The 56,076-nt window shown below is 65.1% G+C and carries 58 protein-coding genes (2 of these 58 cut by a window edge); 16 read left to right on the top strand and 42 right to left on the bottom strand.

What is annotated here, in order from left to right; all coding sequences use genetic code 11:
• A protein-coding gene (locus AOP73_RS08340; RefSeq protein ID WP_061964633.1) for a sugar ABC transporter permease crosses the window boundary here: on the top strand, positions 1–681 show its 3' portion. The gene continues 558 nt to the left of window position 1, outside the view; only the last 681 of its 1,239 coding nucleotides appear in the window; its start codon lies beyond the left edge, outside the window; it ends in the stop codon at positions 679–681.
• Positions 682–732: 51 nt separating this feature from the next.
• On the opposite strand, the gene tal is transcribed toward AOP73_RS08340, so the two are convergent.
• Complete coding sequence (gene tal, locus AOP73_RS08335; RefSeq protein ID WP_061964631.1) at positions 733–1,845, bottom strand: transaldolase; 1,113 nt, start codon at positions 1,843–1,845, stop codon at positions 733–735.
• Between the two features lie 53 nt (positions 1,846–1,898).
• The gene (locus AOP73_RS11905) at positions 1,899–2,072 is read right to left on the bottom strand and encodes a hypothetical protein (protein ID WP_201774498.1); all 174 of its coding nucleotides are present in this window, start codon (positions 2,070–2,072) and stop codon (positions 1,899–1,901) included.
• A 192-nt stretch (positions 2,073–2,264) separates the two neighbouring features.
• Here AOP73_RS11905 and AOP73_RS08330 point away from each other — a divergent pair, with 192 nt between their 5' ends.
• The gene (locus tag AOP73_RS08330; RefSeq protein WP_061964629.1) at positions 2,265–3,161 is read left to right on the top strand and encodes an SDR family oxidoreductase; all 897 of its coding nucleotides are present in this window, start codon (positions 2,265–2,267) and stop codon (positions 3,159–3,161) included.
• A 9-nt stretch (positions 3,162–3,170) separates the two neighbouring features.
• On the opposite strand, the gene AOP73_RS08325 is transcribed toward AOP73_RS08330, so the two are convergent.
• Positions 3,171–3,515, bottom strand: a complete 345-nt coding sequence (locus AOP73_RS08325; RefSeq protein ID WP_061964627.1) for a DUF202 domain-containing protein — start codon at positions 3,513–3,515, stop codon at positions 3,171–3,173.
• Complete coding sequence (locus AOP73_RS08320; protein ID WP_061964625.1) at positions 3,512–3,829, bottom strand: YidH family protein; 318 nt, start codon at positions 3,827–3,829, stop codon at positions 3,512–3,514. The genes AOP73_RS08325 and AOP73_RS08320 overlap by 4 nt, the downstream gene beginning before the upstream one ends.
• Before the next feature lie 126 nt (positions 3,830–3,955).
• Between AOP73_RS08320 and zwf the strand changes: the two genes are divergently transcribed.
• On the top strand, positions 3,956–5,368 hold the full coding sequence (gene zwf, locus AOP73_RS08315) for a glucose-6-phosphate dehydrogenase (protein WP_061964623.1): 1,413 nt from the start codon (positions 3,956–3,958) through the stop codon (positions 5,366–5,368).
• Positions 5,369–5,417: 49 nt separating this feature from the next.
• The gene (gene gnd, locus AOP73_RS08310; RefSeq protein ID WP_236683536.1) at positions 5,418–6,461 is read left to right on the top strand and encodes a phosphogluconate dehydrogenase (NAD(+)-dependent, decarboxylating); all 1,044 of its coding nucleotides are present in this window, start codon (positions 5,418–5,420) and stop codon (positions 6,459–6,461) included.
• A gap of 18 nt (positions 6,462–6,479) precedes the next feature.
• Here the strand turns inward: gnd and AOP73_RS08305 are convergent, their stop codons facing one another.
• The 8 genes from AOP73_RS08305 to AOP73_RS08270 form a co-directional block, all read right to left on the bottom strand.
• Positions 6,480–6,941, bottom strand: coding sequence for a hypothetical protein (locus AOP73_RS08305; protein WP_061964621.1), 462 nt, complete (start codon positions 6,939–6,941; stop codon positions 6,480–6,482).
• Entirely contained in the window at positions 6,938–7,810 is an 873-nt protein-coding gene (locus AOP73_RS08300; protein ID WP_061964619.1) for a phosphodiester glycosidase family protein, read from the bottom strand. Before AOP73_RS08300 ends, AOP73_RS08305 begins: the two co-directional genes overlap by 4 nt.
• Before the next feature lie 60 nt (positions 7,811–7,870).
• Positions 7,871–8,656, bottom strand: a complete 786-nt coding sequence (locus AOP73_RS08295) for a hypothetical protein (protein WP_152650584.1) — start codon at positions 8,654–8,656, stop codon at positions 7,871–7,873.
• A 131-nt stretch (positions 8,657–8,787) separates the two neighbouring features.
• Positions 8,788–9,897 (bottom strand): Rv2578c family radical SAM protein, encoded by a 1,110-nt coding sequence (locus AOP73_RS08290; protein ID WP_061964615.1) that lies wholly within the window; start codon positions 9,895–9,897, stop codon positions 8,788–8,790.
• 31 nt (positions 9,898–9,928) lie between these two features.
• Positions 9,929–10,462 (bottom strand): DUF5317 domain-containing protein, encoded by a 534-nt coding sequence (locus AOP73_RS08285; protein ID WP_152650583.1) that lies wholly within the window; start codon positions 10,460–10,462, stop codon positions 9,929–9,931.
• A gap of 32 nt (positions 10,463–10,494) precedes the next feature.
• A complete protein-coding gene (locus AOP73_RS08280; RefSeq protein ID WP_160295457.1) occupies positions 10,495–12,513 on the bottom strand; it encodes a putative bifunctional diguanylate cyclase/phosphodiesterase in 2,019 nt (672 codons plus the stop codon).
• 433 nt (positions 12,514–12,946) lie between these two features.
• Positions 12,947–13,369, bottom strand: coding sequence for an ACT domain-containing protein (locus AOP73_RS08275; protein WP_061964610.1), 423 nt, complete (start codon positions 13,367–13,369; stop codon positions 12,947–12,949).
• Between the two features lie 9 nt (positions 13,370–13,378).
• Complete coding sequence (locus AOP73_RS08270) at positions 13,379–14,323, bottom strand: hypothetical protein (protein ID WP_061964608.1); 945 nt, start codon at positions 14,321–14,323, stop codon at positions 13,379–13,381.
• 201 nt (positions 14,324–14,524) lie between these two features.
• Between AOP73_RS08270 and AOP73_RS08265 the strand changes: the two genes are divergently transcribed.
• The 4 genes from AOP73_RS08265 to AOP73_RS08250 are packed head-to-tail and all read left to right on the top strand — an operon-like array spanning position 14,525 to position 18,007.
• Complete coding sequence (locus tag AOP73_RS08265; RefSeq protein WP_061964606.1) at positions 14,525–15,889, top strand: hemolysin family protein; 1,365 nt, start codon at positions 14,525–14,527, stop codon at positions 15,887–15,889.
• Positions 15,882–16,925 (top strand): hemolysin family protein, encoded by a 1,044-nt coding sequence (locus AOP73_RS08260; protein WP_061964604.1) that lies wholly within the window; start codon positions 15,882–15,884, stop codon positions 16,923–16,925. Before AOP73_RS08265 ends, AOP73_RS08260 begins: the two co-directional genes overlap by 8 nt.
• On the top strand, positions 16,922–17,542 hold the full coding sequence (locus AOP73_RS08255) for a sugar O-acetyltransferase (protein ID WP_236683535.1): 621 nt from the start codon (positions 16,922–16,924) through the stop codon (positions 17,540–17,542). Before AOP73_RS08260 ends, AOP73_RS08255 begins: the two co-directional genes overlap by 4 nt.
• A 57-nt stretch (positions 17,543–17,599) precedes the next feature.
• Entirely contained in the window at positions 17,600–18,007 is a 408-nt protein-coding gene (locus AOP73_RS08250) for a YkvA family protein (RefSeq protein ID WP_061964602.1), read from the top strand.
• Positions 18,008–18,333: 326 nt separating this feature from the next.
• On the opposite strand, the gene AOP73_RS11800 is transcribed toward AOP73_RS08250, so the two are convergent.
• The 9 genes from AOP73_RS11800 to infC form a co-directional block, all read right to left on the bottom strand.
• The gene (locus tag AOP73_RS11800) at positions 18,334–19,107 is read right to left on the bottom strand and encodes a DUF4145 domain-containing protein (protein ID WP_084626677.1); all 774 of its coding nucleotides are present in this window, start codon (positions 19,105–19,107) and stop codon (positions 18,334–18,336) included.
• Positions 19,108–19,320: 213 nt separating this feature from the next.
• Positions 19,321–21,981, bottom strand: coding sequence for a phenylalanine--tRNA ligase subunit beta (gene pheT, locus AOP73_RS08240; RefSeq protein ID WP_061964598.1), 2,661 nt, complete (start codon positions 21,979–21,981; stop codon positions 19,321–19,323).
• Positions 21,982–23,070, bottom strand: coding sequence for a phenylalanine--tRNA ligase subunit alpha (locus AOP73_RS08235; protein WP_061964596.1), 1,089 nt, complete (start codon positions 23,068–23,070; stop codon positions 21,982–21,984).
• Between the two features lie 72 nt (positions 23,071–23,142).
• Positions 23,143–23,598 carry a hypothetical protein gene (locus AOP73_RS08230; RefSeq protein WP_061964594.1) on the bottom strand — a complete coding sequence of 152 codons (456 nt, stop codon included), beginning with the start codon at positions 23,596–23,598 and terminating at the stop codon, positions 23,143–23,145.
• 82 nt (positions 23,599–23,680) lie between these two features.
• A complete protein-coding gene (locus AOP73_RS08225; protein WP_061964592.1) occupies positions 23,681–25,285 on the bottom strand; it encodes a sensor domain-containing diguanylate cyclase in 1,605 nt (534 codons plus the stop codon).
• Between the two features lie 102 nt (positions 25,286–25,387).
• Positions 25,388–26,227, bottom strand: coding sequence for a TrmH family RNA methyltransferase (locus AOP73_RS08220; protein WP_061964590.1), 840 nt, complete (start codon positions 26,225–26,227; stop codon positions 25,388–25,390).
• A 12-nt stretch (positions 26,228–26,239) separates the two neighbouring features.
• Entirely contained in the window at positions 26,240–26,623 is a 384-nt protein-coding gene (gene rplT, locus AOP73_RS08215) for a 50S ribosomal protein L20 (RefSeq protein WP_061964588.1), read from the bottom strand.
• A gap of 28 nt (positions 26,624–26,651) precedes the next feature.
• Positions 26,652–26,846 carry a 50S ribosomal protein L35 gene (rpmI, locus tag AOP73_RS08210; protein ID WP_061964585.1) on the bottom strand — a complete coding sequence of 65 codons (195 nt, stop codon included), beginning with the start codon at positions 26,844–26,846 and terminating at the stop codon, positions 26,652–26,654.
• 52 nt (positions 26,847–26,898) lie between these two features.
• Entirely contained in the window at positions 26,899–27,753 is an 855-nt protein-coding gene (infC, locus tag AOP73_RS08205; RefSeq protein WP_269078518.1) for a translation initiation factor IF-3, read from the bottom strand.
• A 234-nt stretch (positions 27,754–27,987) separates the two neighbouring features.
• On the opposite strand from infC, the gene AOP73_RS08200 reads away from it, so the two are divergent.
• The 5 genes from AOP73_RS08200 (at position 27,988) to AOP73_RS08180 (ending at position 31,188) form a co-directional block, all read left to right on the top strand.
• A complete protein-coding gene (locus tag AOP73_RS08200) occupies positions 27,988–28,374 on the top strand; it encodes a DUF1844 domain-containing protein (RefSeq protein WP_061964581.1) in 387 nt (128 codons plus the stop codon).
• 135 nt (positions 28,375–28,509) lie between these two features.
• Positions 28,510–29,046, top strand: coding sequence for a hypothetical protein (locus AOP73_RS08195; protein ID WP_152650582.1), 537 nt, complete (start codon positions 28,510–28,512; stop codon positions 29,044–29,046).
• Positions 29,043–29,771: a S1 family peptidase gene (locus AOP73_RS08190; protein ID WP_061964577.1), complete on the top strand. Its 729-nt coding sequence runs from the start codon at positions 29,043–29,045 to the stop codon at positions 29,769–29,771. Before AOP73_RS08195 ends, AOP73_RS08190 begins: the two co-directional genes overlap by 4 nt.
• A 10-nt stretch (positions 29,772–29,781) precedes the next feature.
• Positions 29,782–30,444 carry a hypothetical protein gene (locus AOP73_RS08185; protein ID WP_152650581.1) on the top strand — a complete coding sequence of 221 codons (663 nt, stop codon included), beginning with the start codon at positions 29,782–29,784 and terminating at the stop codon, positions 30,442–30,444.
• Between the two features lie 3 nt (positions 30,445–30,447).
• The gene (locus AOP73_RS08180) at positions 30,448–31,188 is read left to right on the top strand and encodes a S1 family peptidase (RefSeq protein WP_061964573.1); all 741 of its coding nucleotides are present in this window, start codon (positions 30,448–30,450) and stop codon (positions 31,186–31,188) included.
• 4 nt (positions 31,189–31,192) lie between these two features.
• Here AOP73_RS08180 and AOP73_RS08175 read toward each other — a convergent pair whose 3' ends face one another.
• From AOP73_RS08175 to hisH, 3 genes are all read right to left on the bottom strand, one after another.
• A complete protein-coding gene (locus AOP73_RS08175; protein WP_061964571.1) occupies positions 31,193–31,918 on the bottom strand; it encodes an SseB family protein in 726 nt (241 codons plus the stop codon).
• Between the two features lie 10 nt (positions 31,919–31,928).
• Positions 31,929–32,666, bottom strand: a complete 738-nt coding sequence (gene priA, locus AOP73_RS08170; RefSeq protein ID WP_061964569.1) for a bifunctional 1-(5-phosphoribosyl)-5-((5-phosphoribosylamino)methylideneamino)imidazole-4-carboxamide isomerase/phosphoribosylanthranilate isomerase PriA — start codon at positions 32,664–32,666, stop codon at positions 31,929–31,931.
• Between the two features lie 90 nt (positions 32,667–32,756).
• On the bottom strand, positions 32,757–33,428 hold the full coding sequence (gene hisH / locus AOP73_RS08165) for an imidazole glycerol phosphate synthase subunit HisH (RefSeq protein WP_061964567.1): 672 nt from the start codon (positions 33,426–33,428) through the stop codon (positions 32,757–32,759).
• Between the two features lie 258 nt (positions 33,429–33,686).
• On the opposite strand from hisH, the gene AOP73_RS08160 reads away from it, so the two are divergent.
• Positions 33,687–34,433, top strand: a complete 747-nt coding sequence (locus AOP73_RS08160; protein ID WP_061964564.1) for a hypothetical protein — start codon at positions 33,687–33,689, stop codon at positions 34,431–34,433.
• Positions 34,434–34,467: 34 nt separating this feature from the next.
• Here the strand turns inward: AOP73_RS08160 and AOP73_RS08155 are convergent, their stop codons facing one another.
• The 9 genes from AOP73_RS08155 to dnaE all read right to left on the bottom strand — a co-directional run bounded on the left by AOP73_RS08155 (position 34,468) and on the right by dnaE (position 44,292).
• Entirely contained in the window at positions 34,468–34,965 is a 498-nt protein-coding gene (locus AOP73_RS08155) for a hypothetical protein (protein ID WP_152650580.1), read from the bottom strand.
• Complete coding sequence (hisB, locus tag AOP73_RS08150) at positions 34,965–35,594, bottom strand: imidazoleglycerol-phosphate dehydratase HisB (protein WP_061964560.1); 630 nt, start codon at positions 35,592–35,594, stop codon at positions 34,965–34,967. The genes AOP73_RS08155 and hisB overlap by 1 nt, the downstream gene beginning before the upstream one ends.
• Positions 35,591–36,685: a histidinol-phosphate transaminase gene (locus tag AOP73_RS08145; RefSeq protein WP_061964558.1), complete on the bottom strand. Its 1,095-nt coding sequence runs from the start codon at positions 36,683–36,685 to the stop codon at positions 35,591–35,593. Before AOP73_RS08145 ends, hisB begins: the two co-directional genes overlap by 4 nt.
• Before the next feature lie 46 nt (positions 36,686–36,731).
• A complete protein-coding gene (locus AOP73_RS08140; RefSeq protein ID WP_061964556.1) occupies positions 36,732–37,157 on the bottom strand; it encodes a hypothetical protein in 426 nt (141 codons plus the stop codon).
• The gene (locus tag AOP73_RS08135) at positions 37,154–37,582 is read right to left on the bottom strand and encodes a hypothetical protein (protein WP_061964554.1); all 429 of its coding nucleotides are present in this window, start codon (positions 37,580–37,582) and stop codon (positions 37,154–37,156) included. The genes AOP73_RS08140 and AOP73_RS08135 overlap by 4 nt, the downstream gene beginning before the upstream one ends.
• 18 nt (positions 37,583–37,600) lie before the next feature.
• Entirely contained in the window at positions 37,601–38,905 is a 1,305-nt protein-coding gene (gene hisD, locus AOP73_RS08130; RefSeq protein WP_061964552.1) for a histidinol dehydrogenase, read from the bottom strand.
• A gap of 9 nt (positions 38,906–38,914) precedes the next feature.
• The gene (locus AOP73_RS08125; protein WP_061964550.1) at positions 38,915–39,307 is read right to left on the bottom strand and encodes a DUF4260 domain-containing protein; all 393 of its coding nucleotides are present in this window, start codon (positions 39,305–39,307) and stop codon (positions 38,915–38,917) included.
• A 138-nt stretch (positions 39,308–39,445) separates the two neighbouring features.
• The gene (locus AOP73_RS08120; protein ID WP_236683534.1) at positions 39,446–40,459 is read right to left on the bottom strand and encodes an SDR family oxidoreductase; all 1,014 of its coding nucleotides are present in this window, start codon (positions 40,457–40,459) and stop codon (positions 39,446–39,448) included.
• A 293-nt stretch (positions 40,460–40,752) separates the two neighbouring features.
• Positions 40,753–44,292 (bottom strand): DNA polymerase III subunit alpha, encoded by a 3,540-nt coding sequence (gene dnaE, locus AOP73_RS08115; protein ID WP_061964547.1) that lies wholly within the window; start codon positions 44,290–44,292, stop codon positions 40,753–40,755.
• 157 nt (positions 44,293–44,449) lie between these two features.
• Here dnaE and hrpA point away from each other — a divergent pair, with 157 nt between their 5' ends.
• Both hrpA and AOP73_RS08105 read left to right on the top strand, forming a co-directional pair.
• Positions 44,450–49,072, top strand: coding sequence for an ATP-dependent RNA helicase HrpA (gene hrpA, locus AOP73_RS08110; protein ID WP_084626744.1), 4,623 nt, complete (start codon positions 44,450–44,452; stop codon positions 49,070–49,072).
• The gene (locus AOP73_RS08105) at positions 49,065–50,096 is read left to right on the top strand and encodes an alpha/beta hydrolase (RefSeq protein ID WP_061964545.1); all 1,032 of its coding nucleotides are present in this window, start codon (positions 49,065–49,067) and stop codon (positions 50,094–50,096) included. The genes hrpA and AOP73_RS08105 overlap by 8 nt, the downstream gene beginning before the upstream one ends.
• Here AOP73_RS08105 and AOP73_RS08100 read toward each other — a convergent pair.
• The 9 genes from AOP73_RS08100 to ftsZ form a co-directional block, all read right to left on the bottom strand.
• A complete protein-coding gene (locus AOP73_RS08100; protein WP_061964544.1) occupies positions 50,093–50,605 on the bottom strand; it encodes a GNAT family N-acetyltransferase in 513 nt (170 codons plus the stop codon). The two genes, AOP73_RS08105 and AOP73_RS08100, sit on opposite strands and share 4 nt — an antisense overlap.
• 42 nt (positions 50,606–50,647) lie before the next feature.
• The gene (locus AOP73_RS08095; RefSeq protein ID WP_061964542.1) at positions 50,648–51,568 is read right to left on the bottom strand and encodes an RluA family pseudouridine synthase; all 921 of its coding nucleotides are present in this window, start codon (positions 51,566–51,568) and stop codon (positions 50,648–50,650) included.
• Positions 51,561–52,136 carry a signal peptidase II gene (gene lspA / locus AOP73_RS08090; protein WP_061964540.1) on the bottom strand — a complete coding sequence of 192 codons (576 nt, stop codon included), beginning with the start codon at positions 52,134–52,136 and terminating at the stop codon, positions 51,561–51,563. The genes AOP73_RS08095 and lspA overlap by 8 nt, the downstream gene beginning before the upstream one ends.
• Positions 52,133–52,585, bottom strand: coding sequence for a TraR/DksA family transcriptional regulator (locus AOP73_RS08085; protein WP_061964538.1), 453 nt, complete (start codon positions 52,583–52,585; stop codon positions 52,133–52,135). The genes lspA and AOP73_RS08085 overlap by 4 nt, the downstream gene beginning before the upstream one ends.
• A gap of 110 nt (positions 52,586–52,695) precedes the next feature.
• Positions 52,696–53,694 carry a DivIVA domain-containing protein gene (locus tag AOP73_RS08080; protein WP_061964536.1) on the bottom strand — a complete coding sequence of 333 codons (999 nt, stop codon included), beginning with the start codon at positions 53,692–53,694 and terminating at the stop codon, positions 52,696–52,698.
• 137 nt (positions 53,695–53,831) lie between these two features.
• Positions 53,832–54,122, bottom strand: coding sequence for a YggT family protein (locus AOP73_RS08075; protein ID WP_084626674.1), 291 nt, complete (start codon positions 54,120–54,122; stop codon positions 53,832–53,834).
• A gap of 19 nt (positions 54,123–54,141) precedes the next feature.
• A complete protein-coding gene (locus AOP73_RS08070) occupies positions 54,142–54,615 on the bottom strand; it encodes a cell division protein SepF (protein ID WP_061964534.1) in 474 nt (157 codons plus the stop codon).
• A 92-nt stretch (positions 54,616–54,707) separates the two neighbouring features.
• Entirely contained in the window at positions 54,708–55,481 is a 774-nt protein-coding gene (locus tag AOP73_RS08065; RefSeq protein WP_061964532.1) for a purine nucleoside phosphorylase YfiH/LACC1 family protein, read from the bottom strand.
• A gap of 42 nt (positions 55,482–55,523) precedes the next feature.
• Positions 55,524–56,076, bottom strand: partial view of a cell division protein FtsZ gene (gene ftsZ, locus AOP73_RS08060; RefSeq protein ID WP_061964530.1) — the end only. 635 nt of this gene lie beyond the right edge of the window; 553 of the gene's 1,188 nt are visible here — the last part of the coding sequence; its start codon lies off the right edge, out of view; the stop codon is at positions 55,524–55,526.

The following is a 56,076-nucleotide window of genomic DNA, read 5'->3' as shown; positions in this document are numbered from 1 at the left end:
ATGTTCCTGCCCGACGTCGTGTCCTACATTGCCGCCGTCGCGGCTGCGGGCCTGTACTTCTGGGTCACGTTCCGGGCACAGCGCCGACGTGCCGCTGCGGGACTCGGGTCGATGCACATCACCGAGACCGCGATCCGTGCGCTTTCTCTGCTCGCCCTGCTGGGTTTCGGTTCCTGGTACCTGAACAAGGACCGTGGGATTGGCCTGATGTTCGTGCTGTTCGTCATGCTCGTGGTGTGCGCGAACTACATGCTGACGCGCACCAAGTGGGGCCGTTCGGTGTACGCGGTGGGTGGCAACGTCGAGGCAGCCCGCCGCGCGGGAATCCGTGTCAATCGCGTCTACATCTCCGTGTTCATGGCGGCGACCACCTTCGCCGCTCTTGGAGGAATCCTCGCCGCAGCGCGCCTGGCTGCCGCGAATCAGAGTTCCGGCGGCAGCGATGTCAATCTGACTGCCATCGCCGCGGCCGTCATTGGCGGCACCAGCCTCTTTGGCGGGCGCGGATCGGCCTGGTCGGCGCTCCTCGGCATCGTGGTCATCATGTCGATCTCGAGCGGCCTGACGTTGCTCAGCCTCGACTCGTCCGTGCGATACATGGTCACGGGCGCAGTGCTGCTCCTTGCGGTGATCGTGGACGCAATCTCGCGCCGCTCGCGCGCCGTTCACGGTATCGCCTAGATCCCAAGGGTTCCCTTGGTTCGGGCAATACCGTGAACCGCTACACGTGAGTTAGCCCTTGAGGGACTCTTCGACGCCGTCGAGCAGACCCTGCCACGCGTCCGCGAAGCTCTTGACGCCCTGGTCCTCGAGCAGTTGCGTGACCTCCGCCATATCGACTCCCGCATCGGCGAGCCCGGACATGACCGCGTGAGCGGACTCGTAGGTGCCCTTGATGGTGTCCGAGAAGTGGTCCTGGCCCGCGGCGGCAACCGCATCGATCGTGGCCTGGGGCATCGTGTTGACGACGTCCTCGGTCACCAGCTCGTCCACGTACATGGTGGCGGGATAGTCCGGGTTCTTGACTCCCGTGGATGCCCAGAGCAGTCGCTGCGGGTGCGCACCTTCGTCCGCGAGCGCCTTCCAGCGGTCGGAGCCCATGACCTCGTCAAAGTGCTCGTACGCTAGGCGGCCGCTGGCGATGCCCGCGGTCCCGCGCAACTCGGCGTTCGGCCCGTTCTCCCCCAGGCGATTGTCCACCTCGGTGTCGATGCGACTAATGAAGAACGAGGCAACCGACTCGATGAGCGACAGGTCGAGACCGTTGGCTTTCGCGTCCTCCAGGCCAAGCAGGAAGGCCTCGAGGACCTCCTTGTAACGCTCTGGGGAGAAGATGAGCGTCACGTTGACGGAGATGCCCTGGCCCAACACGGCGCGGATCGCCGGCAGGCCCTCCTTGGTGGCGGGAATCTTGATCAGCACGTTGGGTCGGTCGACCAGCCAGTGCAGCTGGCGAGCCTCGGCGATGGTCTTCGCGGTGTCGCGAGCGTAGAAAGGGCTCACCTCGATCGACACTCGGCCGTCAACGCCGCTGGTGCGCTCGTAGGTCTCACCCAACACATCGCACGCCCCGCGGACGTCGGCGGTGGTCATCATGCGTACCGCCTCGCCTACGGTCACCTCGCGTTCGCGCAGGTCCTCGAGCTGACGGTCATAGTCCGTCGTGTCCGGGTCACCGATGGACTTGGCGAAGATGCTGGGGTTCGACGTCACGCCCACGATGTGATTCTCGGCGACATCCGCGGCCAACGAGCCAGTGTTCAGGCGTTCGCGCGATAGGTCGTCAAGCCAGATGGATACGCCGGCCTTCGATAGGTGCTTCAGTGCTGCAGAGTGCTCGGACACTTGTCCTCCATGCTCGGTGATGATTGGGATTGATGGCGAGATAGAACGCGTCGTCAGTCGTTCTCGACGACGTCCTTGGTCTCACCCTTACGGGCTCGTTCCTTGTTCACAGTGCGAGCAGCAATTTCCTCGGCCCTGTCGTCAGACTTGCCCATTTCCTTCTCGGATTCTTTGACGTGCTCGTACTGACGCTCGCGCTTCTCGGACCAATTGTTGTTGTCAGGCATAACCACAACCCTTCCTCGCTTTTCGCCGCTGCGAGCGCCGTGCTCGCACCCCTTCAGGTCTAGCACGCACGGTCACAAATGGGGCGCTTTCCGCAGAGGGCGAAAAAAGGGAAGTTCGCCGTGCAACCTGCAGGGACTCTCCCTAATCTGAAAATACTGAGGGAGTCCACCGTGTCTCTGAAAGGAACTACCATGACCGACGATCAACTCGCCCTCACCGATCCTACAAAGCGGTTCTCGCACATCACACCGCAACGCCAGCAGCAGAGCGTTCCCGGACAGGACGCGCGCCTCAATCCGAGTCCCGACCATGGAGAAGAGTCCTACCGTGGAACCGAGCGGCTCACGGGTCGCAAGGCTCTCATCACGGGAGGCGACTCGGGCATCGGCGCAGCGGTCGCGATTGCCTTCGCGAGGGAGGGCGCCGACGTCGCGCTGAACTATCTTCCTAGCGAGCAAGTAGATGCCGACCACGTCGCGGACATCGTCAGGGCGGAGGGACGGATCGCCGAACTCATCCCCGGCGATATCCGAGAGCGCGACTTCTGCGCGGAGCTCGTATCACAGGCCGCCGAAGCGCTGGGCGGCTTGGACATTGTCGTGAACAATGCCGGCCACCAGATATTCACGGAAGATCTCGAGGACCTTGACGACGAGCAGTTCGACCGGACAATGAAGACCAACCTCTACGCCATGCATTGGATCACGCGCGCGGCACTCCCCCACTTGCAACCGGGCTCAACCGTCATCAACACCACGTCAGTCCAGGCGTACAAGCCATCCCCCATTCTGGTGGACTACGCCACCACTAAGGCTGGTATCAATGGCTTCACCAAGGGGCTCGCAATGCAACTCGCTCCGCGAGGCATCAGGGTGAACGCGGTGGCACCCGGACCCATTTGGACGGTGTTGCAGGTTACGGACGGGCAGCCTCAGGACAAGATTGAGCACTTCGGCGAGAACACGGCATTGGGGCGGATGGGCCAGCCCGTGGAACTCGCTCCCGCCTACGTATTCCTGGCGTCACCAGAGTCCAGTTATGTGGTGGGCGAGACCCTCAACGTGAACGGCGGCCTGCCCACGCCGTGATGGACACCGTCAGCGCAGCAACTGCTCCACCATCCACCCCATCGACAGGAGCCCAACGGCAATACTGCCGGCAGCAATCAGGGTGAGTCGGGTGTGTGGAGACTCCAACCTGGAGAGCGCCCGCTGAGAGACCGAACCGTCGGCATGTGCGGCCCGTGAATACGCTCGGCTGGCAGAAGCGTGCACCACCACGGCCAGCGCAACTGCACCCAGCGCCACCACGACTACGCCCACCCCAAATTGCTGTGCCAAGCCACGCGCAGCAACGACCGCCGCCAGACCCACCTGCAGGGCGGTGCGGCGCCAGGCGAGTAGCGTCTCCTCCGCCGCGCGCTGTCGACCGCGTGCGCTCATGCGAGAAGTGCTCCCACACCCAGGACCAGCACGGCGGCCACCACTCCTATGACCATGACTACGGCGGACGATGGCGCTGGAACTTCGGCTCCACGCTGCAGGGCCCGATCGGTGGCCCGCCATCCCAGCCACGCCTGCACCGCAGCGGCGATGCCAAGGGCCGCGAACATGAGCCCCGAGGCGATCTGCCAACCACGCGAGATCGGGAGATCGAACGCCACGATGGCGACACCGGTGACCTCAAGAGCAAGTGACGTGCGCACCCATGACAAGAAGGTGCGTTCATTGGCCAATGACACTTGTGCATCGGGCATTGTTTTCTCCTTTGACCCCGCGCTATCAGGCTATTCTCGCGCCGCTTGCGTGGGAGCGCTACCTGCATCGATACGGCTAGATGACTAGGGTGAGAGATGCACGCATCGTCACAACCTAGGAGTGCCATGGCCCGCCCCGTCCACCACAAGACCTCCAACGCATTTGTCTTCTTTGGCGCCACCGGCGACCTTGCTCGCAAGATGATCTTTCCGTCGCTGTATCAGATGGTGAAGCACGGGAATCTGACGGTGCCGATCATCGGCGTTGCACATTCCGACTGGGGTCTAGACGACCTCAAGAAGCGGGCCCACGACGCCGTCTCCGCGTCCGGCGATGGCATCGACGACCAGGGCGCGATGGACACGCTCCTCGGCCTGCTGCGCTACGTCGACGGTGACTACAACGAAGACTCCACGTTTGAGCAACTCCGTGAAGCACTTGGAGACACTACTCACGCGACGCACTATCTCGCGATTCCGCCCACCTTATTTGGAACCGTGGTGGGGGGTCTGAAGAAGCAGGGCCTCAACGAGAACGCTCGCGTGGTGGTGGAGAAGCCCTTCGGTCGCGACCTTACCTCTGCCCTCGAACTCGACGCGGTGATCTCGGACGCCTTCCCCGAGGACTCGGTCTTCCGTATTGATCACTTCCTGGGCAAGGAGGAGATCATGAACCTGCTCTACTTCCGGTTTGCGAACGCAATGTTCGAGCCGCTGTGGAATCGCGACCATATCGCGAGCGTGCAGATCACGGTTGCCGAGGACTTTGGAGTCCAAGGTCGCGGCAGTTTCTACGAATCCGCCGGCGCTCTGCGCGACGTAATCGAAAACCACCTCTTCCAGATCGTCGCGCTACTCGCCATGGACGCGCCTCCGTACCAGGGGTATGGCGCGGTCCAGTCGGCCAAGGTCGACGTGTTCAAGGCCATGCGCAAGCTCACCCGGGACGACATCGTTCGCGGTCAGTTCGTGGGATACCGAGATGAACCCGGCGTCGCGCCGGACTCCGACGTCGAGACGTACGCGGCCGTGCGGCTGTGGATCGACTCGTGGCGCTGGGCGGGCGTTCCGTTCTACCTGCGAACCGGAAAGGGCCTCGCGCGCACCGCCGGTGAGGTGGTGGTCGAGTTCAAGCACCCGCCGCAGTCACTGTTCGACGACGCTCTCGACACACTGCAGCGCGGCAACTATGTGCGTTTCCGCCTGTCCCCCGTCTCTGAGATCGCGATCTCGGCGCGAGTCAAGACACCCGGCGAGGAGTTCGTGGGCGAACCCGAGGAGCTCGTGCTGCACACCGAGAGTCCTGAGGAGCGTTCACCGTACGAGCGCTTGCTGACTGATGCCATGAACGGCGACGGCGCGCTCTTCACCCGTGAGGAGTCCGTCGAGGCCGCCTGGGAGGTCGTGGACGACATCCTGACCGACCGCCCCAAGTGCATTCCGTACGAGCAGGGGTCCTGGGGGCCACTCCAAGCCGATGCCCTCATCGCGGAGCACACGCATTGGCACAACCCTCAGGCCCTCCACGGTCACGAATAGTCACCCTCACTTCACCCCAGGCAGCACGACACAAGCGAAAGGCACCACGATGGCGACAGACACCCCGATGCAATTAGGAATGGTGGGACTTGGGCGTATGGGAGCCGGCCTCTCACGCCGCCTCATGCGTGACGGCCACCACATGGTGGTCAACGACGTGAGCGCCGATGCCATTGCCGAGTTGGTGAGTGAGGGCGCCGTGGGCGCCCCCGAGCTGTCGGACTTTATCGAGAAGCTCGAGGCGCCCCGCACCGTGTGGATCATGGTGCCGGCCGGCACCATCACTCAGAAGGTCACGGAGAGTCTGGCGGCAGTCCTGGAGCCTGGCGACACCGTGATCGATGGCGGGAACAGCTACTACCGTGACGACCTCGCCCACGCGGCGATGCTCAAGGCAAAGGGCATCCACCACGTGGACGTGGGCACCTCCGGCGGCGTCTGGGGCCTGGAGCGTGGCTTCTGCCTGATGATCGGCGGCGAGCCCGAGGTGGTCAACCGCCTGAACCCCATCTTCGAGACCATCGCTCCTGGTCTGGACTCGGCCCCCCGCACCCCTGGCGGACCAGAGATCCCCACCAATGCCGAGCATGGCTACCTCCACTGCGGCCCGAACGGTGCCGGGCACTTCGTCAAGATGGTGCACAACGGCATCGAATACGGCCTGATGGCCGCCTATGCAGAGGGAATCCACGTTCTACGCAAGGCGAATGCGGGTCTGGCCGGCGCATCGGCCGATGCTGAGACGGCACCACTCGCGAATCCTGAGTTCTACCAGTACGACATCGACACGGCGCAGGTGGCCGAGGTGTGGCGGCGCGGCAGCGTGATCTCGTCCTGGCTCCTGGACCTCACCGCAGAGGCGCTGAACGAGTCGCCCGACCTTCAGGAGTTTGGAGGACGCGTGTCAGATTCCGGCGAGGGCCGGTGGACGTCCATCGCGGCCATCGATGAGGGCGTGCCCACGCCCGTACTCACCACGGCGCTGTATTCGCGCTTCGAGTCTCAACTCCAGGAAGACTTTGCCGACAAGATCCTCAGCGCAATGCGCAAGGGCTTTGGTGGTCACGACGAGAAGAACGCGCCCGCCGGCTAGCGTGTGGGTGACGGCCCTTCAGGCCGGTACGCGCTCGCCGATGGCCTGCGCGAGTGCGTGCGTGTCGCGGGCACCCAGGTAGATCTCAGTGCCGTCGCGCAACGTCAGCACGGCGGCGTCGTTGCCCTTGATCGAGTAGGCACGGCTTCCATCGCGCCCAAAGCGCCATCCCCAGCCACCAAATTGCCGCAGCGCGTGATATTCGCGCTGCTGCACCGTGACGACATCGGCCAAGTTAATGTCGCGATGAAACACCCACGCGAGCCGCACGCGGATCTGCTGCGCCGTGACCTCGATCTTGAGCGGCATGAAGAACAGCGCCACGACCAGCAGGAGGCTCAGCGCCATCGTCCACAGGTATGCCGTCGCGTCCCCCGTCGCGATGAACACGATGACCAGGCTCACCAGCGTGAGCGGCACCACGACCGAGACGATCGGCTGCTCGTAGCTGTACTGGGTCGCCGTGTAGGTGTTGCTCATGACTTCAGTTTGTCATGCAGGCGCGCGGTGATGACACCGGCGTAGGGGCCCGCGAGTGGACCGGGTTCTTCCATCTGGTCGACCCACAGCCGAGAGATGTCGCCGTCCAGGTAGAGCGCGTCGTCGACACCCAGTTCGTCCCGAAAGAGCGTCGCGAAGTCATGGAAGTTGGTCAGGCTCCAGGACATTGCCAGGTACACCGTGTCGCCCCCTGGGCTGACGCCCACGCCCGACCGGAACGCCACATTCGTGGAGCCTTCATTGAACTCGGGGTGCACCTCGCCGTCGAGTAGCAAGGCGGGCCCCGACTGGGTGGCAAACTCGACACCGGTCGGCTCGTAGTCCACGGAGTTCACGACGGCTGCAGTGCCGTCGACCATCACCGCGAACACCCCGTTGGGCATGAGGTGAAAGTTACCGCCACCGTCGTTGAGGTTGAGACTCACCTGTTCCTCACCGTCGCTGACCAGTAGACCCCCGGGCACCAACTGGTCGGTGAAAATTCCACCGTTGGTGGCGACCGCCACCGTGGAATCTTGTGCGACGACGTCGCGCAGCATCGTGCCCTCGTCCTCGGGGTTCCAGTCGACCCGAACGTCCCACTCATCGAGCGGCAACGTCACCACCAAGTAGCGATTGTTCGCATGATCGATGACTCGCGCGTCGACGGAGGACTCGACCTGACTGGCCGATGGCGTGGGGGCGGTTGCCTCGCCCGTCGCCTCCGCGGACGGCACTGGGGAGGTGCTGACCGTCGGTCCCACAGCCGGCGGCGGCGTGGGATCGCCCGTACTACACCCGGACGACACCAATACGCCTGCCCCCAGCACCACTCCGACCACGAGTCGAGGCGAGACGAGGAAGTTCATGACTCAAGTGTGCCGGACGGCGAGGTGCTCACCCGCACCCCACCCTCCCCGCGAGGGCCATCAGTCGAGACCTGCAATGTCTATGGACTCCACCAGGTCGAGCAGTTCGTCGGCTACCGCGGGATCTCCATTGTGTCCCGAGACGAAGATTGAGGTGAGGGGATCACCTTCGTAGACGAGGCCAGCGTCCGTGATATCAGTCTCATAAATGGCCATCGGCAAACCGTAGCCATCAACGGCATCGGCGACCACCCACTCTCGTCCTGCCACCGTGTCGATGCGGGCATTTGCCTCCTGACCTGAGCCGACCAGAAATTCATTGACGTCCGCTGCCAGCTCGTCAAGGGATCCGGTGTTGACCTGTGCGTTGACGTTGATCTCGGAAAGGGAGTCGCCGCCAGCGAGACGAATAGACGAGGTGCACGCGCTGGAAGCCGGGTTCAGTTCGTGCTCACCGTAGGTCGGGACTTGATAGTCGAAGCACTGCGAGGACACCACACCGTTGATCAGCGTCACGTTCGTGCCTGATACCTCCACAGGGTCGGCCATCGGTACGGGCGCCGCCTTACCGTCGACTCCCGTGTCGACTTCCGTCTCGAGGTCCTCGGTCGGTTGATTCGGTGCCGCGGCTGTCCCCTCGGACTCCTGCGAGCCAGACCGCGCGAAGCCGAGCGAGACTGCAATAGCGACGGTGAGCAGAATCACGACTGAAACCGCGAACAGCACGATGGCGACAACACTGAACCTGCGGCGACTGAGCGCCGTGGGTGCTTGTGGGGGAACTGCTTCTGGATCCATCGACTGCTTGGCGGACGGCGGCATCGGCGGTGGGACGTTGTCGGGCATGGGTTCTTCCTCACGATCGTCGTTGGTCATTCGGTGCTTTCGTGAGCCAGCATAGGGAGGTTGACAGAACGGACCCCAGAGTTATCCACAGGCGCGCGTCAGGCGCTCACGAGCACCGCTCCTGGGCCCGGCTAGAACAGCGTCGCGGCAAGCTCGCGCTCGGCGAGGTTATTCGAGGCCGCCGCACCGCGGGCGCCGGACGCGCGGGCCGGGAGCTCGCCGTTCGCGTCGCGAAACTCTGCCCTACGAGGAGCAGATGATGCCGCTCCCCCGGTGTTCGCATCGGTCTCTGCCCGCTCCAGCCCGTGCTTGGCGATCAGCGGCTTGATGCGTGCCGCAAGCCAACGCCGATACTCCTTGGGGGCATACGAGTCATCGCCATACATCTCGCGATAACGCGGCAGCACCTCGGGACGCTCGCGCCCCAACCACTGCGCGTACCACTCCTTCACGCCTGGGCGCAGGTGGAGCCCACTGTAGGTCACCGAAGTCGCCCCGGCTGCCTTGATCCGCGCGAGCGCGCCATCCAGATGCTCCTCACTATCAGTGAGAAACGGCAACACCGGCATCATGAAGACCGAGACGTTGAGGCCAGCGTCGCGTGCCGCCTTGACGGTGGCCAGCCGTGCCGCAGTGGAGGGCGTTCCGGGCTCCACGGACCTCTGCAGATCGTCGTCGAAAATCGCAATCGACATCGCAACATCCACGTCGACGGTCGTGGCGGCCTCCGTCAGCAACGGCAGGTCACGGCGTAGCAGCGTGCCCTTGGTCAGGATGCTGAAGGGCGTTCCCGAGTCCGCGAGCGCGGCAATAATGCCAGGCATGAGCTTGTACTTGCCTTCAGCGCGTTGGTACGGGTCGGTGTTGGTTCCCAACGCCACGGGCTCGCGGTTCCAGGACGTGCGCGCCAGTTCACGCTGGAGAACGTCTGCGACGTTGACCTTGACGATGACCTGACTGTCGAAGTCCTGCCCAGCATCCAACTCCAGGTACTTGTGACTGGTGCGGGCGAAGCAGTACACGCACGCATGGCTGCATCCGCGGTACGGGTTGATGGTCCACGTGAACGGAACCGCGCTACCAGCGCCCACTTTGTTCAGTGCAGATTTGGCGACGACCTCGTGGAACGTCACGCCCTCGAAGCCGGGCGTCTGCACCGACCGCACCAGGTTGGACAGTTTGGCCAATCCGGGCAGCGCATCGGCTTGTTCTGCCGTAAGTTCCTGTGTCTGCCAACGCATACACACATTCGAACATGTGTTCGATGCGCGGTCAAGCGTGGTGAGGCGTGTCGGCCTGGTCCGTTGTTGCGCCACTGCCCTGGCCGAGGCGACGTGTCCCAGTCCACGCTGCGACAAACACCCCTGCCACAATCAGCATGTCCCCCACGCTAAACGTGTTGGCAAGCGGCATGGGCGCCGGCCAGGCAAAGACGTCGCCAAGCCACGGCAGGACGGGATTGTCGACCACTCCAGAATTTGCGAAGGCATCGTCTGGGTCGAGCCCGGCTGAGGCGACGGCCGATGCGCTGGCTGGCAACGTTCCGCCGTTCAGCGCGATGACGATCCCGTTGAGCGTCGCTCCCGCAGCGACGATCCAGACACCGGCCACGCGACGGTTCATCCAGAGAAAGCCGACGGCGGCCACGTACGTCAGGACGTGGAGAACTGCCGCGAGACCCGTGGGCATCGACACCTCGAGCACCACCACCTGGAATGCCAGCACGGCCCAAATCAACAGCGGCCAGCGCCACCGATGCATCAGTAGGCCCGCGGGCCAGCGCAACGCCACCAGTGGTGAGGCCACGGCGATCGCGCAGAGAGCGACGACGAGCACTATCAGTACCCCGCAGTCTTGTGCGAGGCGGACGCCTGGCGCTCTGCGTCGAGCACGGCTTCAATGACATCCGGCGTCGTGGGGCGGCCCAAGTGATATCCCTGGCCGACCACCCGGCCCAGTTCCTGCAAGGCGACCGCGGTGGACTCGTCCTCGATGCCCTCCGCTACGACTCGCAGCCCGAGCGCTAGCGCCAGCGCAATTGTCGAGCGCACGATCACGAGGTCCTGGTGATCGTCGCCAATGTTGCTGACGAAGGAACGGTCGACCTTGAGCTCGTCGATCTCCAGGCGTTTGAGGTAACTGAGCGAGGCATTGCCTGTGCCGTAGTCGTCGATCGCAATTGCGACCCCTCGCTCGCGCAAAGCGCGGATCACGAGGTCGGCACGGACAGGATCCGACAGGATTCCCGTCTCCGTCACTTCGAGGACCAAGGACCCCAACGAGACTCCGTGCCGCTCGGCGACTTCGGCAACCCTGTCCGGGAGCGCCAAGTCGGAGAGGTGGCGGGCGGAAAGGTTGACCGCCATCCGGAGGAAGTGGCCGGAGGCACGCCACCGAGCCAGCTGGCCCAAGGCTTCGTCGAGGACAAAGGCGGTCAGCGGGAAGATGAGTCCCGAGCTCTCGGCCAGGGGAATGAACTCATCTGGGTACACCGTGCCGCGTGTGGGATGGTTCCACCTCACCAGGGCCTCGACTCCCACCATGCGGCGATCAGCGAGGTTGAATTGAGGCTGGTAGACGACCTCGAGCTGGCGCGAATCCAGGGCCGTGCGGAGGTCAACGAGGAGCTGCAGTCGTTCTGCGCTGTTCACGTCAAATTCGGGCGAGTACACGCTGATCTGGTCGCGCTCCACCTTGGCGCGGTACAGGGCGATGTCGGAGTTCTTCATGAGCGTCTCGACATCGGTGCCATGCATGGGCGCCGCCGCTACTCCGGCGCTTACGCGGACGAGCAGCTCCAGGTCATCGACCTTGATAGGGGCGTCAAGCGAGGCAACAAGGTCGCGCGCTACCTGCTCTGATTCGTCAACGCCACCACGAACCACCACAGCGAATTCGTCGCCGCCGAGGCGGTGCACGGAGGAGTTCTCTGGGGCGGCATCGACGAGTCGTTCTGCGACTTTGCACAGAATCCTGTCGCCCACGGGGTGACCCAAGGCGTCGTTAAAGTCCTTAAAGTGGTCGAGGTCGAGGAATACAAAACCCGGCCCGTCGGAATCCGACTGGCGCGCGTTTTGGAGAGCCCCGCCAAGCTCGTAGTTGGCCTGGCCACGATTGCCTAGACCCGTCAGCGCGTCGTGAGTAGCGTCGTGAGCGTGCCTTGCGGACGCTGCGGCGAAGAGGTGCGCCGCGAGAACTGGCGCAGCGAGCAACACAAGCGCGCCGACTCCATCTCCGGTCACGATCGCCGCGATTCCTCCGACGCAAAGGAGGACCGCGTTGGTGACAAGAAACTCGCGGAAATCGCCGCGCAACACGGTCCACAGCGTCTGCCCCGACGCCAGTGTCACGACGACCGCAACCAGGACCCAGTTCACCGCGACCATCACGATGCCGCCGACCATGAGCGGGAGGATGTCACCAGGCTCGACGCCCAACGGCGACCCGAAAATAGGGACTCCTGCCAGCCACGAATAAGTGGCCGCACCGCTGAGCACGCTCAATGCGTACTGCGCGGTATTGAAAAGCGACTTCTTCAGCTGTCGGCGGTGGAGAACATCGTCAGACAGGCTCGCGATGATCTGGACCACAATTGCGACCCCGACGCCAGCAACCACGATCAGCGCCAGCACGAATGGTGCAGACGTGGAGAGTGTTCGTTCTTCTGAACGCGACGTCACCACAAGCGGCTTAACCTCGCCCGCAATTGCCGCGACCGCGAGGAACATCACGGGCCACCACAAAAGTTCATCGGCGATCGCGGTCCACTGCGTGGACGTCAGAACATAAATTAATGCAACAAACCCGAGCGTACAGATTGCCGCCAAGTAGGCAGCAAGGAGCACGGGCGGTGCCAAGAATTTCTTCCTGGCACCGCCCGTGTTCCTAGGTGGAATCAACTCCACTTCCACCCAGCGCCGACGATTGCTGCAACAGCCACGATGGTGCCCGCACTTGCGGTCACGCGCACTACCTTGCTGTTCTGAAAGATGGTCCACTTGTTCATCTTGCTCTCCTTGATATAGAGGAATGGAGACGAAGATCGAGCCCATCCAGACGCGCTGAGAGCGCCAGGACACTAAAGGACTTCATTGGCCGGTCATTGCCCCCGGGGTAATACGAGCCTCCGGTTGGAGGCTCGCTTTCATAATGCCCCACATAGCGGCGGTTTACCACCATCGGAGTGCCCCGCAACGAGGTGTCGGAGTTGTGAAATCAACCAAAACTCCCTCGTTTAAGGCAAATGCTCACCATCCGGGAAGCTCGCTCCGTCGCAAGTCAGCCCCTTAATCAGGTGCGGTGCCCCTCCGCCGATGCCGTTGACAGCTCTCGAAGTGCCGTCATCGCATCGTCGGCTCTGTCAAGCGGCACAAAGATGTGGTCATGGTGATATCCCGCGACGACGTTCGCGCTGATGCCGACCTCGCCGAGCGCCGCGGCGAAGGCCGCGGTCAGGCCCACGGCCTCGAGCGCCGAGTGAGCCTCGAGCGTGATCCTCGCGCTCGGAAACTCGTATGCCAGGCCGTGCGCATCGGCGACGGAGCGTTCGACGACCATGGTCAGCCCCTCGTCCTCACGAACAGTCACGACTGCGTGAGCGACAACTTCCCTATCCGCGGTGGCCGAGCCGACGCTTACCCAGACGTAGACGGAGGGGTCCAGCCGCGGATGCATGGTCGCGAGTAGCACGCGCAGATCAACTTCACCTGACATGTCGCCACACTATCGATCGCGACCCGTGGAATCGCCAGAGGCGCGGCGAAAGCGCAACTCAACCCGGCCATCGGCGGTGTGCGAGACGGCCACAGCGTCCACATCCTCCGCGAAGTCCAGATCGGCGATGACACCTCCCTGACGGATTTCAGCGGCCGATGCGACGCCTCCGAATTCCGACACCGTCACCTCTGGTGGCACATCGCCGATGCATACGGCCACCGAGGTCACCTGTGCACCCGGAAGCGTGGAGGTAAACGCGCCCACGTGCTTGGGGTTCTTGGCGGGAAGCCAGTTCTCCCGGCCCCCAGCGCGCACGCTTGCCAGGTCCGGCCCCAGGGGAATGCCAAACACAAACTGTGCGGCGTCGTCCTGTGGGGAGAACTCAACCCAGTCATCGGCGACGCGTAGTGGGCGGGCACGCTTGGAGTTTGGATCCTCGATGTAGGTGTCGTTAACGGTCCAGCCATGAGACTCGACCCAGCTCCGCCAGCGCTCGTACTCCTGGGGGTAGATACCCCACAGCGGGCCGAGGACCAGGCTCTCGCCGGCGGCGGTGACCACCAGACGCGGAAGTGCGGTGCGAGTGTCCGAGGCGACGGCAAGGGTCTCCCCTGTCGCGAAGGTCGCTACCGCGTGACGGGACTGGGCCGTCCCGTGCCAGCCCGTGAGCGCATCGGGCGCTGCGGTGAAGTAGACCTCGCTCGCTCGCCAGTCGAGGTACGCCTTGGTGCGGTAGTAGCCGGCGACGACGACCGCCAGTAGGACGGTGATGAACGTGAGCGTGCCGACGAACCCGAGGGGTTGCCAGGTGCTCGCTATGGGCCATGCGAGTAACGCCGAGCCCACGATGAGCGCTCCGTACCAGGGCACGTGCTTGCGCTCGATCAGCACAAAGGGTCCCGTGCGCCCTGCGTTGAGGACGAATGGTTCGTCGGCGATGGGCTCAGTCATGAGGAAAGGCTACCCACAACTTCATTCGCCTCCCGATGCCCGCTCCCTTGGCGCGCGGCGTCCACGAGTCTGCTCACAGCGCTGCTTCGCCTAAAGTGGTCACATGCCCGACGCTCATAGTCTCCAGCGTGGGAGCGGTCCGAACTCCGACTGCCTCACGCTCCCCCGTCCTTCATCACCGCTACTACGTGAGGCCGCCGCATGACCGCCGCCTGGCTTCTGTTGATCCTGACCTTGGCTCTCATTGCGGCCAACGCCTTGTTCGTGACCGCCGAGTTTGCGTTCATCACGGTGGACCGCGCATCGGTGGACAAGCGTGCCAGCGAAGGCGACTCCCGGGCCGCGTCGTTGCAGGCCGGCCTGAAGAAGCTCTCGACAGAGCTCTCCGGAGCCCAGCTGGGCATCACCGTCACCTCACTGCTGGTGGGTTTCATTGCCGAGCCGTCCATCGCGACGCTATTGGAGGGGCCCATCGCCGCGCTGGGCGTCCCCGAGGGCTCCGCCCTAGCGGTGTCGCTCGCGTGCGCGTTCATCATCGCCACCGTGACTCAGATGGTGTTCGGCGAGTTGGTCCCCAAGAACTGGGCCATTGCCGAGCCGATGCGGGCGGGTCGCTTCGTGGCAGGCTTCCAGCGCGGCTTCACCTGGGTGGCCCAGCCTCTTCTTCGCGTGCTCAACGGCTCAGCGAATGGCATTGTTCGGGCCCTCGGGGTTGAGCCGCGCGAGGAACTGGCCTCGGCGCGTTCGGTTCAAGAGCTCGAATCCCTAGCAGCGCGATCGGGCGAACGTGGCACCCTCGAACCCCACGTCGCACAGCGGCTTTCCCGGGCGGCAGAACTGCGGGAACGCACCGCATCGGACGCGATGACACCCCGACCCCGCCTGCATTTTGTCGATGCCGACGACACGGTCACCGATTTACTTCGCCTCGCCTCGGAGACCGGGCACGCCCGCTTTCCTATCCGCGGCGAAGACGTCGATGACATTGTGGGCGTGGCTCACTTCAAGCGCGCCCTGTCGGTTCCCGCCCGCTCGCGCAACTCCACGCGCATGTCGGACATCATGATGCCCATCGCCGCCGTCCCATCCTCGATGCCGCTGAACGCGGTGCTCGAACAACTGCGCGCGGGCGTGCAGATGGCCGTCGTCGTCGACGAGTACGGCGGTACGGATGGCGTCATCACCCTCGAGGATCTGGTCGAGGAGATCGTGGGAGAAATCGAGGACGAACAGGACCTGCCGGTGAGCCGTCACCGCAAGATCGGGCCTCGCCGATGGTCGCTGTCGGGGCTCTTGCGGCCCGACGAGGCCGGCGAGATCGCTGGGTTGGAGATGCCCGAGGCGGACGAGTCTGACACCCTGGGCGGACTGCTCACGGAGCACCTGGAGCGCTTTCCCGTGCGGGGCGACCTGATTGAGCTTGAAGTCCGCGACGAGACCGACCGCGACTCCGATGGTTTGGCGCGGCCAGTAACCGTCACGCTGAAGGTCACGCGCATCGATGGCCACCGGGTGGACCGCGTCATGCTGGACGTCCTCGAGCGAGAGGAGGATGACGATGAGTGACTTCACCGCGATCGCCATCGCCATTGCACTGCTGCTCGGTAACGCCTTCTTCGTGGGCGCCGAGTTCGCCCTGATCTCGGCCCGGCGTACCCAGATTGAGCCCCGCGCCGCCGCCGGTTCGCGCTCGGCTAGGCTCACGATTCGCGGCATGGAACACGTGTCGATGATGATGGCGGGTGCCCAGCTAGGCATCACCATGTGCTCCCTCGGCTTGGGTGCCATTGCCGAACCCGCCATCGCCCACCTTCTCGAGGTGCCGCTGGAGGCCATCGGAGTGTCCGGGGCCTGGCTGCACGGCGTGGCCTTCACGATCGCCCTGGCCCTCGTGGTGTTCCTGCACATGGTGCTCGGCGAGATGGTGCCCAAGAACCTCGCCATCGCGGGACCCGAACGCACTGCTCTCATTCTGGGTCCGCCGTTGTACTTAATTGTCACTGTGTTGAAGCCGGTGATCTGGCTGCTCAACGCCATCGCGAACGTGGTGTTGCGCGTGCTGCGCGTCACCCCGCAAGACGAGGTAGCGTCCACCTTTGATGCCGATGAGGTGGGTGGGCTCATCGCTCAATCCCGGGCCGAGGGACTCCTGGATGAGGCGGAGCATCGCGTGCTGAGCGGATCGCTCACGCTGGGTTTTGAGACGGTGCGCGATGTCATGGTGACCCGCGAGGATTTGGTCACTTTGCCCGTGGGTGCCACGCCTCAGCAGGCTCAACGCCTGTGCGTCAAGACTGGGTTCTCACGCTTCCCGCTGGAGGACAAGGACGGAACCCTCGTGGGCTACGTTCACCTCAAGGACTTCGTATCCGTCCCCCGGGGCGGCGCCACCAAGTCACTACCCGCCGATGCCGTGCGGCCACTAGTGACGATTTCCGCCGATGAGCGTCTGGATTCGGCGTTGTCGTCCATGCAGGCACAGGGCACGCACATCGCGTTGGTGACCGACGGCGACCAGATTGTGGGCGCCGCCATGCTCGAGGACGTCGTGGAGCGCCTGGTGGGTGAGGTCGTGGACGCGGGGCAGGCGATCGCGTCGTGACCACGGTGCCCAGGCCTGACGGCAAGTCCGCGGGCCGCACTGATCCGGTGGAGGATCCCACCCGCAGCGACCGCGAGAAGATGCTGGCCGGCGAGTGGTTCAAGTACCGCGCGGGCCCGGAACTCGCCGACGCGCAACGTATCACCAAGGGCACGTGCCGGGCCATCAACGACCTCTACCCGGCGGACCCCGTCCAAGCGACGCAGTTGCTCACCGACCTTCTCGATGAGTGCGGTCCCGGCCTGGACTTCCGTCCGCCGTTCTCAATCGAGTACCAGGAACGCGTGCGCTTCGGCAGCAATGTCTTCATCAACACGGACTTCATGGTGCTGGGTGGTGGCATGGTGACCATCGGAGACAACGTGCTGATCGGCCCCGATGCCCGCCTCTACACCCCCAACCACCCCGTGGATCTCGACCTGCGACGAGCGGGCTGGGAGATCGGCCTGCCCATCACCATTGAGGACGATGTATGGCTGGGCGGCTCGGTGGTGATCTGTCCAGGCGTGACCGTTGGGCGCGGCTCCATTGTGGGAGCCGGTTCCGTGGTCACCAAGGACGTACCGCCTGGTGTGGTGGTGGGTGGCAACCCAGCAAGGGTGCTGCGCGAGGACTAGCGATGCATTCGTCTCGCACGACCACGTTCCACTAACGAGGAGATGACGTGATCACGAGTGAATGACTGGGCATGGTCGCTGCTCAGCGCCGTCATTGGCCTCATTATTGTGTGGGTCGCGCTAGTCATCATCTTGTGGCTGAAGCGGCCCGACGACATGACGTTGCGAGACATCATGCGGCTTCTGCCGGACGTCGTGCGGCTCGTGCGACGCCTCGCAGCTGACATCACACTGCCGCGGGGAGTCCGCGCGCGGCTGTGGCTACTGCTCGGCTACCTGCTTTCACCCATAGACCTGGTGCCCGATTTCATTCCCATCCTGGGTTGGGCCGACGACGCGATCATTGTGGTGTTGGTGCTCCGGTCAACGGTGCGCCACGCGGGTGCTGCCGCAGTGACCCGTCACTGGCCCGGCAGTGCCGATGGCCTGATCGCACTTCAGCGTCTGACCGGTGGATTGAAGTAGCTCCAACTTGTACCGAGGGTATCGAGAAACCGAGCCATGACAATTTCGCGAACTAGGTGCACAGCAGCGCTCCATTGGGTATGACTCGCTAACGCATCCCCCTGTCCGCAATCTGCCAGGCGAGCGCGTGTTCAGGGTCCATGGGCTGATTGCCTCGGGCAGCGCGCCCGGCTCCGCCTTGCGGCGCGGTGCCCCGAAGGGCAAAAGCAGCCCAGGAATCCGAGTTCGTCACTGCGTGAGTTGGTAGTTCGTGTGCGCCTTAGCGTGGGTGGACCGAGTGAAAATCTCTTCCGAGTTATGTTGCTACTTCAAGTGAAGTGCGCGCATCACTCTTCACTCAGAGGTGCTGAGTCCGCCTTGATTGCCTTCGCCTCTGCCGCTTGCCGCTTCGCCTGAGGAATGAGGTCGTAGAGCGCTTGAGTTCGCGCAGGCTGGGCGATCTCCTTATCGACAATCGTGTTTATCGCTCCGAACAATGGTTCGATCAATACGTCCGCTTCGCCGTCGAGTAGGAGCAGCACAAGATCATCGCGGTCACCATGTAACACGTCGTTGCCGACCACTCGTAGCGCCGTAAGCAACTGCCAGAGGTCGTCGCCCAGTCGCGTCTTCATGGAAGCGAGCATCTCGTCGAGCCGTTTGGACTTATTGGCAGGTTCAATATCGCGCAATAGCGATTCAAGGCACGCACGCGCCAGCGCCGCTGCCGCGCGACGTGAAACCGGGAAGGTGGCACGCGCTTCTTCGTAGAGTTCGCGGGCTTGCAGGGGCATCGAAGGGTGCGCTTCCGGAGTGGTCAAGTCTTCCGGGTACACAATCACTGGTCCCCGCCACACAGTGCTCTCCGAACAGGATGAGCAAATTGAGTAGCGCCAAGTTGGCTCGACCGAGTCACCATCCAAATGAACGGCAGTGCCCTGTACCGTAAACGCACCCGCTACGTCCGAGAAACCAAAAGACCTCGAAAGAAAGCCTCGTTGCCCGTTTGAATATTTCGCGTCGATCTGCAAGTCACCCCAAACCTGATGACTGAAGGCACCGCAGCACGGGCAGTTGAAACGATCTCCATATAGGGACGGACTGATCGACATCTGGTTCATGGTCCCCAGCCTAGGGGACAGTGAGGCGAGGACTCTGTTAAAACTAGACGGATTCAGGGAGGCTCGGCGCACCCGCGCCACCACCACGAGCAACGACTATCTTCCAGGTCGCATGCTCGCGAGCGTGCTGCCGAGCGGGTGTATTAACGAGTTGCTCCATTGGAGATCCTGCTGTGCACTTCTAAGCACCTAGATTCGGGTCCCGCAGCTCGGCTAGCGGAGCACTGCCTCGAACTCACCCTCCGCAGCAGCGATGATCGCCTTGCGCACCTCGAGCACGTCCTCGGCGGACAGTGTCTTGTCCGCAGCACGCATGCGCACCGCCACGGCCAGCGACTTCTTGCCCTCGCCCACCTGCTCGCCCGCGTAGACGTCGAACACACGCGCGTCCTCGATCAGGTCTCCCCCGGCGCGCTTGACGCACGCCACGAGGTCACCGGCGGCCACGTTGGAGGCCACGACGAACGCGAAGTCCTCCTTGGCGAGCGGCTGAGCATTGACGGCTTCGGCCAGAGTGATCTGACCCTCGCGGAACTCGACCATCGGGTCCAGGATCATCTCGAACGCAACGGTACGGGCGGGCAGACCGAGGGTCTCTAGCACCTTGGGGTGCAACTCGCCAGCGTGACCCACAAAGGTGCCGTCCTCAAGACGATACGTGGCGCATCGGCCCGGGTGCCACGGCATGTGCGCCTCGGCAGCCGCCACAATCGTGACCCCCGCCATCTGCGCGACCGCCTGAGCGGCAGCCAGAGCATCGGTCCAGTCAAAGGCCGCGCCGGTGCCATGCCAACCGGACGGCGTGCGCTGCCCGGTCATGAGGCCCGCCACACGTCGGCGCTGCATCGGCAGCGCCTCGTTGAGCGCCTCGACGTCGTCGGGCGTGATCGCGTTGCCGCTGAAACTGCGCGGTACATCACCGATACGACCGGACTGGTACGCGCGTCCCACCTCGTAGATCGCGACATCCTGGGCGCCGCGGCCCAAGTTGACCTTGAGCGCATCCACCAGGGTCTGGATGAGCGACGTGCGCATGAGGGGCAGCTCCGCACTCAGCGGATTTGCCAGACGCACCAGGTCGCGACGCGGATCGCCGTCCGGAATCAGCATGTCGTCCAGACGCTGTTCCGAGATGAACGGGTAGGTCAGCACCTGCGTCAACCCGCGATCCGCGAGACCGCGCGCGACGGACTTGCGCACCTTCTGCGAGTGCGTGTAACCGTGACCGGGAGGCGCGACGGGAAGCACCGACGGCAAGTTCTCGAACCCGTGCAGGCGCGCCACCTCCTCCACCAGGTTGATCGCGTCGGTGAGGTCGGGCCGCCACGTGGGCGGCGTGACCGTCAGCGAGTCCGGCTCGGACAGCGCCTCGAACAACTTGACGGTGCAGCCCACCTGCTCGAGGGCGCCGATGACGCCCGCCTGGGTGTACTCCACGCCAACAATCGACCCGGGGAAGTCCACGCGCATCTCGATAGGCGTGGGGGCGACGGTGGTGTTGACGTCGGTGACCTGGTGGTCGACCTCGCCGCCACCGAACTTGGTTAGCAGGTCGATGGCACGCTGCACCGCGACGGGCGCGAGCTGCGTGTCCACGCCACGCTCAAACCGGCGCGAGGCCTCGGATCCCAGCTTGTGACGGCGGGCCGAGCGCGCGATGGTGATGGGGTCGAAGTGCGCGCCCTCGAGCAGAATGTCGGTGGTGGTGTCCGACACCTCGGTGTCCGCACCTCCCATGACACCCGCGATGCCGATGGCGCGCGCGCCGCGCCCACCCTCGGAGTCGCAAATCAGCAGGTCCTCGCCATCGAGCGTTCGCTCAGCGTCGTCCAGCGTGGTCAGCGTCGAGATGGCGGACAGTTCACCGCTCGCCGATGCGCGACGCACCACGATCGGTGCCGTCACCTTGGCGAGGTCGTAGGCGTGCAACGGCTGTCCCAGCTCGAGCATCACGTAGTTGGTGACGTCGACGGCCAGCGAGATGGGCCGCATTCCCGATGCGGTCAGGCGGCTCTTCATCCAGGTGGGACTTGGTGCGGTGGGATCGAATCCACGCACGATGCGCGCCACGAAGCGGTCGGCGCCGACGTTGCCTCGCACGGGTTCGGGGTCGTCGATCTCGACGGCGAAGCCGCCGAAGGTCCTCTCCGGGGTCTTGAGGGCGGCAGGGTCGCGGAACTCCTGCCCCGTGGCGTGCGCGTACTCACGCGCCACACCACGAATCGAGAACGAGTAGCCGCGGTCCGGGGTCACGTTGATCTCGATGGTGTTCTCGTCGAGGCCAAGCAACTCGATCGCGTCCTGACCCGGCTCCAAGTGAGCCAGACCAAAACCGCCGAACTCAGCATCGGCGTCTCGCGAAGGTGACTGCAACACGATGATGCCATCGTGCTCCTCACCCAAGCCCAGCTCCTTGGCGGAGCAGATCATGCCGTCGGACCAGTGGCCGTACGTCTTGCGACCCGAGATGGGGAACGGTCCAGGCAGTTCCGCGCCGGGAAGCACGACGACGACGTAGTCGCCCTCGACAAAGTTGTGCGCACCACAGACGATGCCGCGGCTGGGCGTGAAGAAGTGACCAGCATCCGGCCCCTTGCCTTCTACCTGACCGACGTTGTCGTAGCCCTCGGTGATGGGTTCATCGTTGTGCTCGCCCACGTCCACGCGACAGTAGTTCACAGTCTTGCCGTTGCTCGCGGTCTCCTTGACCAACGACAGCACGCGGCCGACGACCAGCGGGCCCTTGACGGGAGGGCCCTCGATTCCCTCTTCCTCAAGACCCACGCGCGCGAGCGCCGCGGCGACATCCTCGGCGGAGGACCCATCAACCAGGTCGACGGACTCAGCGAGCCAACTCAGCGGTACCTTTGGCATTTAAATCTCCACCCCAAACTGCTGCGAGAAACGAATATCGCCCTCGACCATGTCGCGCATGTCCTTGACTCCGTGGCGGAACATCAGTGTCCGCTCCACGCCCATGCCGAAGGCAAAGGCGGTGTACTCGTCGGGGTCGATTCCTGCGGCGCGCAGGACGTTCGGGTGCGTCATGCCGCAGCCGCCCCACTCGATCCAGCCGGTGCCGGAGCACGTGCGGCAGGAGGTATCTTCACCGCCGCACACGAAGCAGCGCAGGTCCATCTCTGCGCTCGGCTCCGTGAACGGGAAGTACGACGGACGCAGGCGCGTCACGGCATCGGGGCCAAACATGGCGCGGGCAAAGAAGTCGAGCGTTCCCTTCAGGTGAGCCATGGTGAGGCCCTTGTCGATGGCCAGGCCCTCGATCTGGTGGAACACGGGCGTGTGCGTGGCGTCGAGCTCGTCGGTGCGGAACGTCTTGCCGGGGCAAATGACATAGATGCCACGGCCCTCGGACTCGAGCGCCTCCTTGCGGGCTAGCGCTGCGCGAATCTGCACGGGTGACGTGTGGGTACGCAACAGCAGACCCGACTCGGGCGGATCGATGAAGAACGTGTCCTGCATCTCCCGCGCGGGGTGATCGGGATCAAAGTTGAGAGCGTCGAAGTTGAACCACTCGGCCTCGAGTTCGGGCCCCTCGGCAACTTCCCAGCCCATGGCGACGAACACATCGCACATCGACTCCTGCAGGGTCTCGAGCGGGTGGCGGGCGCCGACGAGTGCGTGCTCGACGGGCAGTGTGACGTCCACGGCCTCCTCGACCAGCACACGGGCGTCGCGCTCGGCTTCGAGCTCGGCTTGGCGAGACTCGAGCGCCTTGTTCAGGCGACCACGGGCCATGCCCATGTTCTTGCCTGCGGCGGCCTTGTCGGCGGAGTCGAGGCCACCAATCTGGCGGTTCGCCAGCGAGATGGGAGCCTTGTCGCCGGTGTGAGCCAGGCGGGCTTCCTTGAGGTCCTCGAGTGTGCTCGCTGCGGCGAAGGCGGCTAGCGCCTCCTCAACGGCAGCGGAGACGCCCTCGGCGTCCAGTGGTGACAGGTCAGTCATGTCTGCTTTCCAGGTGGCGTAAGAAGTCCCGACAATCCTACCTGGCACACGGCGCCCCACTGTGGAGCGAGACTACGAGTACAGCAGCCCAGCCAGCAGGAACAGCAACAGCCCACCCGCGAGGGTGTTGGCCACCGGCAGGATGATGCGCACGGCGGCGGGCATGTGTGGATTCTTGACCACTGAGATGTTCAAGAAGAACAGGACGAGCGCGAGCACTAGGCCGAGGAAGTAATTGATGAGAATCAAGATGAACGGCAAGAACATGAGGATGCGCATGCCGAGGTCGACGTGTGCCCCCATCGCGTAGATGGGCGTGTTGTCGAGGTAGAGCTTTTGAAATCCCGGAATGAGTCCGCGTGCGGTCAGTTTTGACGTGCTGCCGTTGCGCATCGGCACGTCCCAGCCGCCCTTGCCGCGCCGCACGACCTCGCCACCCACTCGAATCTTGTAAAACACGCCAAATACGCCGTCGACCTCTACGGTGTCGCGCGCGCCCTCGATGTCCAGCTTCTGGACGTTGTCCATCTGATGCTCCCTCACATGTGAATGTGGCGAGAATACCTCGTGCATGTGTCCGCAATGTTGCGCGGCACGTCAGCGAGAGCCGCTACTTGGGCTCGGCGGGGCGCTCGTAGCGGTATGTCGCACCCTTGCCGTTGCGCTTGCCGTACAGCAGTGCCGCATCCGCCTGCGCTGTCAGCCCGTCCAGGTCGAACGAGCCCTCACGCGACAGGGTGTAGCCGGCGGTCAGCCCCACCCGGTCACCACCAGCGGTAGTGGTTTGAACCGTGTGGACCACCGCCGCCCGCACGCGCTCAACAACCTCTGCGGCATCGGCGCCTTCCGCCACCACCTGCATCACCATAAACTCGTCGCCGCCCATACGTGCCACCACGTCACTCTCGCGGGACGCGGCCAGCAACGCATCTCCGGCGACCCTGAGTGCGGTGTCTCCTGCCAGGTGACCGAATGCGTCGTTCACGTCCTTGAAATTGTCCATGTCGAACGCGGCCACCACCACCGTGTCGCCACGCGACTGCGCTCGCCGCAGCATCGCATTACCGCGGGCGCGGTATTCGTGGCGGTTGGCTAGACCGGTCAGTTGATCGGTGCGTGCACGGACGCTTAGCCGGCGCAGCGGTCGCCACATGCGGTACATCAGTACCGCGACGGCAATCACCATCAGCGCGGAGAACGCGGTTATCGCATAGATCGTCAACTGCAAGCGATCCAGTCCCGGCGACAACTGACTCTCGTCAGCCTCAAGGTGAAGGATCCAATCTAATCCCTCCTTCTTACGAAAGCCCCGTTCCAACGTGAGGCGACCATCGTCACGGCCAAAGACGTCGCCGTCCTCGTACGACGTCGCTACCGCCTCCGAACCCACACCGATGTCGCTCGCCTGCGGCACCTCTCCCCTGAGCCCCGCGGTCGCTCGCAGCTGTTCCCGATAGCTGGACGGTGCGGCGATCACCCTCCGGTCGGGAGACATCACGAATGCCTCGGCGCCGTCACCCAGCGGCAAGTTGTCGAGCACGGTCGCCATCTGGTCAACGTCCAGGTCCGCACCAATAACAGCATGGACCCCATCCCTGTCCCGTGAGGCACGAGTCACGGACGCGAACGTCACGTTGGTGTCGAACAGCAAGTACGGCTGGGTCCAGACCGTATTGAGTGAGTCCGCGCCCGCGATGTACCAGGGCCGCTCGCGCGGGTCGTAGCGCAGGTCCAGCTCCTCGGTGGCGATCGATGCGAACGTCGCGTCGTAGGTGATCTGTGTGACGCGGTACTCCGGCGCAATCTCCACTCGCTGCGACGTGTACCCGGTGCCGACGTGGCTCACCGACACAAAAGTCCCGTCGGGGAATCCGACGTAGGCACCCCGCACCTCGGGCGCGCGTTCCAAAGCCAGGTACATCAGATGGGCGGCGTCGTCGAGCGTGACGGTGTCTGCGTCGTCGATCGCCGCCGTCGTGGCGCCCACGACCTCCTCGCCCGCCTGGGCAAAACGAGACACCCGTTCCGCCGTCAGGTCTCCGACGTAGGAGAACGTGTCCTTAGCCGCATCCACCGCCTGTCGTTGCGCGACCACGGCGCCAATGACGGACGTGACCATCTGCACCAGCAGGATCGCGATCAGAACCGCCGCCCCGATGAGCAGGCTCCGGGAACGGCTGAGCGAGCGAGGACGACGGCCTGCGCTCACGTTCATGCGTTCACGTTACGCCCGCTCACGTGCGCAAAAATATAAACGCGCTGGCATCATGCGTGGAGTGTGACCCAATCGTCACCTTGAACAGGGGCGTAACCGCGTCTAGCGCTGAGCCCGCGCGCTGGCGTAAAGGCACACGGAGGCCGCTGTTGCCAGGTTCAGGCTCTCAGCCTTGCCGTAAATGGGGATGCGCACGACGGAGTCGACAAGTGCCAACTCCTCCTCGCGCAGGCCCCACGCCTCGTTGCCGAACACCCAGGCGGTGGGCTTGGCAAGGAACGCGTCACCTGCGTCACCGTCGCCCAGTTCAGCGCTACCCGAGCCGTCTGCCGCAACAATCTGCATACCCGCCTCGGCGAGTGCAGCGAGCGCATCGTCGAGGGGAAGGGAGCGCACCACTGGCACGTGGAAAAGGCTTCCGGCCGATGCGCGGATCACCTTGGGATTGGAGGGGTCGACACTCTCTCCCGCCAGCACGACGGCATCGGCGCCCGCAGCATCGGCCACGCGGATCGCGGTGCCGGCGTTGCCGGGGTCGCGCACGTTGCTGAGGACCACCACGAGGCGCGGAGGGGTGTCAGCGGCCAGCGCGTCATCGAGTGAGATGCCCGCGTTGTCGAGGACCGCGACAACGCCCTGACCGTCGGGGCTCATGGCCTCGAGGACGGCCGGGGTGCCGATGTGAAGATACATCTCAGCGGCCTCAGCATCGGCGACGATCTCGCTGTAGCGAGTCGCCGAGTCCTCGGTCATGAAAAGGTCGCGGACGCGGCCGGGCGCAAAACGCACCGCCTCGCGCACGGCTTGGGGCCCCTCAACCAGCATTCTGCCGGTCTTGGAACGCGCAGAACGCCCCGCCAGGGCCCGCACCTGCTTGACTCGCTCGGCCTTCGCGTTGGTGAAGGTAGGCGTGAAGTGGGGCCCCGTGGGGCGTTCTGTCATTGCTCTATTCGCTTACGCGGCCGCAGGGGCGTTCACGTCGGCGGGCAGTGCCTTCTTGGCAAGCGCGACGAGTGCGGTGAACGCCTTGGGGTCGGTCACGGCGATCTCGGCGAGCATGCGACGGTCAACCTCAATCTCCGCGAGCTTGAGGCCCTGGATCAGACGGTTGTACGTCATGTCGTTTGCGCGAGCCGCAGCGTTAATACGCTGGATCCACAGACGACGGAAGTCACCCTTACGCTTCTTGCGGTCGCCATAGGCGTACACCATTGAGTGGGTGACTTGCTCTTTTGCCTTGCGGTACAGGCGCGAGCGCTGACCGCGGTAACCCGCAGCCCGCTCGAGGGTACTGCGGCGCTTCTTCTGGGCGTTGACCGCCCGCTTGACGCGTGCCATTTTCTAACTCCTTGTTTCGAGGGGGCGGTTACTTGCCCAGCAGCTTTTTGATCTTCTTCGAGTCGGGAGCGGAAAGGATTCCGTCCACGGCGACGCGACGCTTGCGCGAGCTCGTCTTCTCCTGAAACTTGTGCACGTTCATTGCGTGAGCGTGCTTTACCTTGCCGGTACCCGTGAGCTTGAAGCGCTTCTTGGAACCCGAGTGGGTCTTGTTCTTCGGCATGACTGCCCTTTCGTGTCAGGCCGAGTCTTACGACTCGGCACGTAGTAACGGGCTATTCGCCCGAAGTCTCTGCGGCGGCCGGGGCCTCCGCTGCTGTGGTCTTGGCCGGAGCCTTCTTTGCTGGTGCCTTCTTGGCAGCCGGCTTTGGTGCTGGCTTGGCCACAGGCTTGGGTGCCGCCTTGGCCGCGGGCTTAGGCGCGGCCTTCTTGGCAACAGGCTTGGGTGCGGTCCCCTCGGCAACTGGCGTGTCCGCAGCCTCGTCCGCGACAACCTCGGCCGGAGCCTCAGCTGGTGCGGCATCGGCTGCTGCTGCGCCTGTCGCTGCCTTTTCCGCCTTGAGCGCGGCACGTTCGGCAGCATCGGCTGCCTTCTTCGCTTCGCGCTCCTTGCGTGCCTCGTCGCGCGCCTCGGCCTTCTTCTTCAGCGGGCCGAGCACGAGGGACATGTTGCGCCCCTCCTGCGTGGGAGCGTTCTCGACAATCGACAGGTCCGCGACGTCCTCGGCGAGGCGCTGCAACAGGCGGCGACCCATCTCGGGGCGCGACTGCTCGCGGCCACGGAACATGATCGTGACCTTGACCTTGTCGCCGCCCTTGAGGAAGCGGATGACGTGGCCCTTCTTGGTCTCGTAGTCATGCTCATCGATCTTGAGACGGAAACGCATCTCCTTGATCTCAGTGTTGGCCTGGTTGCGACGTGCTTCGCGAGCCTTCACCGCGGCTTCGTACTTGAACTTGCCATAATCCATGAGCTTGGCGACCGGGGGACGCGAGTTGGGTGCAACCTCAACCAGGTCGAGGTCAGCTTCCTGCGCAAGACGGAGCGCGTCCTCAATGCGGACGATACCAACCTGTTCGCCGGCGGGGCCGACAAGGCGCACCTCCGGGACTCGGATGCGCTCGTTGATGCGGGGCTCGTTGATGGTGGCTCCTTGTGTAGTCAGTTCCTACCGCCGGGCAAAGAAAAAGGCCCCTGCTCGAACGCGAGCAAAGGCCACCAAGTACCGTGCGCCTTCCGTGCAATCTGCACGGCCAACACCGGTGACATACCCCGATCCATGTTCTGGTCCGAAGGTGGGAGGTGGACTCCACTTGCGCGCCGCGGGAGATCCCACGGCCGGTCAGTAAGACAGAATATCACTATGAGCGACATAAATCAGGCACCTGAGCCAAACCAGCCCCTCGACCGCTTCTTCGCGGACTCCCCCAACGATCCCGCGCGTGACCTTTCCGAGGTCAATGCCGTGGAACTTATCTCTACTGTAAGCGTTCACTTATTGAGTGCAGCCGCGTTGCGATGCGGTCTGGCAGACGACGGCGAGGAATACCAGGACCTCGATGAGGCACGCACCATCATCAACGCCCTGGCAGGACTCGTGACCGCCGCCGCGCCGGACCTAGGCGACACTCACGCTCGATCGCTCCGCGATGGACTCAGGAGCGTACAGTTGGCATTCCGGGAGGCTTCGGTCATTCCGGACGTACCGGGTGAGGGTCCGGGTGAGAAATACACGGGAGCAGTGGCTTAATTGGCAGACGACACACCAGAGGCGGACGAAGGCCGCGTAAAAACCGAATCTCGCATTGAAGACACTGAGGTGTCTGACGCGCAGACCGGTGTACAAAGCGACGCCGCGCCTGGTGATGTCGAAACCTCCCCGCGAATGCGCACTAGCACCGCGAAGCCTCGCCGCCGGTGGCCCTGGATCGTAGCGATCCTCATCTTGCTGGGCCTACTGGCCGCCTCGACCACCATGACCTACGAGGCGAGCGTGCGCTCGAACGAGTGGTCGAGTCAGGTCGACGAGATCACCGACACGAGCTACGTCCTCGGCAAGCAGGTCGCGGACGAGAAGACCGAAAACGTGCGCCTGAACGACAACATCGACCTACTCGAAGAGCAATTGTCGAACTCCAAGGACACCGTGCTCCAGCTGTCCGACCAGAAAGCGCAGTGGCGCGACGACACGGAGTTTGCACAACAACAAGTCGAGGCAACCGAGGACCTGCTCGCGAAAGCCGCGTCCGTCGCCAACGGGCTGCAGCGCTGCACGGATGGGCAGCAGGAACTCGCCGAGACCCTCGCCAGCGACGAGGAATACACGCCCGAGGAGATCACCGACTATCAGGACAGCGTGAAGGAACTGTGCGACAACGCAGAGAAGGCCAACTCCAACCTGCAGAAGGAACTCGCGCAGTGAGGTCACGGTCTGTTGCCGCCTTGGTCGCCGCGTGCACGTTGGCGCTGTCTGGTTGCAGCCTGCTACCCGACGCGCCAGGCTCACTGCCGACCAACTTTGTTCCTGCGCCCTCGGTCTCCCCCGGCGAAGGACCCGGCGCCCTGTCCCCCGACGGCTTCACCGCCGCTCAGCGCATGACCGTGCGGGTGCGCAACGTGGGGTGTGGATTCATCTCGACCGGCACCGGCTTTGCCCTGGACGCCCACACCCTCGTCACCAACCGCCACGTGATCGAGGACACCAAGAAGATTCAGGTTCAAACCTACGACGGCCGGTCGATCAACGCGACCACCGCGTCTACGACCACGGTCGCCGACATCGCCATCATCACCACCGAAGAGTCACTGGGAGGAACGTTCGCCAACGTCGCCCGCCAGGACCCCGTCGAGTCCGATGTCGTCACCGTGGTGGGCTACCCCAAGGGCGGCCGCCTCAGCACGGTATCCGGGATCGTGTTGGGCGAGTCTCCGGATCCGCTCGGTAGTGCGATCGGCGCCGTGCTGGCCACGACGGCCACCGTCGAGCCGGGCTCATCCGGGTCTCCGGTGCTCGACGAGGACGGGCGAGTGGTGGGCGTGGTCTACGCCAAAAACAAGTCCAACCAGAGTTTCATAGTGCCCGTCTCTACCCTGAAGACGCTGTTGGACGAGACCTCGCTACTGGTGCCCGAAGCCGCACAGTGCTAGGCATGACTCCATGAGCACGAACGACGAGCCCACCAGCAGGCCGAGCGACAGGGAAACACGGTTCCCTGTCGTCGCGCCAAAGAGCGGCCTGCCGGTGTTCTCCTCCACCTCACCGCCTCCGGTCCGCAGCGACCCGCCCCACACCACCGCTGCATCGTCCGCCGATGCTTCGCCACCTACCGCTTTCTCCCCGCCTCCCGTCAAGAAGTCGCATGCTCGAGGGTGGGTGGTGGTGTTGGCGGTGGTGTGCGCCGGACTCGCCACGCTTGCCGCGTACCTGTGGGTGATCAACGAACAATGGCAGGATCAAAACGACGAGCTACGCACCCAGGTGGCCTCGCTGAACGCGGACGTTGCGGAAAACAACGCGCAGATCCAGGGCCTGCAGGCGGAACTCACCAACGCTCAGGAGAACCTCGAGGGCGCCACGGGCAAGGTCACCGATCTTGCCGACAGCTCGGCGAACGCCAAGGACCAGGCGGCCTTTCTGACCGAGCTGGCTGACTCCTTCCAGCAGTGCGCAGAGGCTCAAGCCAGCCACATCTCTCATCTCGAGAACGCATCACGCTATACGGCCTCGAGCCTCGCGGCGGAGGGTCGCGACGTCTCCAATTACTGCAGTGACGTCGAACAGTCTTACCTGGACTACCAGGCCTCACTTAAGTCGAGCTGACACGTGCGCCGCCTTCTGCTGCTGGTCCCCGCCGCGGTCGCGCTTGCCGGTTGCTCCGTCCTGCCGCAGTCGCCGCCGCCCCTGCCGTCGACCGCACCTGACACCGCGAACACGTCCACCACTCCCACACCGTCCGCCTCGCCCAGCGTCGCCGCGGTCACTGTCGCCGATGGATTCACCGACCAGGAGCATGCCGCGTTGCGGATCCGGGCGCGCACGTGCGACGAGTTCACCGTGGGCTCTGGCTTCATGCTGGACGCGCATACGGTCGTCACCAACCGTCACGTGGTCGAGGACGCGCAAAACATCACGCTGACCACGTACGACGGTGAGCAGTACGAGGGAACGTCCTCCGTGATGGCCGACTTCGCGGACCTCGCGCTAGTGACCGTCGACGAGCCGCTGGAGTTCGCGGCCCCCATCGGTAGCGCCGAACCCGCGCCGGACGACGAACTGGACGTCGTGGGCTACCCCCTCGGCGGACCACTCGAGACTCGCACCGGGCCGTATGTGAAGCGCGTGCCCGACACTATTGGCCAGGGCCGCGACGACGTCGACCTCATCAAGGTGGAGGCCGAGCACGGCAATTCCGGCTCCGCCGTCTATGACCCCAACGGCCAGGTGGTGGGAGTCCTCTACGCGACGGACAAAAAGGGAGAGAGCTTTGCGGTCACCCTGCAGTCACTGAACACGTTCCTGTCGGACACGTCGCTTCAGCTGCCGAATGACGCTGACTGCGGGTAGTCGCTCAGGCCTGGGCCAGACGCAGCTCGAGGCTATCGATCCTGGTCGCGACCACACTGCTTTGGGCGAGCTGGCTCTGCACCCGCTGCACGAGGTCGTCGACCTCGGGTTGAGTGAGGCCCGCGGCGAGGCTGAGCACAATGGCGACCTCGGCCCCACGGCCGGCAACCGCGTCCACGCCCCGCAATTGTGCGTCGGTGCGCACCGCGGCGCGCACCGCCTCCAGAATCTCTCCGTCAACGACGCCGTCCGTCACGGCCGGCTTCCAGTCCTCGCCCTGGCCTAGCGCCCACACTGCCGGGCGCGGGATCAGGACGGTCTCCATCCCAGGGTTGATCACGAGGGTGCTCCACTCCTCCGCCATGGCCGCGAGCGCCGCGCGGGGCCCCTCCGCGGGGATGGGGCGGGCCTCCGCGTTCCAGGCCTTCATCGCGTCCACGTCCGTGAACACGGGCAGCGCGGCGCGGCCGTCGGGCATCTGCACGGCGACCACTCCTGTCGAGGCGACTTCGTCCTGCTCAAGCCCGTGCTTGCCGATGAAACGCTCGTCCCCAGAGGCGAGCACGGGAACCAGCACGCGCGCGTACGCGAGCGCATCCACCACGTCAGTCAGTGGCGCCTTGCCGCGCGAATACTTGATGAGTGCCTGGGCGAGGCGCGCGTCGGCGCTACCGTCGTCGTCCGCGAAGATCGACTCGGGGATCTCCTTGAAGGGCTCGCCGTCGCTCATAGCTTCAATGCTACGGGCGGCCCGCGATGTCCAGTGCCTGCGGAAGGGTGAAGTTGCCGTTGTAGAGCGCCTTGCCCACGATGGCGCCCTCGATGCCGAGTCCGGTCACGGTGCGCAGCGCCGCGATGTCGTCGAGCGAGCTGATGCCACCCGAGGCGACCACGGGTGCCTTGGTGGCCTCGCAGACCTCCATCAGTAGTTCGATGTTGGGGCCCGACAGCATGCCGTCCTTCTTGACGTCCGTCACGACGTAGCGTGAGCAGCCCTCGGCGTCCAGACGGGCGAGAACCTCCCAGAGGTCGCCACCGTCCTTGGTCCAGCCGCGAGCGGCGAGCGTGGAGCCGCGCACGTCGAGGCCCACGGCGATGCGGTCGCCGTACTCGGCGATGGCAGACGCGGTCCATTCAGGGTTTTCGAGCGCCGCGGTTCCGAGGTTCACGCGGGTGCAGCCGGTGGCGAGCGCGCGCTTGAGCGACTCGTCGTCACGAATACCACCGCTCATCTCCACCTTGACGTCGACTGCCTTGACTACGGAGGCGAGGAGTTCGGCGTTGGAGCCGCGTCCAAACGCTGCATCGAGGTCCACCAGGTGAATCCATTCGGCGCCGCCCTTGACCCAGTCGAGCGCAGCACTGAGGGGATCGCCGTAGCTGGTCTCGGAGCCGGCCTCACCCTGGGTGAGGCGGACGGCCTGGCCATCGGCAACGTCGACGGCGGGCAGGAGTTCGAGGCGAGTTGCGTCGGTCACGGGGTTCTCTTTCGGGTGGGTCTGGGTGGACTAAGTCTTGTCATCGTCCGCGGTGTTCGTGATGTAGCGCGCGGGCTTCACGATGTCGGTCTATAGCGTAGCGAGCCAGTTGCGCAGCAGGTGCAGGCCAGCTTCGCCGGACTTCTCCGGGTGGAACTGGGTGGCGCTGAGCGGGCCGTTCTCCACCGCGGCGACAAACCTGTCCCCGGCATCGGGCGCATCGGCCGTGGGGGTTCCTGCCGTGGACCACGTGACACTCGGGGGTGCGAACCGACCCGTATCTTCGGTGGTGCCGAGCGGGAAGGCGCGGGCGCCGTACGAGTGGACAAAGTAGAAGCGCTCGTCGCGGATGCCGTCGAACAACGCGCTGCCCTCGGGGGCCTCGACCGTTGCCCAGCCCATGTTGGGGACCACCGGGGCTTGTAGCCGTTCGATGGTGCCGGGCCACTCGTTCAGGCCATCCGTCTGGGTGCCGTGCTCGACGCCCTTCTCGAACATGACCTGCATGCCCACGCAGATGCCCATCACGGGGCGTCCTCCCGCGAGACGACGGCCGATGATTTGTTCGCCGCGCACCTGCTTAAGGCCGGTCATGACCGCCTCGAAGGCTCCCACTCCGGGGACGATGAGCCCGTCGGCATTCTCGGCGACGACGCGGTCATCGGTAAGGACCACCCGTGCGCCCACGTGCTCCAGGGCGCGCACGGCAGAGCGCACGTTGCCAAAGCCGTAGTCGAGGACGCAGACGAGGGGAGCAGACATGGCCGCAAGTTTACCGGGACTGACCGCCCCGCTCCCCCACTGCCTTCCACCTGCACCCGCTGCCTTCCACCCGCACCCGCACCCGCACCGACTCGCGACCCCATCCCGGGCCCCGTTCCCTATTGGTCCGATTTCACACGCTCTCGCAGGTTTCTGCGCCCTAGTGGTCCGTTCTGGACCGCTCCCTCCGCTGAGCACCAATCCACCGCGCCGACTACTGTGAATAGTAGGAATTACTCACGGGCATAGGGGCACATCATGGACAGCAACACCGTACTCATCATCGTCGGCCTGGCCATCGTCGCAGTACTCGCGGTCGTATTGGTCGTGGCGATTCGTCGGCGCAAGGCCCGCACCTTCGCCGCGCTGACCCCGGAGGAGCGCGAGCTCGTCTATGCCAAGGAGCAATACTCGACCCGTATCAGTGAACTCGCCAGCGACCTCAAGGCCACCGAGAAGGAATCCCGCAAGCGCACCAAACGCGCCGAGGATCGCCTCAGGGAGGCGACCGCCATTGGCAGCGACAAGATCGACTCGCTGAAGGGCGCGAACGGCACCGTGTCATTTACTGGCCTGATGATCACCACACCATCGGGCGAATATGCGATCACACCCCAGACCACAGCGAGCGCGGACATCACGGGCTCACCCGCCGTCGCCGATGGCGTGGAGGGCACGGACGATGCGGTGGATACCCGGACCGTAGCACTGACACTCGGCGGCAACGGCATTTCCGATGTGGTGACGTTCGCTCTCGGTAAGGAGGCCGAGGTCCGCGCCCTGGCCGCCAAGATCACGAGCGCCGCGGCGCACGTGGAGACGCTGCAGAAGCAACGGGACGATGCCGTGGCGGCCGCGGAGCAGGAGGTCGCCGAAGCGAATTCAAACGCGACCATCGAGGCCAACAATGCTCAGGCGCGCTACGACGCGGCCGAACAGGAAAGCATGGCCAAGGTGCGCGCCGCCGAGGACGCGGTACGACTGCGGGGCATCAACCCCAAGTAGGCCGCGAACGGGTTCGCGTTGAGTGCCTCGTCGCTCACAGACCTTCTCTGCGGTTCGCCTCTTTAGCCATCTTGCGTAGTTCTTTGAACGCCTTGAAGCGACCCATGTTGGCGTCGTGAACCTTGTCCGGATGCGTCACGGCAAAGTCTTCGATGTTCTCGGTGCCCATCATCAAGTTGGTGATGGCACTGGGCGCCTGGTCCAGCGCGAAACCGGGCGACAGCGACTCACCCTTCTCCCCCGCCGACCAGCGGTGAATCGTGATGTGACCGCCACGACGCTCCATGGCGAGCATCGGCTGCTCCTTGAGGAACGTGGAGATCGCCTTGCCCGCGTTGTCGACAGCGCCCTCGGAGGTGTCGTCGAGCACAGCGAACGCGCCGGCACCGGTCTCAATAACCTTGCCGTCGATGCTGTTGAGCGAGCACAGCGCGGCCAGCACCTTGCCATTGGGCAGCGGGGTGAGCAGCGCGACCGTCGCCTTCTCCTCCGATGCCTCGGCCGGCCGGCCCATAGGCGTCGCTTCCTTCACTACAGCGCACCCTTGGTCGACGGAATCCCGCTGACCCGAGAGTCGGCCGCCACCGCAAAACGCAACGCCCGCGCGAGCGCCTTGAACTGGGCCTCCACGATGTGGTGCGGGTCGCGGCCCGCGAGCACGCGCATGTGCACGCAGATGCCCGCGTGGTGAGCGATGGACTCGAGGGCGTGAGCCGTCAGCGAGCCCGCGAAATTACCGCCGATGAGGTGGGTGGCCTGGCCGACCGGCTCGCCCACGTGCACAAAGTATGGGCGTCCCGACACGTCCACGACGCACTGTGCGAGTGCCTCGTCAAGCGGCACCATCGCGTCGCCAAAGCGGGAAATGCCAGCCTTGTCGCCGAGCGCCTGCTTGAGTGCCTCGCCGATGCAGATCGAGACGTCCTCGACGGTGTGGTGGCTGTCGATGTGCACGTCGCCCGTGGCTTGAACCTTCAGATCCATGAGGGAGTGCTTGCCCAACGCGGTCAGCATGTGGTCGTAGAACGGCACGCCGGTGCTGATCTCGGTGGTGCCGGAGCCGTCGAGGTCCAGCTCCACGAGCACGCTGGACTCGCTGGTAGCGCGCTCGATGCGGCCCGTGCGGGTTCCCTTTTCCATAGCCGATGCCGTCTCACTCATGCCGTGACCTCCAGTAGTGCGGCGCGGAACAGCGCCATTTCTGCGGGCGTGCCGATGGACACGCGCAACCATCCTTCGGGACCGACGACGCGGATCAACACTCCACGCTCGAGGAGTCCCTCAAAAACCTTGACCCTGTCCTCAAACGGCCCGAACAGCGCGAAGTTCGCGTCCGTGTCCGCAACCGTGTAGCCCTGATCTTTAAGCCACGTGACCGTCTCGTCGCGCTCGGCGCGGATCTCATCTACCTGGGCCTGAAGCACGCGACTGTGCGCGAGCGCCGCGCGGGCGGTCGCCTGCGTCACGGCGCTCAGGTGATACGGCAGGCGAACCACGCGCAGTGCGTCCACCACGGGCTCGTGCGCTGCGAGGTAGCCCAGTCGGCCGCCGGCCAGTGCAAAGGCCTTGGACATGGTGCGGCTGATCGCGAGGTTGGGGTACTCGGGCAGGATGCTCGCAGCGCTGGGAACACCGCTTCTGCGGAACTCGCCGTAAGCCTCGTCGATAACCAGGACGCAGCCTCCCGGCACGGCCTGGGCGGCATCGACTAGCTGTCGGACGTCATCAAGCGGCAGCGCCGTGCCCGTGGGGTTGTTCGGGCTGGCGACAATCACCAGAGTGGGCTTCTTCTCCGCGATCGCGGCCACGGCGGCCGGGATGTCGAGGCTAAAATCCTCATTGCGCGGCAACGTCACGAACTCGGTCAACGAGTCGCGGGCGTACTCCGGATACATCGAATAGGTCGGCGCGAAGCTGAGCACGGTGCGACCCGGGCCGCCGAAGGCCTGGTGGAGGTGCAGCATGACCTCGTTCGAGCCGTTCGCGGCCCAGATATTGCGCACCTCGAGAAAGTCGACGTGACTCTCGGTCGCAAGGTACTTCGCGAGGTCGGCGCGCAACGCTGTGAAGTCGCGGTCAGGGTAACGGTTGAGCCCCTCGGCTGCCTTGCGAACGGCCGTCGCGATCGCATCTGCGACGGCGGGAGGCGGTGAGTAGGGGTTCTCGTTGACGTTCAGACGCGCTCGGACTTCGAGTTGGGGAGCGCCATACGGCTCAAGCCCGACAAGTTCAGGGCGCAGGGGCAGAGTCATGGGTGGCAGTCTAGCGGCGAGCAGGGCGTGGGCCTATCAGGGCCGACTACGGCGCTACAACCTCAATCGACGCGATATCGCGGTCATACGCGGTGATAAACACTGTGCCTGTCGGGGTGTCGCTGGGGAGCGTCACCTTTACCGATGTCGACAGATCCGCGCTGACGTCTGCGGTAGCGAGACCGCTGGAGGCCCAGGACCTGTCGTCGGCCCGTAGTCCCACGACGATCGTCCCCTCGAGGGCTGTGCCTTCCGGGTCAGTGTCATTGCACGTGGCGTGGACGTTCTCGAGCTCCAGGGTCACGTCCTGGCCGATGACGGCCGGTGTTGGGTTTATGTGGACGGTCATCGGCACGCACGAGGCCTCGGCCATCGACTCCCCGCCTTCTAAGTTAGAGCAGCCTGCAAGCGCAACTGCCAGCACGATCGCGCCGCTCGCGCACGTCAGCGCCGAGCGCACCCTCGTCATCATGGCGCGACCACCTCGAAGGTTGCGTACTGGATGCCGTCAAGCATCACGTTCACCCAGCCCGGCACCGTATCGCTCGGCAACAGAAATGTTGCCGACGCCGTGAAGTCCTCTGCTGCATCCAGCATCGCCACGTCAGAGGGTCCCCACGAACCGTCCACCGCCTCCAGGCTCACCGTGACGTCCGCGGCGGGAGCCGCCGGGCCTTCGCCCTGGTCATTGCAGGTCGCCTCGAGGTTGGTCGCGTCGAGCGTCGCGGCCTCTCCGACCACCACCGGGTTTGGGGTGACCGCCACCTCGGGCGCCGCGCACGCAGCCTCTGCGCCACCCTGAATCTCCGTCGGGCCGCCGCCGTTTTCGGAGCAGCCCGCGAGCACGGTCACGGCTGTCGCCACCGCGACGATCAGCGAGAAGCGCACGTGTCTCATGCGCTCAATGTAGTGGCGCTAGGGCTTGGTGCGCGCGGTGATGGCCTCACCGTGTGCCGGCAGGTCCTCGGCGTTCGCGAGCGCGACCACCTTGTCCCCTACCGCCGCCAGCGCATCGGCGCTGTAAGTGATCACAGAGACGGCGCGCAGGAAGCTCGTGGTGTTGAGGCCACTCGCGAAGCGTGCGGTGCCGCCGGTGGGCAGCACGTGGTTGGAGCCCGCGAGGTAATCACCTAACGGCACGGGGCTGTGTGGTCCCACGAAGATCGCGCCGGCGTTGCGAATATTCGCCGCGACGGCCGCGGCATCGGCAGTGTGAATCTCCAGGTGTTCAGCGCCGTACGCGTCGGCAACCGCGATGGACTGCGCGATGCCGCTGGTGAGGATGACTGCGCTCTGGCGACCACTCAGCGCCTCCTTGGTACGCGCGAGGTGCTTGGTCGCATCGGCGCGCATACCCAAAGCCTTCTCGACCGCCTCGGCGAGTGCGGCATCGTCCGTAATCAGCACCGAGCCGGCCATAGGATCGTGCTCGGCCTGGCTGAGCAGGTCCGCGGCGATGAAGTCGGGATTGGCGGTGGAGTCCGCGATGACCGCGATCTCGGTGGGGCCAGCCTCGGCGTCGATGCCCACCACGCCGCGCACGGCGCGCTTGGCCGCCGCAACGTAGACGTTGCCGGGGCCGGTGATGACGTCCACGGGGTCGCAGAGGTCGTCAACTCCGTAGGCAAGCATCGCGATGGCCTGAGCGCCGCCCACCGCGTACATCTCGGTGATGCCGAGCAGGGCGCACGCGGCCAGGATGGTCGGGTGCGGCAGGCCGCCGAACTCGCTCTGCGGCGGGCTGGTCACTGCAATCGACTCGACGCCGGCCGCCTGCGCGGCGACCACATTCATGATGACCGAGCTCGGGTATACGGCAAGACCGCCTGGCACGTAGAGTCCCACGCGGCCCACGGGGATCCACCGCTGCGTGACGTTCGCGCCCTCGGCGAGGTCCACGGAGACCTCCGGCGGCACAGTCGCCTCGTGATACGTGCGGACCCGAGTGATGGCCTCTTCGAGGGCGTTCAGGACGTCGCGGTCGAGCGTGGTGAGCGCCTCGGAGATGGCGTCCGCTGGGACCCGCAGGTGCTCGGGACTGACGCCATCGAACTTCTCGCCGAGTTCGCGAAGCGCGACCTCTCCACGCTCGCGCACGTCGTGAATGATCGGCTCGACGGTGGCGAGCGCGTCGCCGACGTTGACGTCGGCGCGCGGCACTACCTTGAGCAGCTCGCGCGCGGTGAGATTCTGGCCACGAAGATCGATGAGTGAAAGCACGCGACGAGTCTACTGGGGTGAGCTACTTTCCTTACTTGCGCTCTTGCGCTTGCCGATCCAGCCTAGGTGCGTGTGCTGGAAGTCGTCCTCGTACTTGAGCCCGTAACCCAGCGCGCGGTCGACCGCGACGTGGAAGGCCCACACCATCGCGACCAGGGCGACCCAGCTCGCGTCGGTCGCGAAGTAGATCAGCACGAGTAGCGCGGGGCCCGCGTAGTTGTGCACCGCGTTGTAGAAGACCGCACCCACCTTGGGGTTCGCGAGAAAACCCAGCGCGGACAGGTCGAACACCAGGAACAGCGCCAACAGCCACCACCAGCCAAAGTCGAGGACAAACATTCCGACGATGATTGCAATTGCGACTGCTGCAGCTTCCACTCGCTGCCATTTCACTGGATTCATGACACCAGCCTAGGGAAGCGGCGGCCCTCCCGCTCACGCCTACCGAACCAACCTCGCTCCCGCCCGCTATTGGTCCGTTTTCGCACGCTCTGGGAGGGTCAGAGCATTGTGCTGGTCCGTTTTTGCACGCTCACCGCTCTACCCGAGGCTGAAGCCGCCATCACTAGTCAGCACCTGTCCAACCACCCATGCGCCCTCGTCCGTCGCGAGCCAGCCGATCAGGCTGGCGGAATCAGTCGGGCGCCCGAAGCGGCCGAACGCCGTCGTCGCCGTCCACTCCTGAAGTTGCCGGAACTCCTCGGGCGACTTGTCCGTCATGTCCGCGTCGAGATAGCCAGTATTGACCGGACCAGGGTTGATGGTGTTCAACACGATGCCGAGTTTGAGTAGCTCGCTCGCAACCGTAGGGGTAATCCCGGCGAGCGCGGCCTTGCTCGTCGCGTACGCCACCTCTCCCGGCATCGGGCCGTGGATCTGTCCCGATGTCATCCAGAACACCCTGGCCGCCGGCGCTTCGTGGGGTCCGGTCGAGGGGATGCGTTCGCCGGGCCTACGCGGTTCGTAATCCTGCGCCTGCGGAGCGTGGATCTCCGCAAACTGCCTGGTCAGCAGCAAAGTTGAGCGGGCATTCGCACTCCACATGGCGTCCAGGCGGTCAGCGGTCATGTCCAAGATCGAGCCATCGTCACCGCTCTTGGCATGGTTGCAGACCAGGATGTCGAGCGTGCCGGTGAGCGCCTCCGCCACCTCCATGAGGTGCGGGATCTCGGCGGGATCACTCAGGTCAGCACTCAGGCTGCCGATGCTCGCGTCGCCTCCACGCGCGGCCTCGAGTCCGGCGCGCACATCGTCAATCTCGTCGCCGCCCCACGGCTGGTCGAGGTCGTGCGGGCGGTAGTGATGGAAGAAGACGCTGGCGCCTAGCTCCAAGAACTTGGTGGCCACAGCGAAGCCGATGCCGCGGCGGCGCGATACGCCCGTCACCAGTGCGGTCTTGCCGGCGAGGGGGTACCGGTCGTTGGACTTGTCAATGTCGGACTGCTCAGAGTCGACGTGCGCGGTGCTGTGGTGCTGGGTGTTGGACTGCTGAATGCTGGGGTCCTGACGACTGGGGTGCATGCGTGATCCGATCTGATTCAAGGTGACGCACATCGACTGCCTTCTTTGAGGCGGAGTGCGGGGGCTCTGGTGTGCGCTACGTCGGCAGTGGCCGGTGCGCACGGATCAGAGAGTTGCCATGCGTCGAGGCTAGCATTTGCCGGCGCGTGCGGACCTAAACGGACCAACAGGGCGCTGGAACCCTCGGATCCCGTGCCAAATCGGACCAATACAAGGCGGCACTTGCGGGGCTACGCAGATTTGGACCTAAACGGACCAACAGGGCGCAGACACCCACGGATCCCGTGCCAAATCGGACCAACTGAAGGTTGGGTGGGAGTTAGAAACTAGCTCTGCAGGCAGTTGGGGCCCAAGGTGGCCTTGAGGTCGCCCATCAGCGCACTCGAACGCGCCACGCGGAACTTGTCGTCCAACCGCATCGTGACCGGATCCGCAGTGCCAGTCAGCACCATGCGCACCTCGATGCCTCCCGGGTGCATGCCCAGGATGCCCTTAACCTGCTCGACCAGCGGCGGGGTCACGCGCGACGCGGGCAAGGTAATGACAACCGGCGACGTGTCCTGCACGTTGAGGTTGGGAATCCGCACCTCGACCGCACTGAACTGGAGACCACCGTCGCCTCGCTCGCGCGAGCGTGCCTTGATCGCGATCACAGCGTCATCCGTCAGGTCACGCGCGTACGTCTCGTAGGTCTTGCCAAAGAAGGAGATCTCGGTCTCCCCCGTCATGTCCTCAAGGGTCACGATCGCGTACTGATTGCCAGACTTCGCGATACGCCTATCTACGCGCGTCAACAGTCCCGCAAACACCACTTGGTCGCCGTCCTTCACGCCGTTTGCTGGTGTGGCGGCCAGAATCTGATGCGAGGCCTCGGACCGGATGATGTGGTCCAAGCCGGACAGCGGGTGGTCAGACACGTACAGGCCGAGCATGTCGCGCTCAAAGTTGAGCAGCGTCTTCTTGTCCCACTCCTCGAGCTCGGGAACGACCACCGTCACGCCGCCGCCCACATCGGGGTCGTCGCCAAACAGGTCGAACTGCCCCGTCGCTTCCTTGCGCTTGACGCCAACCACGGAGTCGATGGCCTGCTCATGCACCGCGTTGAGCGAGCGTCGCGTGTGGCCCAGGGAATCGAATCCGCCGGCCTTGACCAGCGAGTCGATGGTGCGCTTGTTGCACACGGTCGCCGGAACCTTGTCGAGGAAGTCCGAGAAGGACGTGAAGTTGCCCTTGGCCTCGCGGGTCTTGACGATCTCCGCGACCACGTTGTGCCCCACGTTGCGCACGGCGGTCATGCCAAAGCGAATGTCGTCTCCCACGGCGGAGAATCGCGCCATGGACTCGTTCACGTCCGGCGGCAGCACGGTGATCCCCATGCGGCGGCACTCGGACAGGTACAGCGCCGACTTGTCCTTGTCCGTGCCCACCGACGTCAGCAGCGCCGCCATGAACTCGACCGGATAGTGCGCCTTCAGGTACGCCGTCCAGAAACTCAGCACTCCATACGCGGCGGTGTGTGCCTTGTTGAAGGCGTAGTCGGCGAAGGGCACCAGCGTGTCCCACAGTGCCTTGATGGCCTCGTCGGAGAACCCGTTCTTGCGCATTCCGGCGCTGAAGGGCTCGAACTCCTTCTCGAGGATCTCGGGCTTCTTCTTACCCATGGCGCGACGCAGCAGGTCTGCGGCGCCGAGCGTATAGCCGGCCACGATCTGCGCGACGCGCTGCACCTGCTCTTGGTACACGATCAGCCCGTAGGTGACCTCGAGCACCTCGGTCAGCGATTCGGTCAACTCGGGGTGGATGTAGTCCACCTGCTGACGGCCGTTCTTGCGCTCCGCGTAGTTGGTGTGCGAGTTCACACCCATGGGACCCGGGCGGTACAGCGCAAGCACAGCGGAGATGTCCTCGAACGAGTCCGGACGCATCTGACGCAGCAGCTGGCGCATGGCCACGCCGTCCAACTGGAACACGCCCAGTGTGTCGCCGCGGCCCAGGAGCTTGAACGCTTCCTCGTCCTCGAGCGGCAGGTCCTCAAGAACCAGCGGGTCCTTGCCGTTGTTGACGATGTTCTCAAGCGCATCGTCCAAGATCGTCAGGTTGCGCAGCCCCAAAAAGTCCATCTTGACCAGCCCCAGGCCCTCACAGGTGGGGTAGTCGAACTGGGTAATGATTGCGCCGTCGGCCTCGCGGCGCATGATGGGGATGATGTCGATCAGCGGGTCGGAGGACATGATCACGCCGGCCGCGTGCACGCCCCACTGGCGCTTCAGGTTTTCGAGGCCCTGCGCGAGCTCCAACGTCTCCTTGGCGTCCGGGTCGGATTCGATGAGCGCGCGGAAGTCGTTGCCCTCGCCGTAACGCGGGTGCTTGGGGTCGAGCACGCCGGCCAGCGGCATGTCGCGGCCTTGCTGCGGCTCGGGGTAGGCCTTGGTCAGCATCTCGCCTACTGAGTACGGCTTGCCCAGCACTCGCGCCGAGTCCTTCAACGCCTGCTTGGCCTTGATGGTGCCGTACGTGACGATTTGGGCGACCTTGTCCTCGCCGTACTTGTCCGTGACGTAACGAATGACCTCGCCGCGGCGGCGCTCGTCAAAGTCGATGTCGAAGTCGGGCTTGGACTCTCGCTCCGGGTTAAGGAAGCGCTCAAAGTAGAGACCGTGAACGATGGGGTCCAGGTCGGTGATACCCATCGCGTACGCAGCCATCGAGCCGGCGCCGGAACCACGCCCGGGGCCCACCCGAATGCCGTTGGCCTTGGACCACTGGATGAAGTCGGCAACCACCAGGAAGTAGCCGGGGTACCCCTTGCCCGCGATGACCTCGATCTCGAAGTTCGCGCGTTCCTGCACGTTGCCGGGGATTCCCGCGGGATAGCGCTTCTCGAGACCCGCTTGGACCTCCTTCACAAACCACGAGTGCTCGTCCTCGCCCTCGGGAGTCTCGAAGCGCGGCATGTAGTCCGCCTTGGTGTTGAACTCCACCTCGCAGCGCTCCGCGATCAGCATGGTGTTGGTCAGCGCCTCGGGGTGGTCGCTCCAGACGTCCCACATCTCCGCGGCGGACTTCACGTAGTAGCCGTCGCCGTTGAAGGCAAAGCGCTTGCCGCCCTGGTCGTAGGTGGGCTCGTTCAGTGTCGAGCCTGACTGCACGCACAGCAACGCCTCGTGCGCGACGGAGTCCTCACGCCGCGTGTAGTGCAGGTCGTTGGTCGCGACCAGCGGCGCGCCAATCTCCTTGGCAATCTTCAGCAGATCCGGAATCACCCGCTTCTCGATGCCAAGCTCGTGGTTCATCAGTTCGACAAAATAGTTTTCCTTGCCGAACAGGTCCTGGAACTCGGCGGCGGCCTTGACTGCCTCCTTGTACTGTCCCAAACGCAGCCGGGTCTGCACCTCGCCGGAGGGGCATCCCGTGGTCGCGATGATGCCCTTGGAGTAGCGCTGCAAAATCTCGCGGTCCATGCGCGGCTTGTGGAAGTGGCCGTCGAGGCTGGCCTGGGAGGCGAGCCGGAACAGGTTGTGCATGCCGGCGGTGGTTTCCGCCCACATAGTCGCGTGCGTGTACGCGCCGTTGGCGGAGACGTCGTCCGACGACTGTGACTGGTCGCCCCACTTCACACGGGTGCGGTCGGCACGCGCGGTGCCGGGCGTGAGGTAGGCCTCAAGGCCGATGATGGGCTTGACGCCCGCGGCCTTTGCCTTGGACCAGAAGTCGAAAGCACCAAAGATGTACCCGTGGTCGGTGGTCGCGATGGCGCTCTGGCCCTGAGCCTTGACCTCGTCCATCAGGTCGCCAATCCTGGCCGCGCCGTCCAGCATGGAGTACTCGGTGTGGACGTGGAGGTGAGTGAAATCCTGGCCGGGCATAGCCCCGATTGTAGGCGCGCCGACCGACACCGCGGTTACCGAAACGCCCCTTCGCGCCGCCGTCTCACGATGCGGTCGCAGCGACACCCGCACACGGCCGATGCCGTCGTCGCCGCCGAGTTATGAGTCGCGCCTGGGACTTGCGACAATGGCAGGCATGTCCCCCGAGCCCGATGCTGCGAAGTCGCCTCAGCGACCCGCGCCAAAGAACGGCGACGACCGCGCGCGCCGCAGTGAACAGCGCGGCGACACTCCGGGCGGCGATAGCAAGCGCAGCAACAACCGCCGCGGCAACCGCACCAAGGACAACAACGGCCGTGGCCGCCGCAATGACCAGCGCCAACGCCCCCAGCGAGTGAGCCAGAAGGAACTCGACGCCGCTGCGGCCAAGCGCGCCGCCGTCACGCTGGAGCCCATTGTCTTTCCGCCGGAACTGCCGGTCTCCGCGCGCCGCGAGGACATCGCGGCCGCGATCCGCGACCACCAGGTTGTCATCGTTGCGGGCGAGACCGGCTCCGGTAAGACCACTCAGATCCCCAAGATTGCGCTCGCGATGGGCCGCGGCCGCACGGGGCAGATTGGCCACACTCAGCCTCGCCGCATCGCCGCTCGTTCGGTCGCGGAACGCATCGCCGAGGAGCTCGGCACCGAGCTGGGCAATGTTGTTGGCTACCAGGTGCGATTCACCGATCAGTCGTCCGAGCAGACGCTCGTCAAGGTGATGACGGACGGTATCCTGCTCGCTCAGATCCAGCGTGATCCGGAACTGCTGGCCTACGACACCCTGATCATTGACGAGGCCCACGAACGTAGCCTCAACATTGACTTCCTGCTCGGCTACCTCACCAATCTTCTCCCCCGCCGGCCGGACCTCAAGATCATCATCACGTCCGCCACCATCGACTCGACCCGCTTCGCGCGCCACTTCGCGAGCGGCGGCCCGCTGCCTCCGCTCGAGGAAGAGCCACAGGCGGACGATGCCGCGTCCCAAAGCACCACGCCGTCGCCCACGCCAACGGTCCCCGCTGACGAGCGCGCCGCGCCGGTCATCGAGGTCACGGGCCGCACATACCCGGTGGAGGTGCTGTACCGCCCACTCGAAGGCGAATCGAAAGGCCAGGAGAAAGATCTCATCACTGGCATAGTCGACGCGTGCGATGAGCTATCGACGTGGGGCAACGGCGACATTTTGGTGTTCCTGTCTGGCGAGCGTGAGATTCGCGACGCCGCGGACGCCCTCGAAGGTCATTACGGTCCCCGTGCCCGCGACCCTCGCCACCCGCAGCGAATCGAGATCCTGCCTCTCTACAGTCGCCTGAGCGCCGCGGACCAGCACAAGGTGTTCTCGAGCCACACCGGTCGGCGGATCGTGCTCGCCACCAACGTCGCCGAGACCTCCCTCACCGTCCCGGGCATCCACTACGTGGTGGACCCTGGCACGGCCCGCATCTCGCGGTACTCAAAGGCCACCAAGGTCCAGCGCCTGCCTATCGAGCCCATCTCGCAAGCCAGCGCCAACCAGCGCTCGGGCCGCGCGGGACGTCTCGCGGACGGCATCGCGATCCGCCTGTATAGCCGCGAGGACTTCGATACCCGACCGCCGTTCACCGAGCCGGAGATTCTGCGCACCTCGCTCGCCTCCGTGCTGTTGCACATGATCAGCGTGGGTGTGGTGTCCTCCCCCGCGGAGGTCGCCGACTTCCCGTTCGTAGAGTCGCCGGAGACCAGCGCGATCCGCGACGGCGTGCAACTGCTCGAGGAGCTCGGCGCGGTTACGGCGGGCAAGGGCGTGCACGCGCGCACCGTGCTGACCGACGTGGGTCGCAAGCTCGCACGCCTGCCGATTGACCCGCGCCACGCGCGCATGATCGTGGAAGGCGCGCGCCGCGACGTGGCCCGCGACGTCACGGTGATCGCGGCCGCGCTGTCTATTCAGGATCCCCGCGAGCGCCCCACCGAGCAGCGTGAGAAGGCCGACCGCGCGCACGCCCGCTTCGCCGACCCCGCATCCGACTTGCTGTCCTACCTGAACTTGTGGGAGTACTGCCGCGAGCGCCAGCAGGAACTCTCGGGGAGCGCATTTAGGCGCATGTGCAAGGCCGAACACCTGAATTTTCTGCGCATTCGCGAGTGGCAGGACCTCGTCGCCCAGATTCGCCAGCAGGCGCGCCCCCTTGGTATCGACATCCATCACCGCGCCCCCACCCCGGTGGTCGACGACCCCAAGGCGGCCGATGCATCGGCCGGCACGAGCGGCGGAAAGAACACCCAGGGCGAGGACGCCCCCGGCTCTATTCGCCACGTGTGGAATGACGAGGCGATTCACCGCTCGGTGCTCGCGGGATTGCTCTCACACATCGGCATGCAGGAAACGGCCGCACCCAAGGCGTCAAGCTTTGCGCACCTCAAGGGCAGCGCACGGGAAGCCGCGGTGCGCCGCGCGAAAAAGCAGGGCCGCAACGACTACATCGGCGCGCGCGGCGCGCGATTCGCGATCTTTCCGGGCTCTGGGCTGGCCAAGAAGCCGCCCGCGTTCATCATGGCGGCCGAGCTTGTGGAGACCTCGCGCCTGTGGGCGCGCGACGCGGCCCGCATCCAGCCCGAGTGGGCCGAGGAGCTCGCGGGACCGCTCGCCAAGAAGACCCACTCCGAGCCTCACTGGTCCACCAAGCGTGGGGCCGCGCTCGCCCGCGAGAAGGTACTGCTCTACGGCGTCCCCATCGTCACGGACCGCACGGTGCTGTGGGCACAGGTGGACCCCGAGGCCGCGCGCGACATGTTCGTGACGCATGCACTGGTGCAGGGCGAGTGGACCACCCATCACAGTTTCTGGAACGACAACCAACGGGTACTCGCGGAGGCCGCGGACCTCGAGGCCCGCTCGCGCACACGTGGACTCGTCATCGACGATGAGGCGATCTTCGCCTTCTACGACGAGCGCATTCCGGCGGAGGTGGTCTCCGCGGCCCACTTCGACAAGTGGTGGAAGGACGCGCGCCGCGAGAATCCGGACCTGCTCTCCTTCTCTCTGTCGCAGTTGGCCCCCGAGGCCGGGGAGGCGGACCCCAATGAATTTCCCTCGGACTGGCCGCAAGGCGAGTTGACGCTCCCCCTGACCTACCAATTTGAGCCCGGTACGGAAGCCGATGGCGTCACCGTTCACCTTCCCCTCGAGGTACTGCCGCAGGTTGTCGCGGATGGCTTTGACTGGATGGTTCCCGGGCTGCTGGACGAACTCACGACGGCCACCATCAGAGCGCTTCCCAAGGCCATTCGTCGGCTCTTGGTACCCGCGCCCGACACCGCTCGCGAGGTGCTCGGCTGGCTCGACGCCCACACCCCCGAGTGGGCGGACATCGTCCGGGCTGGCGACATGGCGAACTCGTTCCAGAGCGAATTTGGCCGCGCGGTGCGCGACATCCGCGGCGTCGACATCCCGGACGAGGCCTGGGACGAGGCCACCGAGCGTCTGCCTGCGCACCTGCGCATGACGTTCCGCGTGGAGGAACGCATCACCGAGCCCGGCCGTGGGGGCCGCACCCGCACGCGCGTGGAGGTGGTGGGCGAGTCGAGCGACCTGCTATCGCTGCAGCGCCACCTCGCCGACCGCGCCCGCGCCGCAGTGCAAAGCGCGGTGCAGAGCACCCGGACCGGCACGGGGAGCCCATCGCCAACCCGCACGCCGACGCCACACCCGATGCCAGGCCTCAGGAATGAGGACTCCGGCACGCCACCCCGTGCACCCGCCGCAGGGGCGGCCTCGGGTGCCGGCGCCGCCGAACCCTCGTCAGCGACCTCGAACCCCACGTCATCGGACGCCAAGGAGGTGGCCTCACTCCCCCGCAGCATCGACGAGCAGGCGCACCTCTCGACCTGGCCCGCGGGCCTGCCCCAAGGCGCCCTGCCATCCGAGGTCGCCACGCAGGTAGGTGCGCTCGTGGTCCGGGGCTACCCCGGCATCGTCGAGGAGGGCGCCGCCCCGTCCCTCACCGCGGCGCTCCGAGTGCTCGCCGACCGCTCCCGCCGGGATGCAGCTCATGCGCGCGGCGTGCGCCGACTCCTCACCGAGGAGGCCGCGCTCGGCACCAAGCGCATCACCTCCCGCTGGACCGGAACCGAGTCCCTCACCCTCGCGGCCTCGCCCTACCGCTCCACCGAGGCACTGGTGGCCGACCTTCAGTTCGCCGCGGTATGGGCTCTGACCACGCCCGATGCCGGGGCGGCCGCGGCATCGGCCGGTGGCTTTGACGCGGCGGCGGTCCGCGACGCCGAGACCTACGCCAAGGCCCTCGCCCACGTCCGCGCGCACCTTGAGGACGAGGTGTACGCGCTGGTGGGGCGGATCGTCCCCGCGCTCGCGGCCGGTCGCGACATCGACGTGGCGGTGGCGAACACGTCGAGCCTCGCGATGCTGCCCATCCTGGCCGACGTGCGCGACCATAAGGCCGAACTGCTCACCGAGGGCTTCCTCGCGCGAGTCGCGCCGCACCGCATTCGGCACCTGGCGCGGTACCTGCGGGCGGACGTCCACCGGCTCGACAAGGCACCCTCGGATCCCAACCGCGACGCCGAGCGGCTGTGGCAACTCCGCGGCGTGGCCGACGAGGTGGCTGCCGCTCGTGCGGAGTATGAGGTGGGTAGGAGCGACCAGGAACGCGAGCAGCAGCTCGAGCAGGCGCGCTGGATGCTCGAGGAGCTACGCGTGTCGCTGTTCGCACAGCAGCTCGGTACCGACGGACCCGTCAGCGACAAGCGCATCCGAAAGATGCTTCATGGCTGACACGTCAGATCACCGGAGCATCGACCCTGACCAGGGTGGCAACGCGTTCACAGCACGCACCGCCCCGGCCCGCACGTGGCTGACCTGGACCGGCCGTACGGTCTCCGTCGCCGCGGTCGCGGTGGTGCTGTGGGCCTGCCTCACGGCGTGGGGCGCCATCGTCCACGGGCACCCGGCCTACGCGATCCTGCTGGGCCTCACCGTCATGGGTGCGGCGTGGGCGTTGTGGCGTTCGTTCGCGGCGCGCACACGCGCATCTGGCTGGCGGCTCGTGCTGCGCATCGTCCTGCTGGTGGTGGCAGTCGCGTGGGTGGGCGCCATGTGGTGGCTGCGACCGTTCACTGCCCAAGAGCCCGCTCTGAGTGCCCTGGAGTCCGATGCCACCGTCACGGTGAGCGAGTCGGCAACACAGATTGTCCTGACGCCCAACGCGGTGCCGAGGTCCACGGGAGTGTTCTTCCAACCCGGCGCGCTGGTTGAGGCGCGAGCGTATGCGGCAATACTGCGCCCCCTGGCCGAGTCCGGCTACACGGTGGTCATTCCCAAGCAACCCCTGGGCATCGCGTTCCTCGCCCTCCCGGCCTTCGACAGTGCGCGCCCTCGCTACCCTGACATCGATCGATGGGTGCTGGGTGGCCACTCGCTGGGAGGCGTGGTCGCCGCCATCGAGGCCGACGACAATGACGCCGACGGCGCCGAATCCGACGGCGCTCCCGCCGTGGGACTGATGTTCTTCGCCTCCTATCCCGCGGGCAACATCAGCGAGTCGCTGACCGCCTCGGTGGAATCCATCTCGGGCACCGAGGATGGCCTGTCGACACCCGCGAAGATTGACGCGTCACGCGCGAACCTGCCCGCGGACAGCACCTTCACCCAGATCGAGGGCGCATCGCACTCCCAGTTCGCGGACTACGGACCGCAACCGGGAGACGGAACTCCCACCATCAGCCATGATGAGGCCCGCACACGAATTTCGGATGAGGCGCTGCGGTTCCTGGCCTCGCTCGAGCCCGGCCAGAACTAGAGCGGAACATCCTCGTCGGTCACGACCTTGTACGCGTCGTGGTGCGTGATGCCCTCGTCGAGGTACCCCTCGCCAAACGCCGTGTAGCCAAGGCGGGCATAGAAATCCATCGCCTGGTCCTGCGCGCTGAGCTCGACACGCACCTCTCCGGAGGCGCCGTGCCGCTCAAGAGCAGCCTCCTCGAGGAACTCCATCACCGCACGCCCAGCGCCGGTGCCCCGCGCCTGCTTGATCGCCGCCACACGGCCGATGTGCGGCAGCGCGGGATCCATGAGGCCGTGAGAGGTCCCGGCGCCGTGAAACGTGTCCGTGTGGGGAGCCAGCAGGCGCCCGACCGCTAGCGGGGTGCCGTCATCCGCGTAGGCCACGCAGTGCAGCGTGCGCGGGTCGTCGTCAAGGTTGTCGCGTTCCGACTCGGGATCCACGGCCTGCTCGTCAACGAACACCGCGAAACGAATCGCGAGGGCGTCGGCGAACTCCGCCTCATTGGTCACTGCCTGAACGCGCATGGGCGCCTGTCCTTCCCGGCGCTAGGCGCCAGATTCAACCGACTAGGAGGCCCGCAGCTTCTCGAGTGCGGCGGCCAAATCCTCGGGGTACTCGCTGGTCACACGCAGTTCGCCGCCACGCGTGGGGTGCTCGAACGCGAGCTCCTTCGCGTGCAGCCACTGACGCTTAAGTCCCAGGCGCTTGGCCAGGGTGGGGTCCGCGCCATACTGCAGGTCGCCCACGAGCGTGTGACGCATCGCGGTCATATGCACGCGGATCTGGTGCGTGCGCCCGGTTTCGAGGTGAACCTCGATGAGCGAAGCTGCGGGGAACATCTCCATGACCTCGTAGTGAGTAACCGACGGACGGCCACCCTCAATCACGGCGAACTTGAAGTCGGAGGACGGGTGACGGCCGATAGGCGCGTCGATGGTGCCCTCGGTGGGATCCATGTGCCCCTGCGCGATCGCGTGGTAGATCTTGTCGACCGTGCGCTCCTTGAATGCCCGCTTGAGAGCGCTGTATGCGGCATCGGACTTGGCCACCACCATCAGCCCCGACGTCCCCACGTCGAGTCGGTGGACAATTCCCTGACGCTCAGGCGGGCCGGCATCGGCGAGCGTGTGACCGCTGGCAGCGAGGGCACCGACGACCGTGGGGCCTTCCCAGCCGGGAGACGGGTGCGCGGCGACGCCCACGGGCTTGTTCACGACCAACAGGTCGTCATCCTCGTAGACCACCTCGAGTCCGCCGGGCACGGCTGGCTCAGGGCCGCGCTCACGCTCGTCCGGAATGGTGATTTCGATGACTCCCTCGCCAATGCGGGAGGACTTGCCGAGCTCGGCACCGTCCTGGGTGGCGGCTCCAGCCGCGAGCAGGTCGGCACACTTGGTGCGGCTGAGGCCGAGCATGCGCGACAGCGCCGCATCGGCGCGATCCCCTACGAGCGAGTCGGGAACGGGAAGGTAACGGGTATCACTCACTGGGGCGCGCCTCTGGGCTGGTGCTATCGCCAGCGCCGAGCGCGTCGGAACCGGCGGCCGCATCGGCGTTGGTAGACGTTTCGTCTGTGTCGCTGCTCGCGGGCGCGAGCAGGTTCTTTCCTAGGATTCCCATCAAGACCACCACGATGGCAGCGCCAACGATCGCAATATCCGCGATGTTGCCCACGAACCAGCCGTTGTAGTTGATGAAGTCAACCACGTGGCCCTGGCCAAAGCTGGGGGCCCTGAAGAGGCGGTCGATCAGGTTGCCGATGGCGCCGCCCAGTCCGACGCCGAAGATCCATACGGCCGCCGTCGTCTGCGCGCGGCGTGCGTAGTAGACAATGGCGACGCTCACGATGATCGCGACGATAGTCAGCAACCACGTCGTGGAGTTGCCGAAGGAGAAGGCGGCACCGGAGTTAAAGACTAATTCGATGCCGAGCCAGTCGCCGAGCACCGGGTGCAGTTCGCCGGGCACCAGGTTATTGAGCACCCACTGCTTGGAGAGCTGGTCCGCGAGGACCACGCCGCCTGCGACCAGCCAAAGGGCTGGCCGCCAGGTCAACGCCGCTCCTCGCGCTGCTTACAGGTGACGCAGTGTGAGGCGCGCGGGAATGCCTGCAGGCGTGCCTTGCCGACACCCTTGCCGCAGACCCGGCACGCGCCGTACTTGTGCGCCTGCACGCGGCGCAGGGCGTCAACGCTCTGCTCCAGCATGTCGCGCGTGTTGTTGACAATGCTCATCTCCTGCTCACGCTCGAGGGCGGTGGATCCGGCATCAGCCTGGTCGTCACCCGCACCCTCAGAGGTGTGGAGGAGATCATCGAGTTCAGTCTCAGTCGCGTGGAACTCGGCGACCAGTCGCTCGACGTCAGAATTGAGCGTCTTAACGATGTCGCGGAGCTCCGCAACCTTCCATGGCTCGTCTCCGTCGCGGACGGGGAGCTCCTTCGCGTCAGCCGGCTTAATTTCAGCCGGATCGACCACGATGATGTTTACGTCAGTGCTCGTCATTCCTCATCCTCGATTGACTCCAGTGGAGTGAGACTAGTCCCGTTTGTCCCCCGACGCAAAGCGCCGCACCGCTGATGTCAGCGGTGCGGCACCTCGCGTGCGGGGTTTTGCTAGAAAGCAGTGGGGTAACGCGGCGGCTCCTGGCCATTGCCTTCGGGGGCGTTGCCGCCTCCGACGATGGGCTGCTGCGCGGTCACCGGAGCGAAGGGGTTGGCGAAGTTCTTCGCCTCACCGTTGTCGTCGCTCGGGGAGTCCTGCGCCGGCGCCTGGTAGCCAAAGCTCTGACGGACAGGCGGGGCGTCCACGGCTGGGGCGTCGGAGCCACCGTCCTGTGGAGCGTCGTTGCCAGCAGCGGTGTCCGACTCGTCGGCGGCTTCCCCAGGGGTGAACTCCGTCGAGGGGGCATCGGTCGCGTCGGCTTCGTTGGCTTCGTCGGCAGCATCGTCGGCAGAGGCATCGTCGTCTGCCGCGTTGCCCTCGGGCCACTGCACGCCAGCTGCAGCGGGAACGGCTCCCGCAGCATCGTCAGATGACTTCGGGGAGGCCGCGGCCTCTCGCGAGGTGCCGTGGTCGAGGTCGCCAAGCAGGTTCTCGAGGAACGTCTTGATGCGGGCGCGGTAGTCACGCTCAAAGCGACGCAGATCGTCGATCTTGCGCTCGAGGTCGCCGCGCTCGGCCGCCAGGTCGTCCATGCGACCCTTCGCGTCCTGCTGCGCCTGCTCGACGATGGACTCGGCCTTGGTCTTGGCCTCGTCGATGATGCGGTCCTTCTCCTCCTCGCCGGCGTTGACGTACTCGTCGTGGAGCTTCTGCGCCATCGCGAGCATGCCTGCGGGGCTGGGCGGGTTGGGGTCGGTCGCGGCACCCAGGAGACCGGACGTGCCGGGCACGCCACCAGCCTCGGTCAGCGGTGCGGCCTCGACGCCCTGCGACGCTCCCCCACCTGCCTGAAGGCGGGCGGCGAGGTCATCGCGCTCAGCAATCAGTGACGTGATGGTGTGAGCCACCTCGTCCAAGAAGTCGTCGACTTCATCCTGGTCGAAGCCTTCGCGGTACTTGGTCTTTGAGAACGCCTTGTTGAGGACGTCTTCAGCGGTGAGCAATGCCATCTCGTCTACCACCTATTACAGTCGGCCGGCCGCGGGTGGGCCGGTACGGGATCAATTTTCGGTCGGACATCAAACGCGTCATTCACAATTCACTCTACTCACTTACGTATCGGCACGCACTTGAGCATCCGTAAGCCCTACGTCGGGATGTACGCCAGTACCACTCGCAACATGAACAGCGCGACGAACACGATGAGCATGGACAGGTCAATGCGCATCTGACCCAAGGTCAGTGGCGACACAAAGCGGCGCACAAACTTGAGGGGCGGGTCGGTGACGGTGAATACAGCCTCCGTGAGCACCAGCATCACCCCAGTGGGGCGCCAGTCGCGGGCGTAGGCCATCACGAAACCAAGCACGATGCGACCAAAGAGGCACAGCGTAAAGAGGAAAATGGCAAAGTCGGCCGCGTTTACAAATACTTTCACGCAGTGAGCCTAACCGAGCCTAGGCCTGATTGAAGAATGCCTGATCCTCTTGGTGGGGGTCCGAGTCCATTCCGATCTCGACGTGCGCCGGCGACAGCAGGAAGACTGCGGTCGTCACACGCTCAATCGATCCGTGCAGGCCAAAGGACAGACCGGCGGAGAAGTCCACGAGGCGCTTGGCGTCGGCGTCGGACATCTCGGTGAGGTTCATGATGACGGGGACGCCCTGACGGAACGCCTCTCCGATCAGACGCGCGTCATTGTACGAACGCGGCTTGATGGTCTGGATGCGGCGCAGCTCCGCAGCGGACATCGGTGCGGGGGCGGCCTCGCGGTGGCGATCGTGACGCTCGGAGCGCGACGCCTTCTGCTTGACCTCTGACACGTCGTGGAGGTTCGTCACTGGTGCGAGCTCCTCTTCTGCGTAGTCGTACTCCTCGTGCTCGCTTACGTCGAACCCGAGGTACTGAATTGCCTTTCGCATTGCGCTCATGGCACTCCCCTTAATCACATCAGTTGGCACGAAAAGTTATGTGTTCTCACGGTACGGCGGCTATTTGAATTCCCTCGTGCGACACGCCGCGACTATCGCGCGATGCGTGTAGAGCCCCCCGGCCCCTCGCACACGATGACGCCCGCATGGCGCCCCGTCACGCCGTCCCTGCGGTGAGAGAAGTAGCTCTCGTCCTCGAAGGTGCACGACGTGGATCTCACCACGTCCCCAAAGCCGAATTCGGCCAGGCGTGACTCGATCGCCCGCGGAATGTCGAGCGCGGCAGTGCCCTGCCGGGTCGAGGCGCGTGCGGCCGGATGACGCGATGCCACCCGTTCCCGCATCTCTACGGGGACCTCGTAGCATCGGCCGCAAATTGAAGGGCCGATGCTCGCGGTCAGCAAGGCACCGTCAGACCAGCCACCGCGCAGGTCAAAGATTGCCGCCATCGCGGCGTCAATGACTCCGCGGTACAGGCCCTCTCGCCCGCAGTGCACGGCCGCCACCGCGCCCGATGCGCCGTCATGGATCAATACTGGCGCACAGTCTGCGGCGATTGCGCCCAGGGCGACTCCGGCCTCCGACGCCACCAGGACGTCCGCCAAGGGAAGGGTCCGCGTCTGTGCCGTCACGTGGCCAACCGCGATGCCGTGGGCCGCATTGAGAAACCTGACGGGCGCGCCAGCCCGCTCCGAGACGATGCCGCGGTTGCGTTCCACCGCGACGGCATCGTCCCCGACGTGATCGGCGACGTTGAGGGACTGGTACGGAGCCAGGCTGACGCCTCCCGCACGGGTCGTGAAGAACGCGGTGACGGGAAGCCCAGCGTCGCCGTCACGGACGGCAGAACGGTCGTGGCGGGGCACTACCGCGCCCCGGCCACGACTCGACCTAGCGAGACCCGCGACTCAGCGCAGGAACTCCGGCACGTCAAGCGCGTCGTCCTCTTCCTTGGTCGCCGAGATATCGATCGCGTCCGTCTCCGGCGCGGCCTCGTGAGAGGAGGCCGCCTGCGGTGCGGAGTGGAACGTCACCGGGATGGCGTCGGCCTCGATGGGGGCGTCGACGGGCTCAAGTTCGGCAGCGGTGACCGCCTCTCCCTGTCCGTCGACGCTGCCGAGTGCTCCGTCGTGCTTGCGGAAGGGAGGGGATCCGCCATCAAATCCGGCGGCGATAACGGTGATGCGTAGTTCATCGCCAAGCGAGTCGTCGATCACGGTTCCGAAGATGATGTTGGCCTCGGGGTGTGCGGCCTCGCGCACGAGGCGGGCGGCCGTCTCCACCTCCCGAATACCGAGGTTAGACCCACCGGCGACCGAGAGGAGCACGCCGTGGGCACCCTCAATGGAGGCCTCGAGGAGCGGCGACGCGATGGCGCCTTCGGCGGCTGCGAGCGCGCGACCCTCGCCGCGCGATGAGCTGACTCCCATGAGGGCCGTACCAGCGCCCTGCATGACGGAC

Source organism: Demequina aurantiaca (genome assembly GCF_000975135.1).
Lineage (GTDB): Bacteria > Actinomycetota > Actinomycetes > Actinomycetales > Demequinaceae > Demequina > Demequina aurantiaca.
This window is presented reverse-complemented; position numbering and strand designations above follow the sequence as displayed.

Bases quoted from the DNA above. Each gene is read 5' to 3' on its own strand.
- AOP73_RS11905 (WP_201774498.1), bottom strand. From the start codon at position 2,072: ATGCCTGACAACAACAATTGGTCCGAGAAGCGCGAGCGTCAGTACGAG.
- AOP73_RS08330 (WP_061964629.1), top strand. From the start codon at position 2,265: ATGACCGACGATCAACTCGCCCTCACCGATCCTACAAAGCGGTTCTCG.
- AOP73_RS08325 (WP_061964627.1), bottom strand. From the start codon at position 3,515: ATGAGCGCACGCGGTCGACAGCGCGCGGCGGAGGAGACGCTACTCGCC.
- AOP73_RS08320 (WP_061964625.1), bottom strand. From the start codon at position 3,829: ATGCCCGATGCACAAGTGTCATTGGCCAATGAACGCACCTTCTTGTCA.
- zwf (WP_061964623.1), top strand. From the start codon at position 3,956: ATGGCCCGCCCCGTCCACCACAAGACCTCCAACGCATTTGTCTTCTTT.
- gnd (WP_236683536.1), top strand. From the start codon at position 5,418: ATGGCGACAGACACCCCGATGCAATTAGGAATGGTGGGACTTGGGCGT.
- AOP73_RS08305 (WP_061964621.1), bottom strand. From the start codon at position 6,941: ATGAGCAACACCTACACGGCGACCCAGTACAGCTACGAGCAGCCGATC.
- AOP73_RS08300 (WP_061964619.1), bottom strand. From the start codon at position 7,810: ATGAACTTCCTCGTCTCGCCTCGACTCGTGGTCGGAGTGGTGCTGGGG.
- AOP73_RS08295 (WP_152650584.1), bottom strand. From the start codon at position 8,656: ATGCCCGACAACGTCCCACCGCCGATGCCGCCGTCCGCCAAGCAGTCG.
- AOP73_RS08290 (WP_061964615.1), bottom strand. From the start codon at position 9,897: ATGCGTTGGCAGACACAGGAACTTACGGCAGAACAAGCCGATGCGCTG.
- AOP73_RS08275 (WP_061964610.1), bottom strand. From the start codon at position 13,369: ATGTCAGGTGAAGTTGATCTGCGCGTGCTACTCGCGACCATGCATCCG.
- AOP73_RS08270 (WP_061964608.1), bottom strand. From the start codon at position 14,323: ATGACTGAGCCCATCGCCGACGAACCATTCGTCCTCAACGCAGGGCGC.
- AOP73_RS08265 (WP_061964606.1), top strand. From the start codon at position 14,525: ATGACCGCCGCCTGGCTTCTGTTGATCCTGACCTTGGCTCTCATTGCG.
- AOP73_RS08260 (WP_061964604.1), top strand. From the start codon at position 15,882: ATGAGTGACTTCACCGCGATCGCCATCGCCATTGCACTGCTGCTCGGT.
- AOP73_RS11800 (WP_084626677.1), bottom strand. From the start codon at position 19,107: ATGAACCAGATGTCGATCAGTCCGTCCCTATATGGAGATCGTTTCAAC.
- pheT (WP_061964598.1), bottom strand. From the start codon at position 21,981: ATGCCAAAGGTACCGCTGAGTTGGCTCGCTGAGTCCGTCGACCTGGTT.
- AOP73_RS08235 (WP_061964596.1), bottom strand. From the start codon at position 23,070: ATGACTGACCTGTCACCACTGGACGCCGAGGGCGTCTCCGCTGCCGTT.
- AOP73_RS08230 (WP_061964594.1), bottom strand. From the start codon at position 23,598: ATGGACAACGTCCAGAAGCTGGACATCGAGGGCGCGCGCGACACCGTA.
- AOP73_RS08225 (WP_061964592.1), bottom strand. From the start codon at position 25,285: ATGAACGTGAGCGCAGGCCGTCGTCCTCGCTCGCTCAGCCGTTCCCGG.
- AOP73_RS08220 (WP_061964590.1), bottom strand. From the start codon at position 26,227: ATGACAGAACGCCCCACGGGGCCCCACTTCACGCCTACCTTCACCAAC.
- rplT (WP_061964588.1), bottom strand. From the start codon at position 26,623: ATGGCACGCGTCAAGCGGGCGGTCAACGCCCAGAAGAAGCGCCGCAGT.
- rpmI (WP_061964585.1), bottom strand. From the start codon at position 26,846: ATGCCGAAGAACAAGACCCACTCGGGTTCCAAGAAGCGCTTCAAGCTC.
- AOP73_RS08200 (WP_061964581.1), top strand. From the start codon at position 27,988: ATGAGCGACATAAATCAGGCACCTGAGCCAAACCAGCCCCTCGACCGC.
- AOP73_RS08195 (WP_152650582.1), top strand. From the start codon at position 28,510: ATGCGCACTAGCACCGCGAAGCCTCGCCGCCGGTGGCCCTGGATCGTA.
- AOP73_RS08185 (WP_152650581.1), top strand. From the start codon at position 29,782: ATGAGCACGAACGACGAGCCCACCAGCAGGCCGAGCGACAGGGAAACA.
- AOP73_RS08175 (WP_061964571.1), bottom strand. From the start codon at position 31,918: ATGAGCGACGGCGAGCCCTTCAAGGAGATCCCCGAGTCGATCTTCGCG.
- hisH (WP_061964567.1), bottom strand. From the start codon at position 33,428: ATGTCTGCTCCCCTCGTCTGCGTCCTCGACTACGGCTTTGGCAACGTG.
- AOP73_RS08160 (WP_061964564.1), top strand. From the start codon at position 33,687: ATGGACAGCAACACCGTACTCATCATCGTCGGCCTGGCCATCGTCGCA.
- hisB (WP_061964560.1), bottom strand. From the start codon at position 35,594: ATGAGTGAGACGGCATCGGCTATGGAAAAGGGAACCCGCACGGGCCGC.
- AOP73_RS08145 (WP_061964558.1), bottom strand. From the start codon at position 36,685: ATGACTCTGCCCCTGCGCCCTGAACTTGTCGGGCTTGAGCCGTATGGC.
- AOP73_RS08140 (WP_061964556.1), bottom strand. From the start codon at position 37,157: ATGATGACGAGGGTGCGCTCGGCGCTGACGTGCGCGAGCGGCGCGATC.
- AOP73_RS08135 (WP_061964554.1), bottom strand. From the start codon at position 37,582: ATGAGACACGTGCGCTTCTCGCTGATCGTCGCGGTGGCGACAGCCGTG.
- AOP73_RS08125 (WP_061964550.1), bottom strand. From the start codon at position 39,307: ATGAATCCAGTGAAATGGCAGCGAGTGGAAGCTGCAGCAGTCGCAATT.
- AOP73_RS08120 (WP_236683534.1), bottom strand. From the start codon at position 40,459: ATGTGCGTCACCTTGAATCAGATCGGATCACGCATGCACCCCAGTCGT.
- dnaE (WP_061964547.1), bottom strand. From the start codon at position 44,292: ATGCCCGGCCAGGATTTCACTCACCTCCACGTCCACACCGAGTACTCC.
- hrpA (WP_084626744.1), top strand. From the start codon at position 44,450: ATGTCCCCCGAGCCCGATGCTGCGAAGTCGCCTCAGCGACCCGCGCCA.
- AOP73_RS08105 (WP_061964545.1), top strand. From the start codon at position 49,065: ATGGCTGACACGTCAGATCACCGGAGCATCGACCCTGACCAGGGTGGC.
- AOP73_RS08100 (WP_061964544.1), bottom strand. From the start codon at position 50,605: ATGCGCGTTCAGGCAGTGACCAATGAGGCGGAGTTCGCCGACGCCCTC.
- AOP73_RS08085 (WP_061964538.1), bottom strand. From the start codon at position 52,585: ATGACGAGCACTGACGTAAACATCATCGTGGTCGATCCGGCTGAAATT.
- AOP73_RS08080 (WP_061964536.1), bottom strand. From the start codon at position 53,694: ATGGCATTGCTCACCGCTGAAGACGTCCTCAACAAGGCGTTCTCAAAG.
- AOP73_RS08070 (WP_061964534.1), bottom strand. From the start codon at position 54,615: ATGAGCGCAATGCGAAAGGCAATTCAGTACCTCGGGTTCGACGTAAGC.